The 52,533-nt window shown below is 66.4% G+C and carries 41 protein-coding genes and 2 pseudogenes; 21 read left to right on the forward strand and 22 right to left on the reverse strand.

Annotation, left to right across the window (positions count from 1 at the left end; all coding sequences use genetic code 11):
• Both ACR9ZJ_RS06100 and ACR9ZJ_RS06105 read left to right on the forward strand, forming a co-directional pair.
• Window positions 1-355: EF-hand domain-containing protein (locus ACR9ZJ_RS06100; RefSeq protein WP_481287180.1), on the forward strand; the 355-nt coding region annotated here is incomplete at its 5' end.
• Window positions 356-493: 138 nt separating this feature from the next.
• Window positions 494-1,561 carry a phospholipase A gene (locus ACR9ZJ_RS06105; protein ID WP_481280929.1) on the forward strand — a complete coding sequence of 356 codons (1,068 nt, stop codon included), beginning with the start codon at window positions 494-496 and terminating at the stop codon, window positions 1,559-1,561.
• Between the two features lie 44 nt (window positions 1,562-1,605).
• Here ACR9ZJ_RS06105 and ACR9ZJ_RS06110 read toward each other — a convergent pair whose 3' ends face one another.
• Window positions 1,606-2,088: an FKBP-type peptidyl-prolyl cis-trans isomerase gene (locus ACR9ZJ_RS06110; RefSeq protein ID WP_481280930.1), complete on the reverse strand. Its 483-nt coding sequence runs from the start codon at window positions 2,086-2,088 to the stop codon at window positions 1,606-1,608.
• Window positions 2,089-2,277: 189 nt separating this feature from the next.
• Here ACR9ZJ_RS06110 and ACR9ZJ_RS06115 point away from each other — a divergent pair, with 189 nt between their 5' ends.
• Window positions 2,278-4,272, forward strand: a complete 1,995-nt coding sequence (locus ACR9ZJ_RS06115) for an acetyl/propionyl/methylcrotonyl-CoA carboxylase subunit alpha (protein ID WP_481287181.1) — start codon at window positions 2,278-2,280, stop codon at window positions 4,270-4,272.
• Between the two features lie 11 nt (window positions 4,273-4,283).
• Window positions 4,284-5,192 carry a hydroxymethylglutaryl-CoA lyase gene (locus ACR9ZJ_RS06120; RefSeq protein WP_481287182.1) on the forward strand — a complete coding sequence of 303 codons (909 nt, stop codon included), beginning with the start codon at window positions 4,284-4,286 and terminating at the stop codon, window positions 5,190-5,192.
• A 5-nt stretch (window positions 5,193-5,197) separates the two neighbouring features.
• Here ACR9ZJ_RS06120 and ACR9ZJ_RS06125 read toward each other — a convergent pair whose 3' ends face one another.
• The 4 genes from ACR9ZJ_RS06125 to ACR9ZJ_RS06140 form a co-directional block, all read right to left on the reverse strand.
• Window positions 5,198-10,351, reverse strand: coding sequence for an RHS repeat domain-containing protein (locus ACR9ZJ_RS06125; RefSeq protein ID WP_481287183.1), 5,154 nt, complete (start codon window positions 10,349-10,351; stop codon window positions 5,198-5,200).
• A 50-nt stretch (window positions 10,352-10,401) separates the two neighbouring features.
• Window positions 10,402-11,472, reverse strand: a complete 1,071-nt coding sequence (locus tag ACR9ZJ_RS06130; RefSeq protein ID WP_481287184.1) for a hypothetical protein — start codon at window positions 11,470-11,472, stop codon at window positions 10,402-10,404.
• Window positions 11,473-11,643: 171 nt separating this feature from the next.
• Window positions 11,644-16,707, reverse strand: a complete 5,064-nt coding sequence (locus ACR9ZJ_RS06135) for an RHS repeat-associated core domain-containing protein (RefSeq protein ID WP_481287185.1) — start codon at window positions 16,705-16,707, stop codon at window positions 11,644-11,646.
• 39 nt (window positions 16,708-16,746) lie between these two features.
• Window positions 16,747-17,856, reverse strand: a complete 1,110-nt coding sequence (locus tag ACR9ZJ_RS06140; protein WP_481287186.1) for a hypothetical protein — start codon at window positions 17,854-17,856, stop codon at window positions 16,747-16,749.
• A 435-nt stretch (window positions 17,857-18,291) separates the two neighbouring features.
• Between ACR9ZJ_RS06140 and ACR9ZJ_RS06145 the strand changes: the two are divergent.
• From ACR9ZJ_RS06145 to ACR9ZJ_RS06190, 10 genes and pseudogenes are all read left to right on the forward strand, one after another.
• Window positions 18,292-18,777 (forward strand): annotated as a pseudogene (locus ACR9ZJ_RS06145) (GNAT family N-acetyltransferase); the annotation flags it as partial.
• A 78-nt stretch (window positions 18,778-18,855) separates the two neighbouring features.
• The gene (locus ACR9ZJ_RS06150) at window positions 18,856-19,263 is read left to right on the forward strand and encodes a GNAT family N-acetyltransferase (RefSeq protein WP_481287200.1); all 408 of its coding nucleotides are present in this window, start codon (window positions 18,856-18,858) and stop codon (window positions 19,261-19,263) included.
• Window positions 19,260-19,829 carry an N-acetyltransferase family protein gene (locus ACR9ZJ_RS06155; protein ID WP_481287187.1) on the forward strand — a complete coding sequence of 190 codons (570 nt, stop codon included), beginning with the start codon at window positions 19,260-19,262 and terminating at the stop codon, window positions 19,827-19,829. The genes ACR9ZJ_RS06150 and ACR9ZJ_RS06155 overlap by 4 nt, the downstream gene beginning before the upstream one ends.
• A 93-nt stretch (window positions 19,830-19,922) precedes the next feature.
• The gene (locus tag ACR9ZJ_RS06160) at window positions 19,923-20,690 is read left to right on the forward strand and encodes an SDR family NAD(P)-dependent oxidoreductase (protein ID WP_481287188.1); all 768 of its coding nucleotides are present in this window, start codon (window positions 19,923-19,925) and stop codon (window positions 20,688-20,690) included.
• Between the two features lie 20 nt (window positions 20,691-20,710).
• Window positions 20,711-21,277 carry an elongation factor P-like protein EfpL gene (gene efpL, locus ACR9ZJ_RS06165; protein ID WP_306847907.1) on the forward strand — a complete coding sequence of 189 codons (567 nt, stop codon included), beginning with the start codon at window positions 20,711-20,713 and terminating at the stop codon, window positions 21,275-21,277.
• A gap of 64 nt (window positions 21,278-21,341) precedes the next feature.
• Window positions 21,342-23,414 carry an FUSC family protein gene (locus tag ACR9ZJ_RS06170; RefSeq protein ID WP_481287201.1) on the forward strand — a complete coding sequence of 691 codons (2,073 nt, stop codon included), beginning with the start codon at window positions 21,342-21,344 and terminating at the stop codon, window positions 23,412-23,414.
• 110 nt (window positions 23,415-23,524) lie between these two features.
• A complete protein-coding gene (locus ACR9ZJ_RS06175) occupies window positions 23,525-24,550 on the forward strand; it encodes an amidohydrolase family protein (RefSeq protein ID WP_481280941.1) in 1,026 nt (341 codons plus the stop codon).
• Between the two features lie 95 nt (window positions 24,551-24,645).
• On the forward strand, window positions 24,646-25,143 hold the full coding sequence (locus tag ACR9ZJ_RS06180) for a hypothetical protein (RefSeq protein WP_481280942.1): 498 nt from the start codon (window positions 24,646-24,648) through the stop codon (window positions 25,141-25,143).
• A gap of 18 nt (window positions 25,144-25,161) precedes the next feature.
• Window positions 25,162-26,439 carry a kynureninase gene (kynU, locus tag ACR9ZJ_RS06185; RefSeq protein ID WP_481287189.1) on the forward strand — a complete coding sequence of 426 codons (1,278 nt, stop codon included), beginning with the start codon at window positions 25,162-25,164 and terminating at the stop codon, window positions 26,437-26,439.
• Window positions 26,436-27,137, forward strand: coding sequence for a hypothetical protein (locus ACR9ZJ_RS06190; protein WP_481287190.1), 702 nt, complete (start codon window positions 26,436-26,438; stop codon window positions 27,135-27,137). Before kynU ends, ACR9ZJ_RS06190 begins: the two co-directional genes overlap by 4 nt.
• On the opposite strand, the gene ACR9ZJ_RS06195 is transcribed toward ACR9ZJ_RS06190, so the two are convergent.
• From ACR9ZJ_RS06195 to ACR9ZJ_RS06235, 9 genes are all read right to left on the reverse strand, one after another.
• A complete protein-coding gene (locus tag ACR9ZJ_RS06195; RefSeq protein ID WP_481287191.1) occupies window positions 27,134-28,411 on the reverse strand; it encodes a glutamate-5-semialdehyde dehydrogenase in 1,278 nt (425 codons plus the stop codon). The genes ACR9ZJ_RS06190 and ACR9ZJ_RS06195 overlap by 4 nt on opposite strands.
• 11 nt (window positions 28,412-28,422) lie before the next feature.
• Window positions 28,423-29,550, reverse strand: a complete 1,128-nt coding sequence (gene proB, locus ACR9ZJ_RS06200; RefSeq protein WP_481287192.1) for a glutamate 5-kinase — start codon at window positions 29,548-29,550, stop codon at window positions 28,423-28,425.
• A gap of 162 nt (window positions 29,551-29,712) precedes the next feature.
• Window positions 29,713-31,008, reverse strand: coding sequence for an argininosuccinate lyase (locus tag ACR9ZJ_RS06205; RefSeq protein ID WP_481287193.1), 1,296 nt, complete (start codon window positions 31,006-31,008; stop codon window positions 29,713-29,715).
• A 16-nt stretch (window positions 31,009-31,024) separates the two neighbouring features.
• A complete protein-coding gene (gene argC / locus ACR9ZJ_RS06210; protein WP_481280948.1) occupies window positions 31,025-31,972 on the reverse strand; it encodes an N-acetyl-gamma-glutamyl-phosphate reductase in 948 nt (315 codons plus the stop codon).
• Window positions 31,973-31,978: 6 nt separating this feature from the next.
• Complete coding sequence (locus ACR9ZJ_RS06215; protein ID WP_481280949.1) at window positions 31,979-33,295, reverse strand: acetylglutamate kinase; 1,317 nt, start codon at window positions 33,293-33,295, stop codon at window positions 31,979-31,981.
• Window positions 33,285-34,382 (reverse strand): acetylornithine deacetylase, encoded by a 1,098-nt coding sequence (locus tag ACR9ZJ_RS06220; protein ID WP_481280950.1) that lies wholly within the window; start codon window positions 34,380-34,382, stop codon window positions 33,285-33,287. Before ACR9ZJ_RS06220 ends, ACR9ZJ_RS06215 begins: the two co-directional genes overlap by 11 nt.
• A gap of 9 nt (window positions 34,383-34,391) precedes the next feature.
• The gene (locus ACR9ZJ_RS06225) at window positions 34,392-35,597 is read right to left on the reverse strand and encodes an argininosuccinate synthase (protein WP_426287278.1); all 1,206 of its coding nucleotides are present in this window, start codon (window positions 35,595-35,597) and stop codon (window positions 34,392-34,394) included.
• Between the two features lie 42 nt (window positions 35,598-35,639).
• Window positions 35,640-36,674, reverse strand: coding sequence for an N-acetylornithine carbamoyltransferase (locus ACR9ZJ_RS06230; RefSeq protein WP_481280951.1), 1,035 nt, complete (start codon window positions 36,672-36,674; stop codon window positions 35,640-35,642).
• Between the two features lie 511 nt (window positions 36,675-37,185).
• Window positions 37,186-37,749, reverse strand: a complete 564-nt coding sequence (locus ACR9ZJ_RS06235) for a glycine zipper 2TM domain-containing protein (RefSeq protein WP_306851298.1) — start codon at window positions 37,747-37,749, stop codon at window positions 37,186-37,188.
• 204 nt (window positions 37,750-37,953) lie between these two features.
• Here ACR9ZJ_RS06235 and cysS point away from each other — a divergent pair, with 204 nt between their 5' ends.
• Together cysS and ACR9ZJ_RS06245 are read left to right on the forward strand one after the other, a co-directional pair.
• Window positions 37,954-39,333, forward strand: a complete 1,380-nt coding sequence (cysS, locus tag ACR9ZJ_RS06240) for a cysteine--tRNA ligase (protein ID WP_481280953.1) — start codon at window positions 37,954-37,956, stop codon at window positions 39,331-39,333.
• Window positions 39,330-39,767, forward strand: a complete 438-nt coding sequence (locus ACR9ZJ_RS06245) for a SufE family protein (protein WP_481287194.1) — start codon at window positions 39,330-39,332, stop codon at window positions 39,765-39,767. The genes cysS and ACR9ZJ_RS06245 overlap by 4 nt, the downstream gene beginning before the upstream one ends.
• Window positions 39,768-39,837: 70 nt before the next feature.
• On the opposite strand, the gene dksA is transcribed toward ACR9ZJ_RS06245, so the two are convergent.
• On the reverse strand, window positions 39,838-40,953 hold the full coding sequence (gene dksA, locus ACR9ZJ_RS06250; protein ID WP_481287195.1) for an RNA polymerase-binding protein DksA: 1,116 nt from the start codon (window positions 40,951-40,953) through the stop codon (window positions 39,838-39,840).
• Window positions 40,954-41,123: 170 nt separating this feature from the next.
• Here dksA and yidD point away from each other — a divergent pair, with 170 nt between their 5' ends.
• The 3 genes and pseudogenes from yidD to ACR9ZJ_RS06265 all read left to right on the forward strand — a co-directional run.
• Window positions 41,124-41,330 (forward strand): membrane protein insertion efficiency factor YidD, encoded by a 207-nt coding sequence (gene yidD / locus ACR9ZJ_RS06255; RefSeq protein ID WP_481287202.1) that lies wholly within the window; start codon window positions 41,124-41,126, stop codon window positions 41,328-41,330.
• Window positions 41,323-42,660 carry a dihydroorotase gene (locus ACR9ZJ_RS06260; RefSeq protein WP_481280956.1) on the forward strand — a complete coding sequence of 446 codons (1,338 nt, stop codon included), beginning with the start codon at window positions 41,323-41,325 and terminating at the stop codon, window positions 42,658-42,660. Before yidD ends, ACR9ZJ_RS06260 begins: the two co-directional genes overlap by 8 nt.
• 38 nt (window positions 42,661-42,698) lie before the next feature.
• Window positions 42,699-43,448 (forward strand): annotated as a pseudogene (locus tag ACR9ZJ_RS06265) (M23 family metallopeptidase); the annotation flags it as partial.
• A 170-nt stretch (window positions 43,449-43,618) separates the two neighbouring features.
• Here ACR9ZJ_RS06265 and folE2 read toward each other — a convergent pair.
• From folE2 to efp, 7 genes are all read right to left on the reverse strand, one after another.
• Window positions 43,619-44,542, reverse strand: coding sequence for a GTP cyclohydrolase FolE2 (gene folE2, locus ACR9ZJ_RS06270; protein WP_481280958.1), 924 nt, complete (start codon window positions 44,540-44,542; stop codon window positions 43,619-43,621).
• Between the two features lie 97 nt (window positions 44,543-44,639).
• Window positions 44,640-45,476, reverse strand: coding sequence for a squalene/phytoene synthase family protein (locus ACR9ZJ_RS06275; protein WP_481287196.1), 837 nt, complete (start codon window positions 45,474-45,476; stop codon window positions 44,640-44,642).
• On the reverse strand, window positions 45,473-46,153 hold the full coding sequence (locus ACR9ZJ_RS06280) for an HAD family hydrolase (protein ID WP_481287197.1): 681 nt from the start codon (window positions 46,151-46,153) through the stop codon (window positions 45,473-45,475). Before ACR9ZJ_RS06280 ends, ACR9ZJ_RS06275 begins: the two co-directional genes overlap by 4 nt.
• The gene (gene ubiG / locus ACR9ZJ_RS06285) at window positions 46,150-46,857 is read right to left on the reverse strand and encodes a bifunctional 2-polyprenyl-6-hydroxyphenol methylase/3-demethylubiquinol 3-O-methyltransferase UbiG (protein WP_481280961.1); all 708 of its coding nucleotides are present in this window, start codon (window positions 46,855-46,857) and stop codon (window positions 46,150-46,152) included. The genes ACR9ZJ_RS06280 and ubiG overlap by 4 nt, the downstream gene beginning before the upstream one ends.
• Before the next feature lie 3 nt (window positions 46,858-46,860).
• A complete protein-coding gene (locus ACR9ZJ_RS06290; RefSeq protein ID WP_481280962.1) occupies window positions 46,861-47,145 on the reverse strand; it encodes a YciI family protein in 285 nt (94 codons plus the stop codon).
• Window positions 47,142-48,479 (reverse strand): TRZ/ATZ family hydrolase, encoded by a 1,338-nt coding sequence (locus ACR9ZJ_RS06295; protein WP_481287198.1) that lies wholly within the window; start codon window positions 48,477-48,479, stop codon window positions 47,142-47,144. The genes ACR9ZJ_RS06290 and ACR9ZJ_RS06295 overlap by 4 nt, the downstream gene beginning before the upstream one ends.
• Window positions 48,480-48,575: 96 nt before the next feature.
• On the reverse strand, window positions 48,576-49,154 hold the full coding sequence (gene efp, locus ACR9ZJ_RS06300; RefSeq protein WP_481280964.1) for an elongation factor P: 579 nt from the start codon (window positions 49,152-49,154) through the stop codon (window positions 48,576-48,578).
• A gap of 88 nt (window positions 49,155-49,242) precedes the next feature.
• Between efp and epmB the strand changes: the two genes are divergently transcribed.
• Both epmB and ACR9ZJ_RS06310 read left to right on the forward strand, forming a co-directional pair.
• Window positions 49,243-50,268 carry an EF-P beta-lysylation protein EpmB gene (gene epmB / locus ACR9ZJ_RS06305; RefSeq protein ID WP_481287199.1) on the forward strand — a complete coding sequence of 342 codons (1,026 nt, stop codon included), beginning with the start codon at window positions 49,243-49,245 and terminating at the stop codon, window positions 50,266-50,268.
• A gap of 99 nt (window positions 50,269-50,367) precedes the next feature.
• Complete coding sequence (locus ACR9ZJ_RS06310; protein ID WP_481280966.1) at window positions 50,368-52,431, forward strand: EAL domain-containing response regulator; 2,064 nt, start codon at window positions 50,368-50,370, stop codon at window positions 52,429-52,431.
• Window positions 52,432-52,533 lie beyond the last annotated feature (102 nt).

The raw sequence follows: 52,533 nt of genomic DNA on the forward strand, positions 1-52,533 counted from the left end.
GCCTGATCCGGGCATGCCCCCACAGGCGACCAGCGCACCGCCACCGCCCCCTCCGGCGAACGCGCCATTGCCGCCGCCCGCTCCAGGCGCCGAGGGAAGCACGTCCGGCACGACCCTGTCGACACCGCAGGGCCAGGTCTCCGTGAACAGTGGCCCCGCGCCGGCGAAGCCGGCGGGACCCGCGCCGGATTTCGCCACGCTCGCCGGTGGCAAGGGCTCGATCAGCGCGGAACAGGCGTCCGCCTATCCCCTGCTGGCCAATGATTTCCAGTACGCGGATAGCAACCGCGATGGAAGAATCTCCAAGGTCGAGTACCAACGCTGGGTGAGCAAGTCGGGCGCCAGCGGGCAGTAAACCTCTCGCATCCGGCTCCGGGCTGGAAACCCGGAGCCGGCTCCCGCGACGAGTAACGCTGCACGTTCTTCACACGGCCACGCCCGCTACACTCCTCCCTCGCCGGTGCTAGCCCGGCTCGCAGGGAGTCACACCAACATGAAGCCATTTCGCGCCGCCGGCGCCATCGGCGCCTACGCGTGCCTGCACACGGGCCTCGCGCTCGCGCAGAACCCGAGCCCCATCGACATCCGCGCCTGCGCCGGCATCGAGACCGATTCGCAGCGCCTGCTCTGCTATGACAAGGCCGTGGGTCGCGACCAGTTGCCACAGGCGATCAAGAAGGAAGACCGCAGCGGGGAATCGGTCAGCGTCGACCTGGCCACGCGTAATTCGGGCAACCTCGCCAGGCCGCTTTCGCTGCTCGACAGCCGCTGGGAACTCTCCCCCGAATCCAAGCTCGGCACCTTCAACCTGCGCGGTTACAAGCCCACCTACGCACTGCCGTTCTTCGGTACCACGAAGCAGAACACCACGCCGCACAGCCCCGCTCCGGACCACACGGTCACGACACCGCAGGAATTGCAGAGCGTCGAGGCCAAGTTCCAGATCAGCCTGAAGACCAAGGTCGCGGAAAACCTCTTCGACGACAACGGCGACGTCTGGGTCGGCTACACGCAGTCGTCGCGGTGGCAGGTCTACAACTCCGACAACTCACGTCCCTTCCGCGAGACGAACTACGAGCCGGAGGCGCTGCTGGTCTTCAATACGAACTATCAGGTGCTGGGCTGGACCGGCCGCCTTGCCGGCATCGGCATCAACCACCAGTCCAACGGGCGCGCCGATCCGCTCTCGCGCAGCTGGAACCGCGTGGTCGCCGACATCGGCCTGGAACGCGAAGGCTGGACGATCATGCTGCGTCCCTGGTGGCGCATTCCGGAAGATCGCAAGGACGACGACAACCCCGACATCCAGGACTACATGGGCCGCGGCGAGATCCAGGTGGTGCATGAGGTGGGCCGCCAGGAATTCGGCCTGACCGCGCGTCATTCGTTCCGTGGCGGGGACCGCTCCCACGGGTCGCTACGCGGGACATGGAGCTTTCCGGTGGCGGGCAACCTGCGCGGCTACCTCGAGATATTCAACGGCTACGGCGAGAGCCTGATCGACTACAACCACCGGGCGACGTACCTGGGCCTCGGCGTGTCGTTGCTCGACTGGTATTGATCCAGCGCCTGTGGGGTGACCCCCACAGGCTGCTCGACGGACGATCAGTGGTGGTGGCCACCTTCGCCGTGGACATGACCGTGCGACAGCTCTTCCTCGCTGGCCTCGCGGACATGGGTGATCTCGACGGCGAAATGCAGCGTCTGGCCGGCGAGCGGGTGGTTGCCGTCGACGGTGACGTTGTCGCCTTCGATCTTGCTCACGGTCACGTTGATGCTGCCCTGGTCGTTGCGACCCTGGAACTGCATGCCCGGCTGGAGGTCCTCCACACCCTGGAATGCCGCGCGCGGCACAACCTGGATCAATTCCGCGTGGCGCGGGCCGTAGCCCTCTTCCGGGGCCACGTCGACCTTGAACTGGTCCCCGGCCGAGCGGCCCTCCAGTGCCTTTTCCAGGCCCGGCACGATATGGCCTTCGCCATGGATGTAGGCCAGCGGCTCACGCCCGTCCGAACTGTCGATGACGTTGCCCTGGTCGTCGGTCAGCGTGTAGTGGAAGGAAACGGCGTGTCGATTGGCGATCTGCATGAAAAATTCTCGCTCTGGAGGGGATAAGGGAAGACGTGGATGCCCTCCGGGACCTCCAAGGCTAGGCGACCCGTCCGCGTACTGCAAATCCATGGTGGCCCGGATGCTGCGCCGCAACCCGCCGCGACGCCGCGATCTGCTAGCTTTCCCGCTTTTCCCATCCCCCTCCGAAACCCCGACGGGAGCCGCATGTTCGACTGCATTCTGATCGCCAATCGTGGCGAGATCGCCTGCCGCGTGATCCGGACCTGCCGCCGCCTGGGCATCCGCACCGTCGCCGTCTATTCCACGGCCGACGCCGACGCCCAGCACGTGCGCCTGGCGGACGAAGCCTGGCCGATCGGCGGCCCCCGGCCGGCGGAGTCCTACCTGCGCGGCGAGGCCATCCTCGACGTGGCGCGGCGTAGCGGCGCCCAGGCCATCCATCCCGGTTACGGCTTCCTTTCCGAGAACACGGATTTCGCCAGGGCCTGCGCCGCCGCCGGCATCGTCTTCATCGGCCCGCGCCCCGAAAGCATCGATGCGATGGGCTCCAAGGCCGCCGCGAAGGCGCTGATGGAAAAACACGCCGTGCCGCTGGTGCCGGGTTACCACGGGGAGGACCAGGACCCGGCGCACCTGGCCGCCGAAGCCGCGAAGACCGGCTTCCCGCTGATGATCAAGGCCGCCGCGGGGGGCGGTGGCAAGGGCATGCGTATCGTGCGCGACGCGGCCGGCTTCGCCGAGGCGCTCGCCTCGGCCCAGCGCGAAGCAGCGAATGCCTTCGGCGACACGCGCGTGATCCTCGAACGATATGTCGAGCATCCGCGACATATCGAGTTCCAGGTGTTCGGCGACAACCACGGCAACATCATCCACCTCAACGAACGCGAGTGCTCCGCGCAACGCCGGTACCAGAAGGTGTTCGAAGAGACGCCTTCGCCCTTCCTCGACGAGGAACGCCGTGCGCGGATGGGCGCGGCGGCGGTCGCCGCGGCGCGCGCGGTGGACTACGTGGGCGCGGGCACCGTCGAATTCATCGTCGGCCAGGATGGCGAATTCTTCTTCATGGAGATGAACACGCGCCTGCAGGTGGAGCATCCGGTCACCGAGGAAACCCTTGGCCTCGACCTCGTCGAATGGCAGCTGCGCGTGGCGCATGGCGAGCCGCTGCCGCTTCGCCAGGAGGATGTCCGGGCCAGCGGCCATGCGATCGAGGTGCGCCTCTACGCCGAGGACCCCGAAGCGAACTTCCTGCCGGGTTCCGGCCGCCTTGCGGCGCTGACGCTGCCCCAGCCATCGAGGCATGTGCGCCTGGATGCCGGCGTGGTCGCCGGCGACACGGTGACGATTTTCTACGACCCGATGATCGCCAAGCTCATCGTCCACGACCGCGACCGCGTACAGGCACTCGAACGCCTGCGCGAGGCGCTCGCCCAGACCGACATCGCCGGGCCGAAATCGAACGTCGCCTTCCTCGAGCGCCTTGCCCGGCACCCCGCGGTGGTGGAAGGCCGCATCGACACCGGCTACCTCGACCGCCATCCCGACGAATTCCTGACCGGCACCACGCGTGCGGGCGACCTGGAGCGTTTCGCCGCCGCCACGGCCGTCCTGCTCGCCGACGAGGCGACACCGGCCGCAACCGCCGCCGACCCGCACTCGCCGTGGGCCAACGCCGACGCCTGGCGCCTGGGTCACCCAGGGAAGCGCGTGGTCGCCTTGATGGAGGGCGATACCCGCCACGAGATCGACGCGCACGGACACGACGGCCACTACGTCCTCCACCAGGGTGATCATTCGTGCACCGTGGCAGGTGCGCGCCTGGGCGACGGCATCTTGTCCGCCCGGTTCGACGACCGGGCACGGCGCGTCCCCCTGTCGATGGAAGGGACGCGTATCCGCTTGCACGACGACGAGGGCCGCCGCTGGACGTTCGAACGCGCTCCCGCCTACGCGTGGGCCGGCGAGGCCTCCACGGGCGCACGCCAACTCGTCGCTCCGATGCCGGGACGCATCGTCCTGGTCCGCGCCACGGCAGGCGATGTGGTCGAGGAAGGCCAGGAATTGCTGGTGATGGAAGCGATGAAGATGGAGTTGGCCTTGAAGGCGCCCCGTGCCGGCACGATCGAGTCCGTATCCGCCGCGCAAGGCGATTTCGTGGATGCCGATGCGATCCTCGTCCGCTTCACGGAAACGGCCTGATGGAAACCCGCATGAACGCATCGAATCACGTCCGCATCGTCGAAGTCGGCCCGCGCGACGGCTTGCAGAACGAAAAGACCCTGTTGCCCGCGGCGGTGAAGATCGAGCTGATCGACCGCCTCTCCACCACGGGCCTCGCCACCATCGAGGCCACCAGCTTCGTCAGCCCGAAATGGGTGCCCCAGCTTGCGGACGCCACCGAGGTGTTTCGCGGCATCCGCAAGGCGCCCGGCGTGGTCTACCCGGTGCTCGTGCCGAACCTGCAAGGTTACGAACGTGCCCGCGACGCCGGGGCCACCGAGGTGGCCGTGTTCACCGCGGCGTCCGAGGCGTTCAACCGCGCCAACATCAACGCCTCGATCGACGAGTCCATCGATCGCTTCATGCCCGTCCTCGAACGAGCGCGTGCCGATGGCGTCGCCGTGCGCGGCTATGTGTCGACGGTGCTCGGCTGCCCTTACCAGGGCGAGGTCGCCGTGACCGATGTCGTGCGCGTCGCGCGTCGCCTGCACGAGCTGGGTTGCCACGAGATTTCGCTGGGCGACACCATCGGCGTCGGCACCCCGACGAAGGCACGCGACATGCTGCGCGCCGTGGCCGGCGAAGTGCCGATGAATGCCTTGGCCGTCCATTTTCACGACACCTACGGACAGGCGCTGGCGAACATCCTGTCCTGCCTGGACGAAGGCGTGCGCGTGGTCGACAGTGCGGTCTCTGGAACGGGCGGTTGCCCGTATGCCAAGGGCGCCACGGGCAACGTCGCCAGCGAGGATGTCGTGTACATGCTGCATGGCATGGGCATGACGACGGGTATCGACCTGGACAAGCTCATCGAAACCGGTGCGTGGCTCGCCGCACGGCTAGGCAAGGAGACAGCCAGCAGGGTCACGCGGGCACGCAACGCACGTGAGGAAGGATAGACGGATCACCGGCGCGGCGGCACGACCATATGTGTTCGCGTCCCATCGCGAGCCAGGCGCAGGGCTTCGCTCGACTGGCGGAGGGCATCCATCTCTCCGGTCTGCATGAATCGTCGAAAGAGGCCGGCGGACTCCGCCAGGCGCTCTTGCGCAAACGCGTTGTCGCGGGGAATGTTCATCCCTTCAATCGCGCCGACAAGCTCGTTGTCGGTGAATCCGCTTCCCACGAGGTCGCCCTGCGAGAGCTGGTTGAACGGGGTGGGTGAAGGTGTTCTCCTGGCACCGAGCAAGGTCGCCACATGGTTCCATTCATTGCCGATGCCGTCCGGAAATACCTCCGCCATGCGTGGAGTAACGAGGTTCTCGGGCATGGATAGTCCCCGGCTCAACCGCTGCGCGGCCAGGTTCACCCTGGAGGCACCCGTCATCCCGCCCCAAGGGTTCGATGACGGTACGACGCCCTCTGCCGCCTCCCCGGCAAAGCCGGGATTTACCCGCCCCCGTGGCGCAGTGGGATTCCCGCGTGACCCGATCGTGCTCACCTTGCTGGGTTTCCCACCGGCATTGCGGAGCCGCCAGGGCAGTTCACTGACCGATTTATAAGCACCGCGTACCTTGCCGGCTCCTGAAGCCATCGCACGGCCGACACGCGAAGCGGCCACCGCCGGCGCCGCGCCCACGGCGGCCGAACCGATGCCATAACCCATGGACATCCACCCCAACACGTTGCCTTCGGATTCGTGCCCGGTTTCATTGAGCGCGACCGACGCGGCACCCGTCGCGACCGACAACACGCCGACTCCGGTCGAAACCACGGCCGCCGCCTGGGTGAAGGTCACCGCCGCGCCGGCCCACAACGCGGCCGCGGCGGGGGCGAGCGTACCCATCGAGGCGGCCACGCTGATCGCCGTGCCGATCGCGCCGATGCCGACGATCAGCCAGTCCAGCCAGCCCTCGCCGCTGGGATCGATGCGGTTGACCGGATCGCCAGAGACATAGGCATAGGCATTGAGTCCGCCGTGCCCGAAGGGGCTGGCCGCATCGGGACTGTGGAAGCGCATCAAGCGTGGGTCGTAGACCCGATAGCTGCCCAGCAGGTACCAACCCACGTCACGTTCCTTGAGTTCCCCCGCATAGGCGATATCGCTGCCGCCCTCCTCTTCCGGGCGGTACCCGTAGACACCATAGGCTGGCGAGGCCAGCGTGGCCCCCACTTCGCTCACGACCGAACCCTGTGCATCGGTACCCAGCAGGACCGTATGCGTCCCCACGGCATCGGACGTGCTTTGCGCCACGCACGCGCCGTCGAAGGCATGGAACGACGACGACGTCACGCCGTCGCTCTCCCGGGCCACCCGGCCATCCCGGTAATAACGGAACCGTGTCGGAGCCGGTCCACCGACCGCGCCCACCCGGTCCAACGGGTCGTAACGATAGTCCTGCCAGGCGCTCCCGCGCGTCCAGCGGACCAGCCGTCCCGCCACGTCGTACTCCATCCGGCGCTGGGCCTCGTCGTACTTCAGGTTTCCGCAAGCGTCGTATTCCAACGGGACGATCTCTTCGCTGGCACCCTGCACGCGTTCGATCCGGATGAGCTGGGTCGGATCGTCCAGCGCATAGGTGAAGCTGCTCTTCCTGGGTGGGACGTCCATGTCCGCGTACGTCGTCTCCAGCGTGAGCATGTTGTCCAACGCGTCGAACGTGAACCGTTGCCCGGCTATCGCGAGACCCCACGGATCGATGGGCGCATGGATACCCGTGCAGGCATATCCCAGCAGGCGCCCACGGATATCGTAGTCATACGACTCCTCACGCGAACCGTCCTCGGAAAGCCAGGTTCGCGTGCGGAGCTTTGCATCGGCGGTATACGTCTGGGCCAGCGTCTGCGTTCGCATGGCCGCTCCACTCCGCGAGACAAGCACGCGTTCGATTTCACGGCCACCGTCGTCGTAGGCCAGCGACATGTCGATGGAACGCTCGCGGTCGGCGGATTCGGTCTTGATCCTTCGCGTGCGCGAGAACGCGTCGTATACGAACTCGACTCCCAGCGTGTCGTTGTCGACCCTCGAGACCCTTCCACATTCGTCATACCGGAGGCCGCTCGTTTCGCCGTCGACAAAGGTATACGTCGCCGGCAGGCCAAGCAGGGTATAGGTGTAGGTGGCGTGCTCATCATGCGTGCCGAAGCGAAAGCGCTCGGCCCGCACGCGTCCGCTGGGCAGGTATTCGATATCGTGTTGGCCGAGCGCATTGGCCGCGGACTGGAGCTGACCCAGCACAGGGTGGTAGTCGAAAAGACATTCCACCGTTCTCGCCCGATCCGTGATCGCGGTCAGGCGGTGACCCAACTGCTTCTCGTACGTACAGGAAAGTACGTCCTCCGATGGCAGGTGGATCTCATCCGGCTCACCGGAACGGGTTGTCCGGTAGACGTATCGGATTTCGCGCGAGCCGCTGCGAAACAGCGCGCGCCTGTCGAGGCCGTCGAATGCCTGCCGGCCGAGTTTGGCATCCACCTCCACCGTCCCGCCAGCCGGCGTATGGCGAACGCCGGTCGTTTCGACGAGCTCGTGGTCGGCGTGCCTGGCGTACGTCCGATACACGACCGAACCGTCGGGCAAGGTGATCTCCACCACCCTGTCGTACTCGTCGTAGCTATAACAGGTCACCTTGTCCGGCAGGCCGGGCGCGGATTCGGTGTCGGAAAGGCAATGCCCCCATCCGTTGTACGTGTAGCTTCGCCACGATCGGGGCACGCCTTGCGCGTCGCGCCGCTCGATCCGCAACGGCCGGCCATGGATACCGAATGTCACATACGAATGCTCGCTCAGCTCACGCACGCCGGAACCTACCGCTTCACTCCAGCGATCCTCGGTGCGCTCGATGGGATCCACCAGGACATGGGCGACGACGCCATCCGGTGCGATCGACATCTGGAGATTTCCCCACGCGTCGTAGACGTGCCGCGTCGTCAGGGACAGCTCGCCCGATGTGCCGGAGGCCAACGGCACCGCGTGGTCCGTCGTGGTCTCGGATAGCGTTTGTCCGAGCGCATTGAAGCTCGTACGCGAGATCTCACGCTCGATACCGTCGTCCAGCCAGTTCACCGCCAACCGGCGCACCGCACGACCGAAGCCGTCCAGCCCGGTACGCGTGCGCACGCCCGTCACGCTCGTTTCCTCGTACCAGCCTCCGGCATGCGAGAGCGCGTAATGCACCTCGCTCGTCGCGGCGAAGGCCGTGTCTTCCGCCATCGTCTGCCTGACCTTTCGACCGAAAGCGTCATGCGCATGGCGCATCACGGAGCCGTCCGGGCTTTCCTCCATCACGATCGTTCCACTGAGCAGCGACCGCGCGCTACGGGTCGTCAGGGACAATGCATCGTCGTTGCCCGTGCTGGCGGTCACGGTGGTCGTCATGAACAGCACCGCCTCGTCGGCCGCGTTCGCACCGGCGTTCTTCGCGGTTCCCACGACATAGGCATAATCGGTCTTGGCGTCCACGCCATGCACCGTCGACACCACCTCCAGCAGTCTTCCGTGGTGCGCGCCGCCATCGGCGACGAACGCCTGCCGGGTCTCGCTCAACGGCTCGGCGAGCACGCGCCCGTCGACTTCGCGATGGATGCCCTCGTAGACGGACAGCAAGTGCCCCGGCCCTTTGCCGTCGACGGCGGGGATCACCTCGTAGGCGTGCCGTGTCACCTTGATGTCGCCCACGGCGCCGGCCGGCGGTCGCATGCGTTTCTCCTTGAGGCAACGCACGAAACCCAACGGATCGGCGGGACAATCGTTTCCTTCACCGCCGGCGGGATAATAGGAAAAGTATTCATGGGCACCGGTCGGGTCGCCATGGACAATGCAATTTCCGTCGTTGTCGTAGGCGCGCGTTTCCACATCCTCGCGAACCCGGTCGGGCTCGCCTTCGCGGTAGTACCGCGTCCTCACCTCGACCGGCAGCTGGCACCACGGCACCTGGCTGGCGAACGAGATCGATGGATCCTCGTCGTACACCGTCACCGTCTCGGTCACGCAACCGGCCTGCGAGGCAAGTTCCCGCGTCAGCAGGTGGAAACGGTTGAAGGTCCGTTCCACCGTGCGCGCCGCCTGGATGCCGTCGTACTGCGTCTCCGTGGAGCTGTATTCGTAACGCCGCCCCTCTGGCATCACCACCCGGTACAGGTTGTCTTCGTCGTCCAGCCAGGTCGCCAGCGCCCCATGGCCGAAATAGTTGCGGGTCGAATACGTATAGCGTGTTTCCATCACTGGTTGCCCGTGGCCCGGGTCGCGACGGCATGCCACGACCACCGGCATATGGCTCAGCGGTTGGTTGCCGCTGCCCGGCAGCGCATGGCCGTCCTGTCGGTAGACGACTTCTTCCCGGCCGCCCGTGGGCACCGTGGTATTCGTGAGCAGGAGCAGGCCCGTGGCCGTCGCTTCGTATCCGAACAACCAGCCATCGCCGTAACCATCCGGCAAGGCCAGTTCCGCCAGCCGGCCGTTGGTGAAGCGAAAGGTGAACGCCGTGGCCTGCGCCGTCTCCGGATGCAGGCGCACCACCGTGGCACCCTCCTGGTCGTAATCCACGGCCAGCAGCACCCGCCCGGTACCATCGATCACCTTCCGCAGCCTGACGATCCCGTTCGCCGCGCCCTGCTCCAGCGTCACCGCATGGCCCTCCGGTGAACGTACCTCGCGCAATACCGCCACGCCGTCGCTTCCCGCATCGGCGCGCAGGCGCTCGGACATCCCCGACTTGTGCACGATGCGGTAGTCGCCGTCGAACCCCTCCCGGATCAGGTCGAACGTGCGCAGCTTGCGGTCCTTGAATGTCGCCCTGTCATCGACGAAGGTATCCACCCGGAACGACTCGCCACTGGACAGCGACAGCCGTTTGCGCCGCGTGTCGTAGCGTGTGCTCGCCAGCGACCAGCCGATGCCGAAACCCGCATCCACCGGATTGAGCGCACTGAAACCCAGGCCCAGCCCCACCGTCGGGCCGCACAGATTGTTCGCCGCCACGCCCGGCAGGCTGACCGTGCAGGAGTACATGCCCGTGCGCGGATCGACACCCGTGTTCACCGCGCTCAGGAAGTTATAGGCATTCGAGTGGATGCCGCCGGTTTCGGCGGGGACTAGCGCTTTGCCGTCGTCCGTCATACATGCCTCCATGCGCTGCACATCGATCCTTGCCGATCCCGGCAAGCGATTTACCTATAAAGGACCAGGGTCCATCGTCCCTCGCCCAGCGTGCTCTTGAACCGCACCTTCAAGGTATTCGCGTTGCCGTACCAATCGGTCGTGGTCAAGGTGAGCGGGCCATTCGGCTTGCCGCTTTCGTAGGCGATGTCCTGCCGCCCCACCAGGACGATGACGCCTTGCTTCTCGTCCGCGGAAGGCAGGGTGGGCAAAGCCGTCGGCCCCACGGGTACCGCGTCATCCCAGGTCAACTCGGTGCTTCCCGGCTGGGCATACCCCGTGAAACACGCACGGTGCTCGCCGTGCACCTTGTCATGCCACTGGATCATGCCCCCGGGCGACACCACCATCGACCTGATACCGATCACGATCCCCCGCGGATCCTTGAACGACAACGTGTAGCGATGGACGGAGTCGGGGTTGTAGTCGGGCTGGCCAGGGGACTCGCTGCCTCCCTCGTCGCCGGAAAGAATGTCGCGCTCCCAGGGATAACTATCGATCGCCCACACCTCCGGCGTCACGCCCTCGACATCCTCCCTGGAATCATGGTCCGCGTCATGCTCGACACCTTCATCATCGAAGCGCCTGCCGTTTGTCAGGTACGTCCACCCGTCGTCGCATTCCACGTACGCGCACAACGACATGCGTTGGGCGGAGCCTCCCCGATTGGCGATATGAAAGTAGCGGAACACGCTGGCTTGCGGTGAGGATGCCGGTCCGGGATACGAGGCATCCGGGCGCGCCGCCGCAGCCGGATGGGAAAGGTAGCCCTTGTCATAGGTCGTGTCCTCGGCGCCGGCCACGCCCGGGCTTGTCATCCATCCCGTCGCCGTGCCCGTATCAGGAGGAAGACGGCGACTTTCATCGGCGAACGCGATGGTCAGGCTGGCCAGTTCCGTTTCGGTCGGTACACCCGGCTTGCCCGTCAACGTGTCGTTGAATGCCAGCTCGATCTTGAACTTGATCTGTTGGACGCCGTTCGTATACGCCTTGTCGCTGGCCGAAACACGGACGAGCTTGAACGTCGTGATCTCCCAGGCCGGCCTGGTTTCGGCGCGTTTCGTGATTATCTCGTTGTTCACCCTGAGCCTCCTGGCATGCGAGTGTGTGATGGCCGATTCGAGTCCCTCTTGACCCGGACGGGATCGGCAATAGGCCGTGGATGACCGCTGCGATAACTCGCTGGCCGGTATCGGCAAGGGACATCGAATCCGCCCATTCCGCTCCCGGCCGGGGAGGCAACCACGCATCGATCAGACGGTGCTCTCCCAGTCGCGGAATCGATCGAGAACACCCTTCCTGAAAGCACTGCTCTCCGTGCGTATCCCGAACTCCTGCAGATCCACCGACGCTAGCGAGTCCTCCGGTGACATTACCCGCGATGGCGATGCCGCGCCCGACTCGCCCGGGGGTGGCGATGGAGACGTCGGGTTATCGAACCTGACTTGCCGTCTTAGCTGAGGACGCTGGCCCGCATGGCTCCCCCCAGACGTCGCGTTACTTATAACCGAGGACGTACGAGACCTGTTCACGGGGGATGCCGCGTCACCGGCGCGGGACGCCACGCGACTGCCCGCGCGCGATACCGCGCGACCCATGGCGGATCCCGCCTCGCGCGCTGCGCTGCCGGCCGCCTCGGCCACGTTGACGATCCTCTGCGAGACCACACGCGCGCTCGTTCTGACAAAGCGACTCGTGGTCCTTCCCAATTCGAGGACCGACGCTTTCCACGCCCATCCTGCCGAGAGGGTTCCTGCGAAGACGCCGGCGCCCGCGAACCACTCGGCTCCTTCGCTCCAACCCGCCCGCTCGGCAATGACAGATGTCGTATCCGCTGCCGCGCCCGCGACAGCCCCGATGACTGAAAACGTCGTATAGATTTGCGCTGCGGACACGGTCGCCCCCGCCTCGGCAGCGGCGGCCGTGGATCCGGCGACTGCGAGGGGTGCCGCTGTCATTACCGCACGTGCGGCTGACATGGTCGCTGTGAGGGCGGCCCCGACGCCCGGGGCAGTAACCGTCGCAGCGAGGGCCATCACGCCAAGCGTTATGAGCGTCAGGGTATCGATCCAGCTCTTTCCCGTGGGATCCGCCCGGCTCACTGGATTGCCCGCGCAGTACGCATAGGCGTTCAAGCCACCCTTTCCGAAGGGACTCGAGGCGTCGGGACTGTGGAATCGCATCAAGCGAGGGTTGTATGCCCGATAACTGCCCAACAGGTACCAGCCGGTATCGCGGTCCCTCAGCTGGCCGGCGAATGCGACGTCGCTGTCGCCCGAAGCCTCCGCCCGGTCTCCATAGGCGGTATAGACCGGTTGCTTCATGTCATCCGATGCTTCGCAAACTACCGAGCCCTGCGCGTCACTGGCAAGCAAGATGACCTTGCGGATGGCGCCGGCGATCGTGCTTTGCGCCAGCGTGTCGCCAGCCACGCGATGGTAGGTGCACGAGGCGCGCTCGCCGGACTCGTGGGCCACCCGGTCGCCCTCGTAGTAGCGGTATCGTCGATCATCGTCTTCGACGATACAGCCCACCCTGTCCAGGGCGTCGTACCGATAGGACCGTCCCGCCTGCCCGTGCGTCCAGCCCACGAGACGGCCAAGCGCGTCGTACTCGAGTTTCCGCCCGGCCTCGTCTCGCACGAGGTTGCCCGACGCGTCATGGGCGAACTCCAGGATGACATCCGGCCGGCCGGCTTGTATTTCCACCAGACGCGCAAGCTGGGTCGGATCGTCCTTCGCATAGTCGAACCTGCTGTACTTTTCCGGCTCGAACGGACTCACGAAGCGGGTGACCACTTCGCGAACGTTGTCCAGGGCGTCGAACGTGAACCGTTGTTGCGCAATCGCATGACCCGACGGATCGAGTGGTCCATGCATGCCCTCGCAATCGTATTCGACCAGCCGTCCACGGGCATCGTAGCCATAACGTTCTTCGCGAACACCCTCTTCCGTCACCAGCGTGCGCGTCGCGATCTCGCCGCCAGGCGTATACGTCTGCACCCACTGCTGCGTTTTGACGATCGGCCCGGCGCGTGCCGTGATGTCCCGCCGGCACTCGCGACCGTGTTCGTCGTATGCCGTGGCCATGAGCGAGGACAGGGAGCCGTCGACGGTTTCCGTGGCGACGCGGAGCGTCCTGCCGAAGGCATCGTAGGCGAGTTCCGTTGCGATCTCGTCGGATTCCAGCGCGTGAAGTCGTCCGAGCGGGTCGAAGGACAGCCGACATTCGGCGCCGTCGACGCCCGTGTACCGGGTAAGTTCACCCTTGAGGGTATAGTCGGAACAAACCGCGATCCGCGATTGACCTTCATGGATGAACGTCGTCTTCGCCAGACGGCCAGATGGAAGGTACTCCATGGTCTGGATGCCGAGATCGTTGCTCGCCCGCAGCAATCCGCCATGCACCTTGTCATGTTCGAAGACCGTTCTCTCCTGCGGTAGCTGGCCTCGGCTCGACAGTTCGACAAGGCGATCGTCGAGGTACTTCTCATATCCGCATGTCAGCAATTCGCCGGATGGGAGGTGTATCTGTCGCGGCTCCGTCGAACCTGGCTCATAGGTATAGCCGGTCTCGCGCCGGCCTGCCCGCCGCATCGTGAGTCGCCCTGCCCCGTCGAACGTCTGTTTGCCGAGCTCGACACCCCTGCCGCCGATCGAAACGTGGTGCACGACAAGGCTCTCTAGCCATGGCTGATCGCCATGCGGTGCGTACCTGCGGCTGACGACCGCCGTGTCGGGCAATATCGACTCGCTGAGCCTGTCGTATGCATCGTAGACATAACGGGTGACATGCCCTTCGGCATCCGTTTCCGCGACGCACCGGTCGAGCCCGTCGTACTCGTAGCGCCGGTCGACTTGCGTGCCCTGGCTGTCGAGCCGCTCGATCAGCAAGGGCTTGCCGCTCTGGCTGGTCGTCGTACGTTTGCGACGACTGCGACCTACCGATCCGTCGGCAACGACTTCGTCATACTCGTCGGTCACGAGACCGATCGGGTCGACACGGCTCAACGAACGCATGCCGGAAGGATGAAGCGTTTCCGCGCGGTTGCCCCATCCGTCGTAACGATAGAAGGTCTTGAGGACCAGTGCGACGTGTCGCGCCTTTTTCGACTTCCAGCCGGAGACGGGCACATCGACGTCGGCGGTGGTCTCCGACACGGTGCGGCCGAGCACATCGAACGTGGCGCTCCGGATCTCGTGTTCGCGGCCGTCGGATTTCCAGTCGACGGCCACCTGCCGGACCTCGCGGCCGAAGCCATCCAGCTCCACGCGGGTCCGTCGCCCCACCACGTCGGTCGTTTCCACCCAGCTGCCCGCGTGCGTCAACATATAGCGCTTCGTCATGCTGGCGGCAAACTCGGAGTCGGCGGAAGCTGTCTCCTCGACCAGGCGTCCCAGCCCGTCGTAAGCGATTCGCTTGATGACGTGCCTCGCGTCTTCTTCCATGACGGCACGCCCATCGAAGAGCGAGCGGGCATCCATGCTGACCTCTGTCTGGCTATCCGCGCCATCGCTGCCGATGCGCGTGGTCGTCGTGACCAGCACCGGAAATGGCTCGCCCCTTGCATCCCTCTCGGCGTCACGTATCGCATAGGTCATGGCGATCGTCGTCCTGCCTATGTCGCCGACCACGCGCAACGTGCCGAGGGGACGACCGTGATGCATGCCGCGATCGTCGATGACGGCGTAAGTTTCGTCGCTCAGCAGGATCGACCCGCCATCGCCGTTGTCCGCATACGACACCGCGCTTCGGGGGACCAGATGATCCGGGTCGTCGGCGATCAGGGAGACAAGCGGTTCGTAACGGTAAAGGGTCGACCGCACCGGCCCGACCGTACCGTCCGGCGGCGATGCGCGCTTCTCCCTCAGGGACCTGACGAACCCGAGCGGATCGGCCGGACATTGCCCCTCGACGCCTTCGATCGGATAGTACGTGCGCGTTTCCAACGCGCCTCGGGCGTCGCGGTGCTCCAGCAAGTTGCCGTGCTCGTCGTAGGTGCTCGTTTCCACTTCTTCGCGAAAACGCTCGGGTTCAGCCAGCCGGTAGAACTTCGTTCGCGCCTCGATCGGCAACTGGCACCAGGGCTCCTGCCTCTCGAACGATTGCGAGGGGTCCTCGTCGTAGACGGTGACCACCTCGGTGACACAGCCATCCTGCGTGGTCGCCTCGCGCGTCAGCAGGTGGAAGCGATTGAAGGTCCGCTCCACGGTCCTCACCGCGTGCAGGCCGTCCATGGTCGTTTCCGTCGAGCTGTAGACGTACGCCTGTCCCGCCGGCGCCACGATCCGATACAGGTTGTCCTCGTCGTCCGTCCAGTCGTCCAGCGCGCCGTAACCGAAGAAATTGCGCGACGAGTACGTGTATCGCGTTTCGGTCCGGGGTTGCCCGTGACCGGGATCACGCCGGAACGTCGACACCACCGGCATGTGAGTCAACGGCCGGTTCGTTCCCCCGGGGAGCAGATGGCCCTCCAGCTTGTAAATGGCTTCTTCACGACCGCCGGTCGGTACCGTCGTGCTCTTCAGCAGCAACAGGCCCGTGGACGTCTTCTCGTAACCGAAAGACCAACCGTCGCCGTAATCTTCCGGCAAGTCCACCCGCACCAGCACATCGTTGGACTGATGGAAGACGAACGCGCTCGCCCGCGCCGACCCCGGACGGAGGTGAACCACCGTCCGACCGATGGTCTGGTAGTCGATCTCCAGCAGCTTGCCCGTGGTGTCGGAGGCACTCATCAGCCGGGTCACCCCATTCGCCGATCGCTGCTCAAGCGTCACCACATAGCCTTCCGGCGAACGAACTTCGCGTAACACCGCAATGCCGTCGCTGCCCAGGTCGCCGCGCAGCAACTCCGACATCCCCGATTTGTGCACGATCCGGTAGTCGTCGCCCTCCTGGCGCATGTCGAACGAACGCAGCTTGCGATCCTTGAAGGTCGCCGTGCCGCTGACCGTGTCCACCCGGAACGACTCCCCGCTGGACAGGGTCAGGATCTTGCGCCGGCCGTCGAAACGCGTGGTCGATATCGACCAGCCGAGTCCGAAACCCGCATCGACCGAATTCAACGCGCTGAAAGTCAGGCGGAAGCCCACGGTCGGACCGCACAGGTTATTGGCCGCCACGCCCGGCAGGCCGATCGAGCACGAATACATGCCCGTGCGCGGATCCACTCCCGTCGTCACGCTGCTCAGGAAGTTGAACGCGTTCGAATGCACCCCGCCCGTCTCGGCCCGCGGATCACGTTTTCGTTTCCTGGCGGGCGGCGCCTCGCGCGACCGGTCGGGCCGCGCAGTGGCGCGTTTCGCTGACTTCATTCCCTTGTCCATGTGCATTCCATGTCGTCGTTCGTCAGGCTAGCCCCAGGTTGCGATGTCGATGTCGTCGATTTCCGGGTAACGGAACTTGATCGTCAACCGATGGGAATTACCGAACTCGTCGACGACCGTCACGTTGGCGGCCTTCCGTGGCGGCGCAGCCGATGACCCGCTCCAATAGAAATGCATATTGTCAGTGAAGCTGGAAGCGACCACCTGCAACGCACCGGGCTCGGGCTGCACGATTCGTGGATCCGGGAATAACGTTGAAATGTTCTGCCACCCGTCGTGCACGTGAACACTCGGCGGCAGTCCCTGGCCGATACTGGGCCACGCGCCCGGCTGGGCCATGATGGTGAACACCGCCTCCCACGGCCCCCAATCACCCTCGTGCCACCAGATATTCGGTCCCTCCGCGCCATACTCCAGTCGAAGCAGCCTGATTCGCACCTGACGAAAGGTGAGCCAGATGTAGTAGTCGTTCACACGGTGCCAACTGTCTTCCAGCCGGTGGGTTCCGCGAATATGGAATCCATCTTCGCCCAGCTGACTCACCGGCAGGGTCAACGGAGGTTTCGCATCGATGTACACGGAGCTATCGAAGCTTCCAGGCCCATTCCCCACAGCTCCTGGCCGCGTCTCGATCGGCTGATCCTTTCCAGGTGGCAGGATCGATATCGCGATCCGCTGGACGGCCGGCGCATCGACCACGACAAAGATGTCCATGGAATCCTGGTCGGCAGGCAGTGGCCCAAGCCGTAGTGGAAGCGAATTATCGTTGCATGCGGGCGATGCCGCGTCCGCATGCCCGGCGACCAGCACGCTTCCCGGGATGAGCGTGTCGTTATATGTGTACTCATTCGGTTCGAATCGAATATGCCAGGGCGGCCCCAGTTCCTGTCCTGTCTCATAGTTGATGATCTTCAACGACCTCTTGCTCTCTTCCGTCAGGCGAACCCAGACGCCGTCCTCGTTACGCGCGGAAAGCACCACGCGCAAGCGCACTTGCTGCCGACCATTGGCGTACACCTTCGCCACTGGCACGCTGCCATCCTCGGCCCGCGGCGGATGCTCGACGTAGAAGGTCTGGAGATACGTCCAGGGACTTTGTTCCTCCCGTCCCACCGTGCCTCTGCCGGGTTCCTTCAACGGGGTCACGTGACTCTTTTTCTTCATGACGGCATTCCCTTTTTGTCGTGACGTCCTGCTCGGTTTCGTTCTCTGGGCGCGCGGTTCCGCGAAGCCGCTTATCTCTTGGAGAGCACCCGTTCCAGCCATCCCGTGGCTCGACGGGTACGCAGGGTTCCTTGCGAACCTGCTGCCGGGTGCTGGAACCCCGCTCCGCGGTTCCCCCCGATGTTTGCGCCGCGACCGCCGTTGTTTTCGCCTTCTTCATGCAGGCATCCTTGAATCAGCTGTTCCTTGCTGAGCCGGTAGCCTCTGCCGCGTGCGCCCCCCTGGCAATATGTCCTCCGTTGTAGGCGCGCATGGCGCCCGCGCGTACTCGCCGAGGGCGGCGGTGCGCGCCGTGGGCATATCCGGCTAACATCACGATGAAACGTCCCGCCGAGCCGCAATGACCTCATGACGACGCCGTTCACCATCCGCCCCATCGAGCCCCGCGACGATACCGACATGGCCGCCGTGATTCGCCACGTCATGCCGGAATTCGGTGCCGATGGCCCCGGCTTCGCCATCCACGATCCCGAAGTGGACGGCCTGTCCGCCGCCTATGCGCGACCGCGCCATGCCTATTTCGTCGTCGAGAAGGACGGTCGTGCCATCGGCGGAGCGGGCATCGCCCCTCTGGAAGGCGGCGACCAGAACACCTGCGAACTACGCAAGATGTATTTCCTGCCGGCGGCACGCGGCATCGGCGCGGCCTCACGACTCATGCGCCGCTGCCTGGATGCCGCTCGCCGCGCCGGTTTCCAGCGCATCTACCTGGAAACGTTGACCGGCATGGATGCCGCGCAGGCGCTTTACCTGCGCCATGGCTTCGCGCGCATCGACGCGCCCATGGGCGGCACCGGACATTTCAGTTGCGACCGCTTTTTCCTGCGTCACCTCAACGATGGCGACCTCATCGTCGCGCCCGAGCCGCCTGTACTCCTGTTCGCGATCGACGACCCGGACCGCGCCGACGTATTGCCCCTGATCGAACAACTGCACGGCTACCTCTCCGACCTCTACCAGCAGCCGCCACCCCGGTACGTGGGCGTGGAAAGCCTGCGGCAGCCCCATGTGACCTTCATGACGGCGCGCGTCGACGGCATCCCCCTGGCCTGCGGTGCCGGCGTGGACCATGGAGACTACGTCGAACTGAAGTACATGTACGTCGTACCCGCCTGCCGCGGCATGGGACTCGGCAAGCAGATGCTGGAAGCGCTTGAGGCCCAGGTACGCGCGGCTGGCGGCACGAAGGTGAAACTGGAGACCGGCACGGCGCAGACCGAATCGATCGAGCTTTACGAGCGTTCCGGCTACCGGCGCTGCCCGCCCTTCGGCGACCATCACGCCCATCCCGCCAGCATCTTCATGGAAAAGCCACTGTGATCCGCATTGCCACCGAGGCGGACGCCGCCGCCTGCCATGCCATCTACGCACCCGTCGTGGAGACCAGCGCGATCACGTTCGAGACCGAACTTCCCGGCGAGGAAGCCATGCGCGCACGTATCCGCGGCAAGCTGGCGAACCACCCCTGGCTGGTATGGGAAGATGAAGGCGAAGTGATCGCCTATGCCTACGCGGGCCGCTTCCGTGAGCGCGCGGCTTACGACTGGATCGCCGAGACCTCGATCTACGTGCACGAGAAAGCCCGCCGCCGTGGCATCGCCCGCCGTCTCTACGGCGCGTTGCTCGGGACCATGCGCCTGCAAGGCATCAACCAGGCCGTCGGCGTGATCACGCTCCCTGGCGATCCCAGCGTGGCCATGCACGAATCCATGGGCTTCGCGCCGGCCGGCGTGTGGCCGAAAGCCGGCTACAAGCTCGGCCGGTGGTGGGACGTGGGCGTATGGAGCCTCTTCCTGGCCGAACCGGCCACACCTCCACCCGCGGTCGTTCCCTTCGCCGGGTTGGCGGAATCGAACGCCCTGCATGCGTTCCTTGCCGCATCCTGACCACCTCGCACGTTCGTGTGCCGATGCACAAAGCCATCGGCGGCACCCTCGGCTAAGATGTGCCTCTTTGCCAGTCGCACCAGTGGAGTCTTCATGCAGCTCGAACAGGTCAGGGCCGTCATCACCGGCGGCGCATCCGGTCTGGGTCACGCCGTCGCCCGACGTCTCGTCGCCGCCGGCGCGAAGGTGACGCTCTTCGACGTCAACGAGGAAAAGGGCCAGGCCGCGGCCTCCGCCCTGGGCCCTCTCGCCACGTTCCAGCGCACCGACGTCACCTCCGAGGAGAGCGTGGCGACGAACGTCGGCGCGGCGCGCGAAGCGATGGGCGGGCTGAACGTGGTCGTGAACTGCGCGGGCATCCTGGGCGCCGGGCGCGTGCTCGGCAAGGACGGTCCCATGCCGCTGTCGACCTTCACCGGCACCGTCATGGTCAACCTCGTCGGCAGCTTCAACGTCGCCAAGGCGGCCGCGCAACTCATGCAGGCCAATACCGCCGGCGACGACGGCGAACGCGGCGTGATCGTCAACACCGCCTCGGTCGCCGCCTATGAGGGCCAGATCGGCCAGGCCGCCTATTCCGCCTCCAAGGGCGGCGTGGTGGGCATGACCCTGCCGATGGCGCGCGAACTGTCGCGCTTCGGCATCCGCGTCAACACGATCGCACCCGGCATCTTCTGGACGCCGATGGTCGACGGCATGCCGCCGCAGGTGCAGGAGTCCCTGTCCGCGTCGATCCCGTTCCCGTCGCGCCTGGGCAGGCCGGAAGAGTTCGCCGACACCGTGGCCTTCATCCTCACCAGCCGTTACCTCAACGGCGAAACGATCCGCCTCGACGGCGCCGTTCGTCTCGCACCGAAATAATCCACTCCAAGCCGAACCCCATGAAAGCATCCGAAGTAAAGAAGGGTAATGTCGTCGAGAACGATGGCACCGTGTACCAGGTCCGTGACATCGAACGCAGCGCGCCCACCGCGCGCGGCGGCAACGTCACCTTCCGCTTCACCCTTTACTCCATTCCCGGCAACCGCAAGTACGACCTCAGCCTGCGCGCCGACGACGAGTTGAAGGAAGTCGAGCTCAGTCGCCGCCAGGCGAAGTTCTCGTACATGGACGGCGACGCGTTCGTCTTCATGGACGACGAGGACTATACCCAGTACGTCCTCGGCCCCGAGGTGGTCGGCGACAACGCCGGCTACGTCGTGGAAGACCTCGAAGGCTATTTCGTGCAGGTGATCGACGATGCGCCGGTCGGACTCCAGGTGCCCACCTCGGTGGTCCTTGTCGTCACCGATACCGCGCCGGAACTGAAGGGCGCCAGCGCCACCAAGCGGACCAAGCCCGCCACGCTCCAGACCGGCATCGAGGTACAGGTGCCGGAATACATCACCACGGGCGAAAAGGTGACCGTGAACACCCTCACCGGCGAGTTCGCCGGCCGCGCCTCGTGAACGCCGGGGACGGAATCGTGGCCACCCGGTTCCGTCCCGCTTCGCCGCTCGCCAGCCCACACGCATCATGAGCAATGGCTACTCGTTCCGTGCCAGCGTCATCGACGCGCTGATCCGGACGAAACGACCCGATGTCCCTCTGCGGGTCGCGCTGCGCAACACCGCGGCGGTGGTGCTGCCACTGGCGCTCGGCATATGGCTGGGCTATCCGCAGGTCGGCATCGGCATCGCCGCCGGCGCGCTCGATACGATGTTCTCGGATCAACCGGGCCCGTACCAGCAACGCCTGAGCCGGCTTTTCCTCGCCGCGCTGGCGGCCGGTGCCGCCGCGCTGGTCGGCTTCCTCATCGGCGACTGGATCCTGCCGATGAGCGTCGCCTGCGCCGTGTGCGGCTTCCTCGGCGGCATGCTCGTCGTATTCGGCCCCGACATCGCCAGGGTGGGCATGACGAGCATGCTGCTGCTCGTGATCACCGCGGCCACGCCGAAAGACCTGGCCGGGTCGATGGCCGGCGGAAGCCTCATCTTCGCCGGCGGCATGTTGCTGGCGGTGTTCTCGATAGCGGCGTGGCCGTTGCAACGCTACCGTCCGGAACGGCTCGCCCTGGCCACGGTCTATCGTGGCCTCGCCGAACTCGCCCGCAAGCCACAGAAGGATGGCGAGGCGCCCGGCCTCACCGACGCCATGAACGCCTTGCAGAGCACCCTGCTCGGCCGCCACCACGCACGTGGCCGCGCCATGGAAGCCTTTCGGGTGCTGCTGGAACTGGCCGAGCGCATCCGCCTGGAATTGATCGCCATGGCGGAGCTGGAAACCCGTCGCGACGGCATGGGCGAGATGTTCCGCAACGATGCCGCGCGGGTCCTGGCCGCGACCGCCGATGCCCTCGACGCCGCCGAACCGCCGCAACGGGCCGAACGTGCGCTGGCCACCTTGCAGGCGAGCGAGCGGGCGTTGCTGGCCGGGTCCGCCGGGATGGGCCTGGGTGCGCATATCCAGGCCCTGTCCGGCCAGCTCGCGGCCGTGGTGCGCAACACCAACTGGGCCGGCTCGCGCGGCGAGGAACGCGCGCAACGAGCCGAGACGGCATTGCCGGAAACGCTGCGCAGCGCATCGGCGCTGTCGACGCTGCGCGCCAACCTGACGTCCGGCTCGGTGGCCTTCCGCCATGCGGTGCGCTGCGCGGTGGTGCTCACCCTCGCCTTCGCCGTATCGCGCTATTACGCCCTGCCGCACGGTTACTGGTTGCCGATGACGGCCGCCATCGTGCTGCGCCCCGACTTCGCGGCCACCTTCAACTTCGGCCTCTTGCGCGTTGTCGGCACCGTGCTCGGCCTCATGCTGACCACGTTCGTGCTCCGCCTCACCCCGGACGCGGCCTGGGCGCATCTCGCGGTGATGGGCGTGCTCTGTGTCGCCTTCCGTTATCTGGCCGTGGCTCACTACGGCGTCGCCGTCGCGGCGCTGACGGGCACCGTGGTCGTCCTGCTCTCGTTCGAGGGCGTGGACCCGTTCTCCGCGATGTCCGACCGAGTGCTCAACACCGCGTTGGGCAGCGGCCTGGCCCTGATCGCTTATGTACTCTGGCCTTCTTGGGAGCGGCATCGCGCGCGAAGCGCCCTTTCGGAAATGCTCAGCGCCTACGCGGATTACCTCGATGCGCTGGTCGGACCCGCCGACCGCGGCGCCCGTCACGAAGTGCGCATGGGCACGCGCACCGCGCGCACCAACGCCCAGGCATCACTGGACCGCATGCGCGCCGAACCCGGTACACCCGCGGTGCTGCTCGAACTGGCGGAGACCCTCTACGCCAACGGCAATCGCCTGGCCCGCACCGCCATGAGCCTGGAGTCGCTCATCGATGCCGACGAAGTGCCGGATGAATGGGCACATGTCGGCCCGTTCATCCGCGAAGCCTCGGTGGCGTTGCGTGCGCAGGCCGAGGCACTGACCCGGGTGGAGGCCATCGCCATGCCACCGGGCCTTCGCGAACACCAGCGCGCGCTGGTGGAGGCACTGTCGCGGACGAAGGATCGCGAACTGGCCGAAGCGGTGGGGCGCCTGACGGACCGCCTCACCGACAACGTCGATACGATCGCGCACGTGGTCAACCGGCGAAGCACGGCTCCGGCCTGATCACCGCTGGACGGCTCCCACAAGGCGATCGCCTGCCGGCCACCACCCGTCGCGGTCGCTTGTTGCACCGCGAGAGGCCCCGTCATGCCCCCGGCGCTACACTCGACCCCATGCTCAAGATCGATACCCACGCGCACATCCTGCCCCGTGACTGGCCCGATCTGGCGGCCCGCCACGGCGACGACCGCTTTCCGGTGATGACCCATTCCGGCGGTCACCACCGGATCTACAAGGACGGCAAGTTCTTCCGCGAGGTATGGGACTCGGCCTTCGACCCGGGGCATCGTATCGCCGACTACGCACGCTTCGGCGTCGGCGTGCAGGTCGTCTCCACCGTACCGGTGATGTTCTGCTACTGGGCCAAGGGCCACCAGGCCCTGGAGTTGCACACACACCTCAACGATGCCATGGCCGCCGTGTGCGAAGCACACCCGCGCCACTACGCCGGCATCGGCACGGTGCCCTTGCAGTCGCCCGCCCTGGCCATCCGCGAACTGGAACGCTGCATCGACGAACTCGGCTTGCAGGGCGTGCAGATCGGTTCGCATTGCAACGCGTGGAACCTCGATGCGCCGGAGCTGTTCCCCTTCTTCGAAGCCGCCGCCGACCTCGGCGCGGCGATCCTGGTCCATCCCTGGGACATGATGGGCACCGACTCCATGCCCAAGTATTGGCTGCCGTGGCTCGTCGGCATGCCCGCCGAGCAATCGCGCGCGGCCTGCGCGTTGATTTTCGGCGGCGTGCTGGAACGGCTGCCCGAGCTGAAGATCATGCTCGCCCACGGCGGTGGCAGCTTTCCCTACTCCATCGGCCGCATCGAACACGGGTTCCGCATGCGTCCGGACCTCGTCGCCACCGACAACGCGCGGAACCCGCGCGAGTACATGTCGCGCCTTTACTTCGACTCCTGTGTGCACGACGCCGCCGCGCTGCGCTACCTGCTGGAAACCGCGGGCACGGACCGGGTGATGCTCGGCACGGACTATCCCTTCCCGCTGGGCGAGCAGGAACCCGGCAGCGGGATCGAGGCCCTCGGCCTCGACGACACCGCGCGAGCCCGCCTGTTCCACGGCACCGCCCTGGAATGGCTCGGCGTGCCCAAGACGCGTTTCCAGGCGGTAGCCGCCGTGGCGTGACCGGGAGCACAGCGCCTGCGCCATGCGCCGACGGCCGCTGTGCAAGAATGCGGCTGGTAACGCGGCAGCGCCGCCATCTCCAGGGACCCCTCATCGTGAACCGCCCTTTGCGTGCCCTCCTGATCGCCTCCGTCCTGGCGAGCCCCGCCCTCTACGCGGCCGATGTCTCCATGGCGGGCGGGGATATCCGCTTCGCGGTACCCGACCATTGGGTCCCGATCATGCAGTCCGAGGGCGAGAAGGAAACCCAGGTGTTCCAGGTACCCGGTTCCAGCGCCGCCGACGCGACCCTGGCCCGCGTCTCGATCGCGGTGCAGAAGGTACCCAACCTCAACGGCTTCCAGCAGTTCGCCGGCAACCTGCGCAGCCATGCCACGGCCTTGCCCGAATACGCGCCGGGCAAAGCGAATTCACCGACCGAGAACGTCTACACGGCGAAGGAAGGATCGGTGAAGCTCGACTATTTCGAGCGCTATTTCTACAGCAAGGGCTACGCGATCCAGTTGCGCTGCGTCCGTCCTGCCGGCGACGCGAAATTCAGCGCGGCGTTCGACAAGGGTTGCGCCGACGTGGCCGCCCACATGCCTTCCTGATCCCTGGACTTATCGTTCATGACTGCTTTCGAAGCGACGCGCGCGTGGGCCGAAGCCCAGGACGCCGCCGATCCGCTGCGCGACTTCCGCGGAGAATTCCACATTCCGTCCCACGATGGACGCGACACGCTGTACTTCTGTGGCAATTCGCTCGGCCTGCAACCGAAGGGCGTGCGCGCCGCGATCGAGGCGGAACTCGCGGACTGGTCCGAGCTTGCGGTGGAAGCCCATTTCCGCGGGCGCTCGCCGTGGATGCACTACCACGAGTATGTGCGCGAGACGATGGCCGACGTCGTGGGTGCGCAACCGCATGAAGTCGTGGCGATGAACACCCTGGGGGTGAACCTGCACCTCATGATGGTCAGTTTCTACCGCCCCACGGCGGAGCGGCCGGCGATCCTGATGGAAGCCGGGGCCTTCCCCACCGACCGTTACGCCCTGGAGTCCCAGGTACGTTTCCATGGTTTCGATCCGTCCGCCGACCTGATCGAAATCCAGCCCGACGGCGCCGGCGGCACGCTATCCATGGCGGCGATCGAGCGCGCCATCGCCGAGCACGGCCATCGCGTGGCCCTGATCGTGTTGCCGGGCGTGCAGTATCGTACCGGCCAGGTTTTCGATCTCGCATCGATCGTGCGCCTCGGCCACGCGCGAGGTTGCGTCGTCGGCTTCGACCTCGCTCATGCCGTGGGGAACCTGCCGCTGGCATTGCACGACAGCGGCGCGGACTTCGCCATATGGTGCACGTACAAATACCTCAATGCGGGCCCTGGCGCGGTCGCCGGCTGTTTCGTCCATGATCGGCACGCCCATGCGGACGTGCCGCGCTTCGCGGGCTGGTGGGGCCACGACAAACACACGCGCTTCAAGATGGGCCCGCAATTCGTCCCCACGCCGGGCGCGGACGGTTGGCAGATCTCCAATCCGCCCATCCTGGCGCTCGCGCCGTTGCGTGCCTCGCTGGATGTATTCCGTCGCGCGGGCATGCCGCGCCTCGTCGAAAAAAGCCGCCGGCTCACCGCCTACCTCGACTGGCTGATCCGCGCACGCCTCGACGATGCGCTGGACATCGTCACTCCCAACGACCCGGCGCGGCGCGGTGCGCAATTGTCGGTGCGCGTGCGCGCCGGGCGCGACGCGGGACGCGCATTGTTCGAATACCTGGAAGGACAAGGCGTCATCGGCGACTGGCGCGAACCGGACGTGATACGCCTCTCGCCCACGCCGCTCTACAACCGCTACTCGGATTGCCTGGGCGCCGTCGAAGCCATCGAAGCATGGCGCTCGCAGGCATGAGTGAAAGCGATATCTATCCCTCGCCCTACAGCGAACGCGGCAGCGGATTCGCGGCGCAGGGCGTCACGCACTGGCTGCGTGTCGTGCCCGGGCGGGTGCTGCTGGGACTGAAGGCAGGCGGCTTTCCCGTCGCCCTGCCCGCGCGCCCCGCGAGCCTCAGCCATCCCGGCATCCAGGCGAAGGCCAATGGCTACGAGACCGCCATCGACGATGTCAGCAGCCAATGGCTGCGCGAAAACCCGGACGTGTGCGATCGCTATGTGGCCGCGCTTCGTGAGGTCCTGAAGCAGCCTCGCGTGCGGCTGGACGGCTATGCCACGCATGCCATCTTCATGGGCTCGGTGGAACTGTTCGCGGGCCCGCGCCTCGACCGCGTCAACCTGGAGCTGGACGATGAGGACGGCTCGTTTCCGCGCGCCCTCGAACTGCTGCGCGACGCTCCGCGCGATACACGCACGGCGTTCGCCATGCCGTTGGAACCCGGCATGGGCAGTTTCGAAGATCCCTTGTTCCTCGCGGGGGAACAGGCATGGATCGATGGCGAGCGCGTGCTGATCGAATACACGCCCGATGAAGGTGGACGTGCGGAGACGGTCGCGCTGAACCGGAATGCGCTGGCGGATGCCATCGAACGCGCGTGGTACGCGATGATGGATGTCTCGGAACGTATCCGTGCGGAGCTTGGGCGGCCGGCTTAACCGCCCTCCCTGGCTGGTCCGGGCGGATGCCGCACCTGCCCTTCCCCACGCACCACGAAGCGCTCGACCGTGAGCGATTCGGCGCCCATCGGGCCATAGGCATGCAAGCGCGTGGTCGAGATGCCGATCTCGGTGCCGAGGCCAAGCTCGCCCCCGTCGCTGAAGCGCGACGAGGCGTTGACCATGACGACCGCCGAACGGAGTGAATGCACGAAGTGCTCGGCGGTTGCTCCATTCCGCGTCGCGATCACTTCCGTGTGATCGGAGCCGTATCGGCGGATGTGCGCGATCGCCTCGTCGACGTCATCGATGACACGGACCGCGATAATCAGGTCGAGGAATTCGGCGGCGTAGTCGTCTTCAGTCGCGGTGGCGACATCGGCCACCACGGCGCGGACACGGTCGTCGCCGCGTACTTCGACCCCCTGTTCACGCAAGCGCGCGATAGCCCGCGGCAGGAACGAGGCGGCGACATCGCGATGAACCAGCATCGTTTCCAGCGCGTTGCATACGCCGGGCCGGGTCGTCTTGCCATCCATGAGCAAGCGCAACGCAAGGTCCTTGTCGGCATCCACGTCGACGTAGAGATGGCAGACACCCTTGTAGTGCTTGATGACGGGCACGCGGGCATGTTCGGCAACGAAGCGGATCAGCCCCTCGCCGCCACGCGGGATGGCCAGGTCGACGATATCGGTGAGCTGGAGGAGTTCCACCATCGTTTCGCGACGGGGATCCTCCAGGAGCGTCAATGCGGCCTCGGGCACGCCCTCTTCCCGCAACGCCCGGCACAGGGCCCGGGCGATGGCGACATTCGAATGCATCGCATCCGATCCGCCACGCAGGATCACCGCATTGCCCGCCATGAGGCACAGGGCGGCGGCATCGGCGGTGACGTTGGGACGGGCTTCGTAGATCATGGCGATCACACCCAGCGGGATACGTTCGCGCTCGACGACGATGCCGTTGGGCCGCGTTTCGCGACGGGTGATCACGCCGACGGGGTCGGGCAACGTGGCCACCTCGCGGATGGCGCCGACGATGGCGTCGACACGCCCTTCGTCCAGGCGCAGGCGGTCGAGCATCGCGCCGCTCGTCGCGTTCGCCACCGCCGCGTCCATGTCGCGTCGATTCGCCGCGATGACGAGGGCCGCATCGGTAGCCAATGCATCGGCCATCCGGTGAAGCAGGCGCCGCTTCGCCGCCGTATCCAGGCCAGCCACCACGGAGGCGGCGTCCCGGCAGGCGATCGCACGTTCACGCAGGGAAGATGGCATGGCGACCTCGCTCATTCGGGAAGGACCACGAGATCGTCGCGGTGCACGACGCTCTCGCCGTAACTGTAGCCGAGCACGCCGTCGATCTCCCGCGTATGGCGCCGGGCGATGCGGCGGACGTCGCCGGCGGCATATTGCGAGACGCCTCGTGCGAATACGGCGTGGCCGTCGCCGATCTCGACGACATCGCCTCGCGCGAACTCGCCTTCGGCACCGATGACACCGCCCGGCAACAACGACGCACCACGCGATCGAAGTGCGTCCGCGGCACCGTCATCCACGACGATGCGGCCTCCAGCGGGCGTATGCCGCAGCCAGTACTTGCGCGCGGCAAGGCGGTTTCGCGGCGCGCGCAGGCGGGTTCCCGTGAGCACGCCCGACGCCAGGCGGCCCACGCAGGCGGCATCGCGACCATCGAACACGACGGTCTCGATACCGGCCGCCGCGGCCTTGATCGCCGCTTCCAGCTTCGTCCGCATGCCTCCGGTACCCGCCGCACTGCCCGCGCCACCCGCGCTGGCCAAGTGGCCGGGCGTGACCTCGGCGACATCGTCGACAGGCCGCGCGTCCGGATCGATGCGGGGATTGGCCGTGTATAGGCCGCCAATGTCCGAGGCGATGAGCAGCACGTCCGCGTCCACGAGCGCGGCGACGATGGCGGCGAGGTTGTCGTTGTCGCCTAGCTTGAGTTCATCGACGGCGACGGTATCGTTCTCGTTGATGACCGGGATCGTGCCAAGGGCGAGGAGTTCACGTAACGTCGAGCGGGCATTGAGATAACGACGGCGGTTGCGCAGGTCGTCGTGGGTGAGCAGAACCTGGGCGACGGAGTCGGTGAAGAACCCCTGCCAGAGGGCGATCAGCCGCGTCTGGCCCAGCGCGGCCAATGCCTGTCGTCCGGCCAGGCCCGCGCCGCGCTCGGGCGTGGCGAGGCCGCGTCCCGCCGCCACCGCGCCGGAGGAGACGATGACGACTTCGCGGCCGGCCTCGCGACTGCGGGCGACGAAGGCCGCCAGTGCCTCGGCATACGTACCGGTGAGCGCGCCACCCGGCGCGGTCAACAGACTGCTGCCGACCTTGAGGACGGCACGGCGCCAGGGAGGCAGCGCTTGTTCGGTGAAGCCGGTCGATCTGGTCATGATTCGCACCCTCGTTATCGCCGACAGGGTCGGCTCCCACCGAACGATGCCGGTCACCGTGCCCTGGTGGGAGCCGATGCGCCCTGGTCGAAGCCACCCTGGTCGAAGCCACCCTGGTCGCGGCAGCCTGGTGGGAGCCGACCTTGTCGGCGATGGCCGCCCTCAGCCGGCCAAGGCGGCCAATCGCGCCCGCAACATATCCAGCATCAAAGCGTTACCCGCCCCCGGCGAGGTCCTCGCTGCCAGGCTCGATTCCGGTGTGCGTCCGTCACCGGCCGAGGCCGCCGTTTCCGCCGCCGCGCGATACGCGTCGCGAAAGGGCACGCCAGCCGCCGCCTGCTCGATCGCCACGTCGGTGGCATACATCGCCGGCTCGATGGCCGCACGCATCCTGTCCGCCTTCCACTCGAAACGGGCGAGCATGTCCGGCAGCAGCTCGAGTGCGCCCAGCCCCATGGAAAAACCATGGAACAGCGAGCCCTTCGAAAGCTGCAGGTCGCGCTGGTAGCCGGAAGGCAACGACAGCAGCTGCTCGATCTCGGTGCGCGCCGCGGCCACGCTGGCGTAGCTGGCACGCAACAGTTCCACGACATCCGGATTGCGCTTGTTAGGCATGATCGAGGAGCCGGTGGTGTACTCCGCCGGCAGCTTCACGAAATCGAATTCCGCCGTGGTGAAGAGCGAGAGATCCCACGCGAGGCGACGCGTATCGAGCAGCGCGGTACCGACGGCATCGAGCGCGGCCATCTCGAATTTCCCGCGCGACAGCTGAGCATAGATCGGCGAGACCTGCATCCGTCCGAAGCCGAGGGCCGCGGTCGTATGCGCGCGGTCGAGAGCGATGTTCACCCCGTACCCCGCCGCCGTGCCAAGCGGATTGGCGTCGATCAGTTCCAGGGCCTGGCGGGCCCGCAGCGTATTGTCGATGAAGGCTTCGGCGAACGCGGCGAACCACATGCCGGTCGACGACACCACGGCCCGCTGGATATGCGTATACCCCGGCATCGGCAACGGTTCGCCGGCGGCACGGTCGAGGCAGACCTCGGCGACGCGACGGCACAGCGACTCCAGCGCCAGGAGCTTTTCCTTCAGCCACAATCGCGTGGCGACCAGGATCTGGTCGTTGCGGCTGCGCCCGGTATGCACCCGCCGCCCCGCATCGCCGAGGCGTTCGGTCAGGCGCGCCTCGATGGCCGAATGGCCATCCTCGAAACGCTCGTCGAGGACGAAGGCCCCCGCCGAAAAATCCGCCGCGAGGATATCGAGCTCCCGCAGCAGCGCATCGCGCTCCTGCATGGACACCACGCCGATGTTGGCGAGGCCTTCCACATGCGCCTTGCTCGCCGTGATGTCGTACAGGAAGAATTCGCGATCGAGCACGACGTCGTTGCCGGCGAGGAAACGCATGATGCGCGCGTCCACCTGTGTATCGGATTTCTGCCAGAGCGGTTGGGTCATGGTGGATTCCTTCCGCTTAGAGCGGGATGGCGGTCAGCTCGTCGAAACCGAGCGCGCGATTGACGTTCTGCATCGCCTGCGTGGCGGCGCCCTTGAGCAAGTTGTCCAGCGTGGCGACCACGACGACACGACGGCCGTCGGCCGAGAGGGCGAATCCACCCACGTCCAGGTGGTGCTTATGCGCCACCTGGCTCACCCACGGCGCCTCGTCCACCACGTGGACCAGCTTTTCCTTCTCGAAGCGTGCCTCGAAGCGGCGGACGATCTCTTCGCGCTTGGCCGGCTTGGCGAGGTACAGGTTGGTGGTGACCGTCAGGCCGCGGAAGTGCGGCGCCACGTGCGGCATGAATTCCACGGGCAGGCCAAGGTGGCGGCTGGCCTCCTTCTCGTGCATGTGGCCAGTGAGCGAATACGGCATCAGGTTGTCGCGCAGCTTCTCCGGATCGTTGCGGTCGGATGGCGTCGTGCCCGCCCCGGAATAGCCGGACACGCCGAACGAGACCGGTGGCGCGGCCAGCAGGTCCTTCACCGGCGCGATCGATACCTGGATCGCGGTGGCGTAGCACCCCGGATTGCTGATGCGCTTCTCGCCGCGCCAGCGATCGCGATACAACTCGGGCAGGCCGTAATACCAGCGCTCGTCGAAGCGATAGTCGGCGGAGAGGTCGACGATCACCGTCGCGACCGCGGCCTTGTCGATCGCTTCCACGTAAGGAGCGGCCTTGCCGTTGGGCAGGGCCAGGATCACCACGTCGGCCGCCGCCGCGGCGACGGCGGCGGGATCGAGGTTGCCATAGGTGAGTTCGCCCTCGTAGGCATCGCTATGATCGGCCAGGCGCTGGCCGTCCAGTTCGCGCGAGGACACGAAAGCCAGTTCCAGGCCCGGATGGCTGGCGATGAGCTTGATCAGTTCCGCGCCCGTATGACCGCGTGCGCCGACGATGCCGATGGTCTTCTTGGCCATGAGCGTTCAGTCCTGCAGGGTGGGTTCGCGCGTGGCGCAATGCGCGACGCAACGTTCGATGTCGGCGAAATTGTCCAGGCCGTACCAGAAGACCTTCCAACGGGCCTGCTTGAAGCAGCCGTCCGACTCCGCGTAATAGAAATGGTTGATCACGTTGCCGTGACGCGACCGCCAGAACAGCCGGGGATTCTCGTCCCGCATCACCTGCCATACGGCGCGCCCGAGACCTTCGCCCTGGGCTTCATCGAGCACCGCGAACTTGTCCAGGTAGGCGAACCCTTCCTCCGCGGTCAGCACCATCGCCGCCCGGTAGTTTTCCGAGACATAGAGACGGTAGAGGTCGGTACGCTCGAAGTAGTCGTCCACGAGGGTACGGCCGAAGCTCGATTCGATCAGCTGCCGCATGCGGGCCAGGTCGACGCCCTCCCACGACTCGAAACGGAGCACGCGTTCGCCACGGCGCACGAGCGTGCCGGAACCCTTGTGCGTGAACAGTTCCTTGGCCAGTTCCGCCGGCCTAGTGATCGAGACCGACGAGGTCAGCGGCAGGTCGTCGAGGAGGTCCTTGATCTGTTCGATCTTCAGGCGCATGCCCGAGTGCAGCCACGGCTGCTGGATCAGCTGCTCGTATTCGGTCGAGAGGTTGATCGAATCGATGACGTTGCCGTCGCCGTCGAGCAAGCCGCCCGTGCCGGTCAGGAATACGATCTTGTACGGCTGCAGCACGCGGACCAGCTCGTTCGCGGCGAAGTCGGCGTTGATGTTGAGGATCTGCCCCGAATCGGTCTCGCCCAGGCTGGCGATCACCGGGATCGAACCCGCACGCAGGCTGGCCTCGATGGGAGCCAGGTTGATGGCGCGCACGCGGCCCACGAGGCCGAAGGTCGCCTGGTCCATGAAGTCCGCCGTGAACACGCCGGAGGGCACGGAGGTGGCGCGTGTATCGGCTTCCTGCAGTGCTTCCACCAGGCGCAGGTTCTGCGCCTGGAACACGCGACGGACGATCGCCAGTGCTTCCGGCGAGGTCACCCGCAGGCCGTTGACGGTTTTCTTCTCGATGCCGGCCGCGGAGAGTTCCTCGTCGAGTTGCGGACCGGCGCCATGCAACACGATGGGCGTGAGGCCCACCTGCTGCAGGAACGACAGCGACGAGGTGAGGTCGGGCAGTTCGTCGCGCAGCACCGCGCCACCGACCTTCACCACGGCGAACCGCGCGGCGTCCAGCTGCGAGAAGCGCTTCAGGTATTGCTGTATCTCGCGTGCGCTACCCATGGAGGACAGCAGGCGCACGATGGTTCTGCGGGTATGTTTATTAGAGTCCACTGTCCACGATCCGATGGATGGTCTGGGCGTAATGAGCCAGCTGGTCGAGCGCGACCCACTCGTCGGCGCTATGCGCCTGCGCGATATCGCCGGGGCCATAGACGAAGGAGGTGTAGCCGGCCTTCGAGAACAGCGCGGATTCGGTCCAGAAATCGACCGCGTTGCCGACAGGGATACCCAGTTCATCGGCGAGGTCGCGGGCGGCCAGGCGGCGCGCCTCGGCCGTCGCGGTGTCGCCCGCCGGCAACGAATCGCCACGGAACGTCTCGCCGTACTCGACAGGATGCGGCTCGACGAGGGTGCGGAAGGCTTCAAGCAGGTGGTCGGCATCCATCGACGGCAACGGACGGAAGCCGAAACGGACATCCGCCGTCGGCGCGATCACGTTGGCCTTGATGCCGCCCTCGACCTTGCCGATATTGAAACGCAGGCCGGTGAGGCCGCCGAAGCGTTCGTGCGATTGCGCCTGCACGTGGTCGAGCGCGGCGGCTCCCCAGCGGATCGCCTGGTGCAGCGCGCTGTCCGAGGGCTTCTGCTCGCCGGAGGCGTGGCCCGCCCTGCCCTGGAACCGCATCTGCACGGAATGGATGCCCCGATGCGCCAGCACGGCCTCGCCCTTGGTCGGCTCCGCGACGATGATCGCCTCGTAGTCGCGCGGCGTCTTCAGGAAGCCGTCGATGCAACGCGCGTCGTTGGCTTCCTCGTCGGTCGACAACAGCAATGCCATGTCGCCCTGCGAGGCGTTGGCGACCGCGACCAGCGCGGCCGCGGCACCCTTGATGTCGCATGCGCCGAGGCCGATGGCACGGTCTTCCGTCACCCGCAGTTCGAACGGGCTGGCCGTCCAGTGCGGGGAATCGGGCACGGTGTCCAGGTGCACGTTGAACAGGTAGCGGGGCGTACCGCGCACGGCGTAGAGATTCACGGCACCGGCACCGAAATCCGTCACCCGCACGTCGAAGCCCGGAAGGTTCGCGCGCAGATAATCGAAGATCCCGTCGGTGCCGATGGTTCGTGGCGGGTTGCGCGTGTCGAAGCCGACCAGCGCGCGCAGATGGGTGAGCGTGTCCTTGAGTAGCGTATCCATGGGTACGGATCAGTTCCCGTTGGCGCGGTCGACTTCCGCCCAGAGCGTGGAGCTCATGCCGTAGAGCTTGATGAAGCCCTCGGCCTCGGCCACGCCCCAGTCGGCGGCCTGGGCATACGTCGCCTTGGCCGACTGCAGGATGTTCTTCGACTCCACCTTCACCGCGTAGACGGTGCCACCGCGGGTCTCGATGATCACCTTGCCGTCGACCTTGCGCTGGGTGGAGACGAGGAAGGCTTCGAGATCGGTCTTGACCGGATCGTTGAAGAACCCTTCGTACGCCACCTCGGTCCACTTGCGGCCGATCTCGGGCTTGAAGCGGTTCTGCTGCTTGGACAGCACCGTTTCCTCCAGCGCGCGGTGCGCGGTCAGCAACGCCGTGAGCGCGGGCGCCTCGAACACGATGCGCCCCTTCAGGCCGATGTTGGTATCGCCTGTGTACATGCTGCGGCCGACGCCATACTTCGCCAGCTCACGGTTGAGGAAACCGAGGATCTCCGGACCCGACGCCGGCTTGCCATCGAGCGACACCGCCGTGCCCTTCTCGAAACCCAGTTCGATCCGCAACGGTTCGGACGGCCATTCGGAACGCGGCGCGCACCAGCCCACGGCACCTTCGCCCGGGATCTCCCATGCGTCGATCTCGCCACCGGAGATGGTCACGCCGAGCACGTTCTCGTTGATGGTGTAGTGCTTGGTCTTGGCGCGCACTTCGAAGCCCTTGTCCTCGAGGTACTTCTGTTCGTAGGCGCGAACCTGGGTGTGCTCGCGCTGGATCTCGCGGATGGGAGCGACGATGGTGTAGTCGCCCAGCGCCTTCACGGTCAGGTCGAAGCGGACCTGGTCGTTGCCCATGCCGGTGCAACCGTGCGCGAAGAACTTCGTGCCGAGTTCGTCGCAGCGTTCGAGCGAGGCCTTCACGATGAGGTAGCGATCCGACACCAGCAACGGGTACTGGCCCTGGTAGAACTCCCCGGCCCAGATCAGCGGAGTGACGAAGCTGTCCCAGATCGCCTGGGCGGCATCCACGGTGCGGTGCGAGGCCGCGCCCAGCTCATGGGCGCGCTGCTCGATGTACTCACGCTCCTCGGACGAGACGCCGCCGGTATCGACGAACACGGTATGCACCGCATAGCCGCGCTCGATGAGGTAAGGGACGCAAAAGCTGGTGTCGAGGCCGCCCGAGAAGGCGAGGACGATATCTTTGCTGGACATGCTGGCTCCGAAGGAAAGCGATGGACGATCGGGAAAGATGAATCAGAAACCGAGGCCGGACTTCACGCCCGACGACTGTGAGATGAGCGAGGCCATGACCGCCTTCTGCACGTGCAGGCGGTTCTCGGCCTCGTCGATGGCGATGCAGGCCGGCGAGTCCATCACCGCGTCGGTCGCCTTGATGTTCCGGCGAAGTGGCAGGCAATGGCTGAAAAGACCGTTGTTGGTCAGCGCCATCTTGGCCTCGTCGACGATGAAATGCTTGTTGGCGTCGCGTATCGCCTTCTCTTCGTCCCAGCGGCCGAAGTAGGGGATGGCGCCCCAGCTCTTCGCGTAGATCACATCCGCCCCGCGATAGGCCGCCTCGATATCGTGCGACACCTGCAGCGAACCGCCGTTCTCACGTGCGTTGCTCCTGGCGAACGCCATGTATCGCTCGTCGAGGACATATTCCGGCGTCGGGCACAGCAAGGTCACGTCCATGCCCATCTTCGTCGCGATCAACAAGGCCGAATTGGCGACCGCCGTGTTCAACGGCTTCGGGTGGTAGGTCCAGGTCAGGACGTATTTCCTGTTCTGCAGGTCGCCCAGGTGCTCCCTCAGGGCCAGTGCGTGGGCCAGTTCCTGGCACGGATGGGTAATCGTCTCGAGGTTGATCACGGGCACGGTGGCGTACTGCGCGAAGGCCGCCAGCACCTTGTCCTGCCGATCCACCGACCAGTCGACGAACTTCGGGAAGGCGCGCACGCCGATGAGGTCCACGTAGCGCGAGAGCACGCGGGCCACCTCGGCGATATGTTCCTCGGTGTCGCCGTCCATCACCGATCCGACCTCGAACTCGATCGGCCACGCATCCTTGCCTGGCGAAAGCACCACCGCATGTCCGCCCAACTGAAAGGCACCCAGTTCGAAGCTCGTTCGCGTGCGCATGGACGAGTTGAAGAACATCAGCGCGATCGACTTGCCGGCCAGTTGCTGGCCCTGTGGCGAACGCTTGAACTCCGCGGCCTGCTCAAGCAGGGCGTCGAGTTCGGCGCGGCTGTAGTCCTGGGTGGAAAGGAAGTGGCGAACGGTCATGGCAATCCAGTTCGGTCGGTGGCCGCGGGGCCGTGAAGGAGAGAGGAATGAAAAACAAAAAAACCCGGCGCATGGCCGGGTTTTTAGTCGGTACGAATGAAACGCGCGCGACAGCCTACCCGGCCAGTGGTCCGATGTACGGTCGACGAGCACGCGAGGTCATTCCCGCGGCCATACGGGCGCTGGTAAGGACGATCGCGGTGTAGACGGCGTGGGTCACGGCAAGGTCTGGAAAGGTGGAACCGCGATCATGCCGGGATTTGGTGCGGCGCGCAACACGCCCGGTTCTCCCTGGCGGGAGAGCTCAGGCGGGAGAGCTCCAGATGGGAGCCGACCTTGTCGGCGAAGGGTGCTTGCCCCACCCCGGCCCGCTGCCGCGGGATCGCCGACAAGGTCGGCTCCCACCGGTACCCAAGGATTCCCACCGGAATCAAAAGGCCCCTACCAAAACCGGGAACCAAAAAAGGCCGCGATCGCTCGCGGCCTTTCTTGTTTAGAGGCGGGACGGAGGTCAGTCCGCCGGCGCCACGCTCACGCGGACACGCAGGCGCTCGCCCGGATCGTAGTTCAGGCGGGAGACGTAGACCTCCCCGCGATAGCGGTATTCGACGTCGTAGCCGGCGATGCGGCGCTGCTCGGACACCGAGCTGACATCACGGCAACGCGTTTCGGTGCTTTCGTAGGTGCGGTCGCCATTGCGGGCTATGCCGTTGCCGACCGCGCCGCCGGCGACGGCACCGACCACCGTGGCGGCCTTGCGGCCGTCACCCTTGCCGACGGTGTTGCCGAGCACGCCACCCACGACGGCGCCGAGGATGGTGCCTGCCGTGCTGTTGCCGCTGGATTCACGGCGGACGACGGGCTGGTCGTAGCACTCCTGACGCGGGGTCTCGATGCGGGCCACGCCGTACACCGGGTCGACGCGCAGGACGTCCGCCCAGCCGTAATGGGTATTGTCGTCCGGGCCCGCGGAGGGGCCGGGGCCCGGAGGACCGGGAACGTAGCGACCGTCCTGGGCACTGACGCCGGTGGCGAACAGGGCGAGAATGAGCGCGGGGATGAGCAGGCGAGACATTTAGGAAAACCTCCAGCCAGGCGCACGAATGGCGCCTACTGGCTAGCATTTCAGCAAGTTCACGCTGAATCCACGCTTAGAACCGGCGGGCGAAATCATGACGTCCCGTGTCAACCGATTCCGGCCCCGCGCGTGCGTCCCCTCCGGGTGGGCTTGCTATCATCTCCGGATGGCCCGCACGCCGCTCCCGTCCACGGATTCCCGATGCCGATTTCGCTCTACAACACCTTGTCACGCCGCATGGAGGCGTTCACCCCCCTCGATCCGCAGCGGGTGACGATGTACGTGTGCGGGCCCACGGTCTACAACTACATCCACATCGGCAACGCCCGGCCACCGGTCGTCTTCGACGTGCTGGCCCGCCTGATCCGCCGGCATTACCCGAACCTGGTCTACGCCCGGAACATCACCGACGTGGACGACAAGATCAATGCCGCCGCGGCCGCCGCCGGGGTGCCGATCGCGACGATCACCGATCGTTACACCCAGGCCTACCGCGACGACATGGCCCGCCTCGGCGTCGCTCCGCCCGATGTCGAGCCGCACGCCACCGCGCACATCCCGCAGATCGTGACGATGATCGAGCGCCTGATCGCCAGCGGCCACGCGTACGAGGCCGAAGGCCATGTGCTGTTCCACGTCGAGTCGTTTCCCGCCTATGGCGCCCTGTCGGGGCGCGACCCGGAAGAACTGCTGGCCGGCGCGCGCGTCGAGGTGGCGCCGTACAAGAAGAGTCCGGGCGACTTCGTGCTGTGGAAACCCTCGGACGCGAGCCTCCCCGGCTGGGACAGCCCCTGGGGCCGCGGCCGCCCGGGTTGGCACATCGAGTGCTCCGCCATGAGCGAGGCCCACCTCGGCGAGACGATCGATATCCATGCCGGTGGCGTGGACCTCACCTTCCCGCACCACGAGAACGAGATCGCCCAGAGCGTCTGCGCGCATGGCGGCAAGACCTTCGCCCGGTACTGGCTGCACAACGGCATGCTCACGTTCGAGGGCCGGAAGATGTCCAAGTCGCTGGGCAACGTGCTCCAGTTGCACGAGCTGCTCGGCAAGCACCCTGCGGAGGCGCTGCGCCTCATGCTCCTGCGCGGCCATTACCGCCAGCCGCTGGACTGGTCCGAAGCCGCGATGACCCAATCCGTACGTACGCTCGACGGCTGGTACGGCGTCCTGCGCGACATGGCCGACGTGGACGCCGGCGAGGCGGTCGTGCCCGAGTCCGTCGAAAGCACGCTCTGCGACGACCTGAACACGCCCCAGGCGCTGGCCGAGATATCGCAGCTGGCCGATGCGGCCCGCCGCGCCACCGGCGCGGCACGCGGTCCGGCCAAGGCCGCGCTGCTGGGCGGCGCCGCCCTGCTCGGCCTGCTGCAGCAGGAGCCGGAAGCCTGGTTCCGCCAGGGCAACCCGGGCGAGGCTGTCGACGCGGCCGCCATCGAGGCGCTGCTCGAGGAGCGCCGCGCGGCACGCGCGGCGAAGGATTTCGCCCGCTCGGACGCCATCCGCGACCAGCTCAAGGCATGGGGCATCGCGATCGAGGACGGCGCGCAAGGCACGCGCTGGAGCGTGGTGAAGGCATGAACGAGCCGATGGAAGTCACGGCCACCGAAGCACAGGCCGCGATCGCGGAGGAATTCGCCTTCTTCGGTGACTGGACCGAGCGTTACCAGTACCTGATCGATCTCGGCCGCCAGCTACCGCCCTTCCCCGACGAGCGGAAGACCGAGGAAAACCGCGTGCACGGCTGCCAGTCGATGGTCTGGCTGATTCCATCGGGCGACGCATCGAGGATGCACTTCGACGCCGCCAGCGACTCCGCCATCGTCTCCGGGTTGATCGCCCTGGTGTTGAGGGTCTACTCCGGCCGTTCCGCGCGCGAGATCGTCGACACCGAGCCCTCGTTCATCCAAGAGATCGGCCTCGCCAAGCACCTTTCACCCACCCGGTCGAACGGGCTCGCGGCGATGCTCGCGAAGTTGAAGGCCTACGCGGCGGAGACGTTGGCCCGAAGCTGAGCGGACGCCGGAAAGCAAGACGGCCCCGCGATGCGGAGCCGTCTCGTGGCGCAACCACAACAGGACGGAATCAGTCGCCCATCTGCTTCTGCAGGTGTTCGCGGCGCTCCTGCGCATCGAGCGACAGCGTGGCGATCGGGCGGGCGTCGAGACGGTCCACGCCGATTTCCTCGTCGGTTTCCTCGCAGAAACCATAGCGGCCTTCCTCGATCCGGCGAAGGGCCTTGTCGATCTTGGAGATCAGCTTGCGGTAACGATCGCGCGTACGCAGTTCGAGCGAGTTCTCGGTCTCGCGCGTGGCGCGTTCGGCTTCGTCACCCACGTCACGGACTTCCTCACGGAGGTTGTCCATCGTCTGGCGCGATTCCTCGACCAGCTGTTCGCGCCAGTCCTTCAGCTTGTTGCGGAAATAGGCGAGCTGACGAGGATTCATGTACTCCTCGTCGTCGTTCGGCTTGTAACCCTTGGGCAGGTCGATGACGGTGGAAGCCGGCAGCGCATAGCGGCCGTCTTCGCGCGTGATGCCGTTGTCGGCGGTATTGGAGGCAGTGCTATTCATGCTGGATTGAGCGGACTTCTCGTTTCTGGATGAGGTGGAGCTGCCCACCGCGGACGCCGTCCGGGGTGTCGCAGTGGCAACGGCCGATGCCGTGCGCCCCTTCTCGGGCGCGGCGGCGGGGGTGGTCGGTGCGGTCTTCTTGGCCGCCGGCGTGGACACCGGAGCGGGTGCGGCCTTTACAGGCGCCGCGGATGTCTTCTTCGCGGGCGTCGCGGGCGTCTTCTTCGCCGACGCCTTGGTCACGGCGGGCGCGGCTTTCTTCGCCGGGGCGGCGGGAACGGTCTTCGCCGCCACCTTGGTGGCCACCTTCGTAGCCGGCTTCGGTGTCGCCTTGGGCGCCGCCGTCTTGGCCGTCTTCGCCGGCGCCGCCTTCGGAGGGGCTTTCGCCGGGGCTTTCTTCGCCACGGGTTTCGGTGCCGTCTTCTTGGCAGGCGCGGCTGTCTTCTTCGGGGCTGCCTTGGCGGCCGCCTTCGTCACGGACTTGACCGCGGCCTGGACGGCCTTCTTCGCCGGCGCCTTGGCCGCCTTCACCGCGGCCGTTGTCTTCCTGGTCGCCTTCACATCACCGGCCCCGCCCTTCTTGGCGGCACCCTTGGCAGCTGTGGAACTACGAGCAATTTTCGCCATTTCCTTCACCTCGGTGGCCGTGGCGGCGGGGTGTTATAGCCCAGATGCGTTACCCCAGCAACCTATCTTCTGGGATACTGTCGATTGGCCCTACGCCGGTCGACACCGGACTCACAGTGACCCGCCTCCTCTTATCCCTGCTCTCTGCGTACAAACGATGGCTGAGCCCGATGCTGGGGGCTCGATGCCGGTTCCATCCATCCTGTTCCGATTATGCACGGGTTGCCATAGCGCGCTTCGGCCCGATGCGCGGCACGACCCTGGGTGCGTGGCGCATCCTGCGCTGCCAGCCGCTTTGCGAAGGCGGCCACGACCCCGTTCCGGAACATTTCATCCTGCGCCGCTGCGGCGCCCAAGGAGCACATACCCATGACTGACGCCTGGCTCATCAAGAACGCCGAACTGGTCAACGAAGGCCGGCGTTTCACCGCCGACGTCCGCCTCCGCGATGGAAAAATCGCGACCATCGCGCAGAGTCTGGAAAAAGATCGTGACGAAGAGGTTATCGACGCCTCCGGCCTGTGGCTGCTGCCCGGCATGATCGACGACCAGGTCCACTTCCGCGAGCCCGGCCTCACCCAGAAGGCCGATATCGCCAGCGAATCCCGCGCCTGCGCCGCCGGCGGCATCACCAGCTTCATGGAAATGCCCAACACCAAGCCGCCCGCCCTGGACCGCGACTCGCTGGAGGCGAAGTACGCCCGCGCCGCGGAAACCTCCGTGGTCAACTATGCGTTCTACCTCGGCGCCAGCAACGACAACCTGGAAGCGATCCGCGCGCTCGATCCGAAGAGCGCTCCCGGCATCAAGGTCTTCATGGGCGCGTCGACGGGCAACATGCTCGTCGACAACCCGGAAACGCTCGACCACATCTTCCGCGACGCGCCCACGCCGATCATCACGCATTGCGAAGACACGCCGATGATCGACGCCAACCTGGCAAAGGCGCATGCGGTCTACGGCGAGGACATCCCGGCCCGCGAACACCCCCTGATCCGTTCGCGGGAGGCTTGCATCAAGTCCACCCGGCTGGCCATATCCCTGGCGAAGAAGCACGGCACCCGCCTGCACGTGCTGCACATCTCCACCGCCGACGAACTGGCCCTGTTCGAACCGGGCCCGATCGAAGGCAAGAAGATCACCGCCGAGACCTGCGTGCACTTCCTGCACTTCGCGGCGCCGGATTACGAGCGCCTCGGTTTCCTGATCAAGTGCAATCCGGCGATCAAGGACGAAACCGACCGTGAGGCCATCACCAAGGCGCTGGCCGAGGGCAGGCTCGACGTGCTCGCGACGGACCACGCGCCGCACCTGCTCGAGGAAAAGGCGCAGAAGTACGACAAGGCGCCGTCGGGCCTGCCACTGGTGCAGTTCGCCTTGCAGGCGGCACTGGAGCGCGTGTTCGAGGGCAAGCTCACCCTGGAGCGCGTCGTCGAGGCGGTCAGCCATGCACCGGCCAAGCTGTTCGACGTCGACAAGCGCGGTTTCCTCCGCGAAGGCTACGCGGCCGACCTCGTGCTGGTGGATCCGAAGCGCCGGCACACGGTGACGCGCGAGGAAGTCCTGTCCAAGTGCGGCTGGTCGCCGTTCGAAGGCACGACGTTCAGCAGCAGCATCGCCGCGACCTTCGTCAATGGCCAGCGCGTGTGGGATGGCCGGAACGTGGACGGCAACATCCGCGGCCAGCGTCTCGCGTTCGATCGATGAGACGATTCGCAAGCGTGTTCGCCACGCTCGTGCTTCCCGCGCTCGCGGTCGCGGCCGTCCCCGACCTGCCTGCCAGCGTCTCGCAAGGAGGCCTCGTCATCGGCCATGCGGTGCCCGGCACGCGCGTCACCGTGGCCGGCAAGCCGGTGCATGTGGGCGACGACGGCCTCTTCGTCTTCGGCGCCGGACGCGACGAACGCGGGCCTATCGTCGTCACCCTCGGAAATACGCGGCGCAGTGTCGCGGTCTCGCCGCGTGACTGGCCTGTCGAGCGCGTGAATGGCGTCCCGCCGAAAACGGTGAACCCGCCACCGGAGATCGCCGCGCGGATCGAACGCGAGCAGGCCGAGGTGGTCGCCGCGCGCGATCGCGACGATGCCCGCGAGGACTTCGCCCGGGGTTTCACCTGGCCGGTGAGCGGACGCATCAGCGGACGCTTCGGCAACCAGCGGATCTACAACGGCGATCCCAAGGCGCCGCATTCGGGCATGGATATCGCCGTGCCCGAAGGCACCCCGGTGAAAGCCCCGGCCGATGGCGTGATCACCTTCGCCAAGCCGGACCTCTACCTCACCGGCGGCACCGTGCTGCTCGACCACGGCTTCGGCCTGTCGTCGAACTTCCTGCACCTGTCGCGGATCGATGTGAAGGTCGGCGAGCGGGTGCGCCAGGGCCAGGTGATCGGCGCGGCGGGCAAGACCGGGCGTGCCACCGGTCCGCACCTGCACTGGGGTTTCAACTGGTTCGGCACGCGCCTGGACCCGCTGCTGCTGCCCGGCATCCACTGAGACGCAGCAACCGACTGATGACAGGCCTTGGTGAGGCAGGTCTTGGTGGGAGCCGACCCTGTCGGCGATGGAGGCTTGCCGTAACCTCGCCCGCTGCCGCGGGATCGCCGACAAGGTCGGCTCCCACCAGGTTGTTGTGACCTGGTCCGCGCCAGGACTGGTTAGCGGCTTCAGCGCACCTTCGAAGCGAACGCCACCGCGTCGTGCGGATGCAGGCTCTCATGATGTGCCACGCGAAGGTGGAAGTCGGCGATGTTCGGGTCGGCTTCCAGCGCTTTCTGGATACGTCGCGCGGCATCCTCGCAGAACATGAGGTTCTGTCCGTTGGCCAGCGCGAAGGCCTGTTCGTCCGCGCGCTTCACCGCCGTCTGCACCGGCGTGCCCAGCGCCGATTCCACGTTGTCGATCATGCCGATCAGCGGGAAGACGCCCTCGCCCGTGGGGCGCACGCGGATGGTGGCGGTGCTGCGTTGCGCATGTGGCGTGGCGACGATGCCCTGCTCCGTGCCCAGCCAGGCCAATATGGTCTCGCGGTCCAGTGGTTCGCCCGCCGAGAACGTCTTCGCGAAATTATCCTGGATCAGCTGGCGTGACAGCGCCGCCGAGGCCGGGCAGGTCGACGAATAGAGGACGTCCGTGGTGATCTCGATGCGGAAAGCGTCGCCGCTGAGTGTCGCGTCGATGGTGATCGGATAGGCGCGCCAGCCACTGTTTTCGCTGCGAAGCGACTTGCGGCGCACCAGGTGCTCGAAACCGATGGTGATCCGGGCGTGGTCCGAGAGGCCCTCGTGCGAGGCCAGGAACGATTCCAGGAGCGCACGGATACCGCCCACCGTGAGAGGTCCGGCCGAAAGGGCATCCGAGACCAGCAGGTAGAGCCGCGACATGTGGATGCCACGCGCTTCCGGCTTGTTGAGGTTGACGAAGGCCCCCACCCGAGCCCCCGTGGAGCGCACGTCGCCATCCCCCGCGTCGAAAGCGACGGGCATCTCCATGCCGTCCATCCCGACCCAGTCGAGCGTGCCGATGGCCAGGGCATGCTCCTGCGACGCCACGTCGGGCAGCAGGCGGGTCGGGGAATCGTGGATGTACATCGGGAAGATCCTTGGGACGTGCCGGTATGCGGCTTACCGTGCCCGACATGGGGGCCAGGAGGGTGGGCTCAATGGTCCTTGCGGGGAAACGATCCGTTCAGGTAAATCGCGCGGCGTGGCGCGCCGCGAGCCAGGCACGGAGGGCGGTGGCCGGACCGGAGCGCGATTGGCGGCGGTGCAGTTCGGCCAGCGGTTCGCCCGCGCGCGCCGCGCCACGGGCCGTGGACAGCGCCGTGCGGCCCTCCAGCCCGCGAAAGGTGCTGAGCGGCTCGCCCAGCGCCAACGCTTCGCGCAGCCCGCCGGCGAGTTCGCCCAGCTGCGCGCGCAGCGCCCCGCGCCGCGCCGGGGAATCGGTCTTCAGGTGCGCGCGCGCGAGGCCATGGCGGGCCAGCCGCGTCATCGGCAATGGCAGGCGCTCACGCTCGGCGTCCAGTTCCAGCCGCGACAACGCGAAGACGAGGTGCGACAGCGTGGCGATCCGCGACGCCGATTCCACCGGCGCGCCGGGGCCGAACCACCAGGCGTTTTCCAGGGTCGCCAGCGCGCCGTGCAGGCCACGGGATGCGGCGACCTGGGCGCCGAAATCCGACGGCGTGCCCTGTTCCAGTTGCGCCATGGCCGCGAGCACGGGAGCCAGCCACATGTTCGCCGGGATGGCGCGTGCGCGATCGCCGCCGAACAGCAGCTTGGTAAGCGGGTGGCGTCCACCGCTGGCGGCGGCGCCGGAGAGTTCCTCCGCCCACCATTGAAGCTTGGCCGCGGCCACCTGCGGCTCGCGAATGCCGTAGGCCGAGGAGACCAGCTCCTGTTCGAACGCGGCCAGCGCGACCCGTTCGTCGCGCATGCGTTCGTCCACGAAGCCGAGCGCGATCCGCTGTTGTGGCTGCACGGCGAGCCACTTGTCGACGAAGCTCCCGGTCGCACCGTCGATCACGCGGCAACCTCCCCCACGCCGAGCAGGACGGCCAGTTCATCGGCATGATCCAGCACGGCATCGGCACCCCAGGCATCCGGATCGCCACCGTCGAGATAGCCCCAGCGCACCGCCACGGTGAAGAGCCCGGCGGCATGGCCCGCGAGGACGTCGCGGCGGTCGTCGCCGACGTACACCGAGCGGGTGGGATCGCAGCCCGCCAGTGCGCAGGCATGCAGCACGGGTGCGGGATCGGGTTTCTTCACCGGCAGGGTATCGCCGGAGACGACGGCGGCGGGCTTCCAGTGCGGAACGGCCCGCGGCAGCAAGGCGTCGGTGAGGAAGCCGGGCTTGTTGGTGACGATACCCCAGCGGATGCCCGCCGCGCCGAGCGCCGCGAGCAGGGGCTCGACGCCATCGAAGACCACGGTGTGGCTGGCCATGCACGCCTCGTACAGTTCGAGGTAGCGCGGAACGAGCTTCAGCAGCTCGTCCGGGGCGATGCCCGGGAAGCCGGCGCCGATGATGGCGCGCGACCCACGCGAGACCACGGGACGCACGCGCTCGTACGGCGGCGGTGCGGCACCCTGCTCCTCGCACAGTTCAAGCAAGGCCGCGTACAGCTCGTGGGCGCTATCGAGCAGGGTACCGTCGAGGTCGAAGAACACGCCCTCGGGCTTGAAGGGAAGCCGGCTCATGCCGTCTTCCTGGCCGCCAGCACATAGTTCACCGCCGTGTTGGCCGACAGGCTGGCGTTGCGCGTGAGCGGGTTGTAGGCCAGGCCCTTGATGTCCTCCAGCTCGAGGTCGAAGCGGCGCAGCATCGTGGCCACTTCGGAAGGCTTGAGGAACTGCGCGTAATGGTGCGTGCCACGCGGCAGCAGGCGCATGAGGTATTCGGCGCCCACGATCGCCGCACCGAACGCGGCCGGCGTGCGATTGAGCGTGGACAGGAACAGCTGGCCGCCGGGCTTGAGCATCGCCGAGAGGTCGCGGACCAGTTCGGCCGGGTCGGGCACGTGCTCGATCAGCTCCATGCAGCAAACCACGTCGAACGAGGCCGGTTCGGCTTCCGCCAGCGCGGTGGACGACTGCACGCGGTAGTCGACCTGCACGTTCGACTCGAACAGGTGCAGCTTCGCGATCTCGATGAGCTTTTCACCGAGGTCGATGGCCGTGACGTTCGCGCCGGCGCGCGCCAGCGCCTCGCTGAGCAGGCCGCCACCACAACCGACGTCCGCCACCTTGGCGCCACGGAGGTTGGCGTGGCCGGCGACATAGGCGGCGCGCACCGGATTCAGGTCGTGCAAGGGACGCGATTCGCCATCGGGGTCCCACCAGCGCGCGGCGAGCTTTTCGAAGCGCGCGATTTCTTCCGCGCTGACGTTGGTGTTGTTCTGCATGATTCAGTCCTCCGTCACGGGGCGCCGCGCACGCCATTCATGCACGGTGAGCGTGGACGAGCCGGTGATGTGCAGTGGATCGGAGTGCGCGATCCGCATCGCGGTGGCGAGATCGGTCGCGCGCAGGATGTATGCGCCGCCGCTGCCATCGGTGAAGGGCCCGGTGAGTTCGAGCAGGCCCTGCTCGATCAGGTCGGCAAGGAAGGCCTGGTGCGCTTCGCCCGCTTCCGGCTTGAAGCCTGGATTGCGCATGGCAAGCACGAGATAGAGGTGCAAGGGTTCGTTCATGCCGGATCCTCCGCGGCGATGCGTTCGCGCCAGGCACGTGCCTTGGCCCGGATGGCGGCGGTGTCGATGCCCAGGAGTTCGCCCGAGGCGAGCTTGCGCACGCCATCGATCCACACGTCGCTGACCTGGTGGCGGCCCGTGGCATAGACCAGCTGCGATGCCACATGGTAGAGCGGCTGGGTTTCCAGGGCGTCGAGACGCACGGCCACGAGATCGGCTCGCTTGCCCGGCTCGATCGAGCCCACGCGGTCGCCCAGGCCGATCGCCTTTGCGCCGTTGAGCGTGGCGGCACGCAGCGCATAGGCGGCGTCGAAGGCGGCGGCGTCGCCCGCCACGGCCTTGGCCAGGAGCGCGGCGGTGCGCATTTCACCGAACATGTCCAGGTCGTTGTTCGAGGCGCAGCCATCGGTGCCGATGCAGACGTTCACGCCGGCGGCACGCAGTTTTTCCGCCGGACAGAAGCCCGAGGCGAGTTTCAGGTTGGATTCGGGGCAATGCACCACGGAAACCCCGGCGACGGCGCAGGCGGCGATCTCGCCATCCGTCAGCTGGGTCATGTGCACCGCCACCAGGCGCTCATTGACGATGCCGAGCTTCTGCAGGCGCGCGAACGGACGGATGCCGTCTTTCGCCACGGCCTCTTCCACTTCGTGCGCCGTCTCGTGCGTGTGCAGGTGGACCGGGATGTCGAGCTGGTCGGCGAGGATGCGGATGCGCTCGAAGTTCTCGTCCGAGACCGTGTACGGCGCATGCGGCACGAATGCCGTTGTGAGCAGGGGCTCGCCGCGCAAGGCATCGTGTACCTCGACGGCGCGGCTGAAGTATTCGTCGGACGTGGTCGCCCAGGCGGTGGGAAAATCGATCACCGGCAAACCGATGACCGCACGAAAACCCATCCGGCGGTAGGTGGCCGCGATCACGTCGGGAAAGAAATAGTTCTCGTTGGCGCAGGTGGTGCCGCCACGGATCATCTCGGCCACGGCGAGCTCGACGCCGTCGCGAATGAATTCCGGACCCATCACGCGACCTTCCGCCGGCCAGATATGCTGCTGCAACCAGGTCATCAACGGCAGGTCGTCGGCCAGGCCGCGCAGCAAGGTCATCGGGTTGTGCGTATGCGCGTTGACCAGGCCGGGGATGAGCGCGTGCTCGGGCAATTCGATCCGCTCTCGCGGCGCGTAGGCCGCGCGGGCGGCGGCGACCGGCAGCACGGCCAGGATCTCGCCGCCGTGCACGGCGACCGCGTGGTCGTCGAGGACCACGGCGTGGGGCTCGACGGGGACGATCCAACGGGCCTCGATGAGGAGGTCGATGTCGGTGGGGCTGGCGGTCATTCGGGGCCTCGGTGGGGAAACGGGAGCCTCATACAAGAACGGCACGGCGCCCTCGGGGGCCGCCGTGCCGCGATACCAGGCAAAACGCCGGTGGCCTTACTTGACGCGGCTGTCGTACTCGCCGGTGCGGGTATCGACCTTGATCACTTCGTCCTGGTTCACGAAGAGCGGCACGCGAACCACGGCGCCGGTCTCGAGGGTCGCCGGCTTGCCGCCACCGCCCGAGGTGTCGCCACGAACGCCAGGATCGGTCTCGACGATCTTCAGTTCGACGAACTTCGGCGGCGTCACGGCGATGATATTGCCGTTGAACAGCGTCACCACGCATTCCTCGTCGCCCTTGAGCCACTTCCAGGCGTCGCCCATCGCGGCGAGGTTCGCACGGTACTGCTCGAAGGTTTCCGAGTGCATGAAGACCCATTCGCGTTCGTTGCCGGAGCCCTCGACGTACGAGAACTGGGCATCGGTATCGACGGCATCGGCTTCCTCGAACGAATCGCTGGACTTCAGCGTCTGCTCGGTGGTGCGGCCATCCTTGAGATTACGGATGCGGATGCGGGTGAAGGCCTGGCCCTTGCCCGGCTTGATGAAGTCGGCTTCGGTGATGATCCACGGATCGCCGTTGTGAAGGATCTTCTTGCCCGTTTTGACATCATTGAGGCCAAGGGTCGCCATGCGCTTTCTGCTCCAGGGTTAAATCCGCCCCGCTGGGCGGCTAAAATGGGGTCTGTCACGGGCTCCTGGGCCCGATCCAAGGTCCGTAATGATAACCGCAAGCCCCACTTCCCGCCTATCGCCGCCCCTTCCTGGCTGGCGCGAGCTGTGGCGGGACGCCATCACCGATGCCGGGGAGCTACTGGCCGCCGTGGGCCTGGGCCACCGGCCCGACCTGCTTCCCCCGGACGACGCGGGCTTCCCGCTTCGCGTGCCACGGGGCTTCGTGGCGCGCATGCGCCACGGCGATCCTTCCGATCCGCTGCTCCTGCAAGTGCTGCCCCGGGCGGCCGAGCACGATGTGGCGGAGGGATTCGCCATCGACGCGGTCGGCGACATGGCGGCGCGCGCCGGGCACGGCCTGCTGCACAAATACGACGGGCGCGCGCTGCTGATCGCCAGCGGCAGCTGCGCCGTGAATTGCCGCTACTGCTTCCGCCGGCACTTCCCCTACGGCGAGGAAATCGCCGCGGCGGCCCAATGGCGCGAGGCACTGGCACACGTGCGGGCGGACACGTCCATCCGCGAATTGATCCTGTCCGGCGGCGATCCGCTGTCGCTGTCCACGCACAAGCTCCAGGAACTCACCCGCGGGCTCGCCCACCTGCCCCACGTGATCCGCCTGCGCATCCACACCCGGCTGCCGGTGGTCCTGCCTGAGCGGATCGACGAGGGCTTCACCGAATGGCTGGCCGCGTTGCCCCTGCAGAAGGTGGTCGTGCTGCACGCCAACCACGCGAACGAGTTCGACGATGCGGTGGACGCCGCCTGCGCCCGCCTGCGTGCCGCGGGCGCCACCTTGCTGAACCAGTCGGTCCTGCTGCGTGGCGTCAACGACGACGCGGGAGCGCTGGTGGACCTGTGCGAACGCTCGTTCGCGGCCGGCGTGCTGCCCTACTACCTGCACCAGCTCGACAAGGTACAGGGGGCCGCCCATTTCGAGGTGGACGACGACCGGGCCCTCGCCCTCATGGCCGAACTGCGCGACCGCTTGCCCGGATTCCTCGTACCCAGGCTGGTACGCGAACTGCAGGGTGATGCCTCCAAGCGACCTATTGCCGATTTCGCGCGTTAGTATGGGCGGCATCCGGTCAGCATGACCTGTCCGGACGCGCTGGGGGGAGCGGGCCGGCAAGCCGGTTCGCGGGGTGGGCAAGCGGTCATTCGGAACGGCATGAAACACGACAACGTCATCAGGATCCTCTTCATCGAGAACTCGGTGGAAGACGCCGAACTCTTGATCAACGTATTGCGCAACGGTGGCATCGCCGTTCGCCCCGCCCGCGCGACGAACGCGGACGAAATCCGGACTGCGCTCGACGATATCGGGCCGGACCTCGTTCTCATGAACCCCGGCGTGCCGGGTATCGATGCCGGCGCGGTGATGCGCCAGCTCGATGCCAGCGGTCGCGACCTCTCCTTGATCGCCGTGGTGGACAGCCTGCACGACGACGCCATCGCCGACCTGTTCGCCAATGGCTGCCGTGGCGTGGCCTTGCGCAAGCGTCCGGACCAGGTGCTGGCCGTGGTCCGCCGTGAATTCGACGCCTTGTCCACCCGCCGCCAGGTGCGCCGGCTGGAAACCTCGCTGCGCGAGACCGAGCGCCGCTGCGACGCGCTGCTCGACTCCTCGCGCGACGCCATCGCCTATGTCCACGAAGGCATGCACGTGCGCGTGAACCAGGCTTACCTGGAGGCCTTCGGGCTCGCCGAGTTCGACGACATCATCGGCCTGCCGATCCTCGACCTGGTCGCCGGCACGCATGCCGATGAGTTCAAGGCCGTCCTGCGCGGCCTTTCCAAGGGCGACAAGACACCACCGCCGATGGAATTGCTCGCGCGCCGCGACGATGGCGGTACCTTCAAGGCCATGGTCGAGTTCGCCCATGCCACCTTCGAAGGCGAGTCCTGCCTGCAAATCGTGTTCCGCCAGCAAACGGTGGACGCGGCCCTGGTGGCGCAACTGCAACGGGATCCCGTCACCGGCCTGTTCAATCGCGCCCACACGCTCGCGCATATCGACGAGGCGGTGGCGGCGGCGGCGGCGGGACGTGCCGGACAGGCCGTGATCCTGCTCGAACCGGACAACTGGAAAGACATCGTCGCCAGCGCGGGCATCGGTAACGCCGATCATCTGCTGGCCGCGATCGCCACCAAGGTCAACGAATCGATCGACGACGAGGACATCGCCGGCGTACTCGGCGATCACACGCTGGGACTGGTTCTCCACTCGCGTGGCGACCTCGAACACGCCGCGCTCACGGAACGCCTGCGCCATGCCGTTGCCGAAAGCATCTTCGACGCCGGCTCGCGCTCGCTCACGGTCACCATCACGCTAGGCGGAACCCTGCTGGCCGAGAAAAACGCCAATACCGAGACCGTGCTCGACCAGGCCAGTACGGCGTTGCGGGCCGCGCAGAACCAGGGCGGCAACCGCGTGGAACTGCACGACCCCAGCGCGCGCGAGAAAGCCGACGCGGAACGCGAGCAGTACTGGCTCGACCTCGTTCGCCAGGCGCTCGCCGAGGATGGCCTGCGTCTGTACCACCAGCAGATCATCAGCCTGCAGGATGCCGCGGGCGAGTTCTACGAGATCCTGGTCCGCATGCGGGGCCCGAAGGGCGACGTGCTGCCGTCGTATTTCTTCCCGGTGGCGGAACGCAACGGCCTGCTTCCCGCGATCGACCGCTGGGTACTCGGCCATGCGATCGACGCCCTCGCCCACCGCGAGAACGACGGCCTGACCACGACCTATTTCGTGAAGATGACCTTGCAGTCGCTGGAAGACCCCGACCTGCTTCCCTGGCTCGTCCGCCGCCTCGAATCGGCGAACCTGCGCCGGAGCAAGCTGGTGATCGAGATGCCGGAATCGAAAGTGCTCACGAGCCTGCGCCCCACTCAGGAATTCGTGAGCGGCTGGCGCAAGGCGGGCGGCGGTTTCGCCATCGAACAGTTCGGCTCCGGCCTGAACTCGTTCCAGATGCTCAACCACGTCGAAGCCGACTTCCTGAAGATCGACCGCAGTTTCATGACCGACCTGCCGCAGCACCCGGAAAACCAGAAGAAGATCGCGGAGATCTGCAAGGAAGGCCATGCCTCCGGCAAGCAGACCGTGGCCGAGTGGGTCGAGGACGCCGTCAGCACGTCGCTGCTGTTCGCCTGCGGCGTGGACTTCATCCAGGGCAACTTCCTGCAAGAGCCAGCGAAAGTGCTGGCCGAGGAATACATGCCGGTCTGACCAGCGACTGCCCAGCCATCCGGGAACCAGCCATCCAGTGACTGGTGGGAGCCGACCTTGTCGGCGATCCCGCGGCAGCGGGCCAGGTTACGGCAAGCAACC

The sequence above is a fragment of the Luteibacter sp. KNZ12-1A genome (genome assembly GCF_056755675.1).

What these genes read in the sequence shown, in the direction of transcription:
- ACR9ZJ_RS06105 (WP_481280929.1), top strand. Translation starts at nt 494, where the DNA reads ATGAAGCCATTTCGCGCCGCCGGCGCCATCGGCGCCTACGCGTGCCTG.
- ACR9ZJ_RS06110 (WP_481280930.1), bottom strand. Translation starts at nt 2,088, where the DNA reads ATGCAGATCGCCAATCGACACGCCGTTTCCTTCCACTACACGCTGACC.
- ACR9ZJ_RS06115 (WP_481287181.1), top strand. Translation starts at nt 2,278, where the DNA reads ATGTTCGACTGCATTCTGATCGCCAATCGTGGCGAGATCGCCTGCCGC.
- ACR9ZJ_RS06120 (WP_481287182.1), top strand. Translation starts at nt 4,284, where the DNA reads ATGAACGCATCGAATCACGTCCGCATCGTCGAAGTCGGCCCGCGCGAC.
- ACR9ZJ_RS06125 (WP_481287183.1), bottom strand. Translation starts at nt 10,351, where the DNA reads ATGACGGACGACGGCAAAGCGCTAGTCCCCGCCGAAACCGGCGGCATC.
- ACR9ZJ_RS06135 (WP_481287185.1), bottom strand. Translation starts at nt 16,707, where the DNA reads ATGAAGTCAGCGAAACGCGCCACTGCGCGGCCCGACCGGTCGCGCGAG.
- ACR9ZJ_RS06160 (WP_481287188.1), top strand. Translation starts at nt 19,923, where the DNA reads ATGCAGCTCGAACAGGTCAGGGCCGTCATCACCGGCGGCGCATCCGGT.
- efpL (WP_306847907.1), top strand. Translation starts at nt 20,711, where the DNA reads ATGAAAGCATCCGAAGTAAAGAAGGGTAATGTCGTCGAGAACGATGGC.
- ACR9ZJ_RS06175 (WP_481280941.1), top strand. Translation starts at nt 23,525, where the DNA reads ATGCTCAAGATCGATACCCACGCGCACATCCTGCCCCGTGACTGGCCC.
- kynU (WP_481287189.1), top strand. Translation starts at nt 25,162, where the DNA reads ATGACTGCTTTCGAAGCGACGCGCGCGTGGGCCGAAGCCCAGGACGCC.
- ACR9ZJ_RS06190 (WP_481287190.1), top strand. Translation starts at nt 26,436, where the DNA reads ATGAGTGAAAGCGATATCTATCCCTCGCCCTACAGCGAACGCGGCAGC.
- ACR9ZJ_RS06195 (WP_481287191.1), bottom strand. Translation starts at nt 28,411, where the DNA reads ATGCCATCTTCCCTGCGTGAACGTGCGATCGCCTGCCGGGACGCCGCC.
- proB (WP_481287192.1), bottom strand. Translation starts at nt 29,550, where the DNA reads ATGACCAGATCGACCGGCTTCACCGAACAAGCGCTGCCTCCCTGGCGC.
- ACR9ZJ_RS06205 (WP_481287193.1), bottom strand. Translation starts at nt 31,008, where the DNA reads ATGACCCAACCGCTCTGGCAGAAATCCGATACACAGGTGGACGCGCGC.
- argC (WP_481280948.1), bottom strand. Translation starts at nt 31,972, where the DNA reads ATGGCCAAGAAGACCATCGGCATCGTCGGCGCACGCGGTCATACGGGC.
- ACR9ZJ_RS06220 (WP_481280950.1), bottom strand. Translation starts at nt 34,382, where the DNA reads ATGGATACGCTACTCAAGGACACGCTCACCCATCTGCGCGCGCTGGTC.
- ACR9ZJ_RS06225 (WP_426287278.1), bottom strand. Translation starts at nt 35,597, where the DNA reads ATGTCCAGCAAAGATATCGTCCTCGCCTTCTCGGGCGGCCTCGACACC.
- ACR9ZJ_RS06230 (WP_481280951.1), bottom strand. Translation starts at nt 36,674, where the DNA reads ATGACCGTTCGCCACTTCCTTTCCACCCAGGACTACAGCCGCGCCGAA.
- ACR9ZJ_RS06235 (WP_306851298.1), bottom strand. Translation starts at nt 37,749, where the DNA reads ATGTCTCGCCTGCTCATCCCCGCGCTCATTCTCGCCCTGTTCGCCACC.
- cysS (WP_481280953.1), top strand. Translation starts at nt 37,954, where the DNA reads ATGCCGATTTCGCTCTACAACACCTTGTCACGCCGCATGGAGGCGTTC.
- ACR9ZJ_RS06245 (WP_481287194.1), top strand. Translation starts at nt 39,330, where the DNA reads ATGAACGAGCCGATGGAAGTCACGGCCACCGAAGCACAGGCCGCGATC.
- dksA (WP_481287195.1), bottom strand. Translation starts at nt 40,953, where the DNA reads ATGGCGAAAATTGCTCGTAGTTCCACAGCTGCCAAGGGTGCCGCCAAG.
- yidD (WP_481287202.1), top strand. Translation starts at nt 41,124, where the DNA reads ATGCTGGGGGCTCGATGCCGGTTCCATCCATCCTGTTCCGATTATGCA.
- ACR9ZJ_RS06260 (WP_481280956.1), top strand. Translation starts at nt 41,323, where the DNA reads ATGACTGACGCCTGGCTCATCAAGAACGCCGAACTGGTCAACGAAGGC.
- folE2 (WP_481280958.1), bottom strand. Translation starts at nt 44,542, where the DNA reads ATGTACATCCACGATTCCCCGACCCGCCTGCTGCCCGACGTGGCGTCG.
- ACR9ZJ_RS06280 (WP_481287197.1), bottom strand. Translation starts at nt 46,153, where the DNA reads ATGAGCCGGCTTCCCTTCAAGCCCGAGGGCGTGTTCTTCGACCTCGAC.
- ubiG (WP_481280961.1), bottom strand. Translation starts at nt 46,857, where the DNA reads ATGCAGAACAACACCAACGTCAGCGCGGAAGAAATCGCGCGCTTCGAA.
- ACR9ZJ_RS06290 (WP_481280962.1), bottom strand. Translation starts at nt 47,145, where the DNA reads ATGAACGAACCCTTGCACCTCTATCTCGTGCTTGCCATGCGCAATCCA.
- ACR9ZJ_RS06295 (WP_481287198.1), bottom strand. Translation starts at nt 48,479, where the DNA reads ATGACCGCCAGCCCCACCGACATCGACCTCCTCATCGAGGCCCGTTGG.
- efp (WP_481280964.1), bottom strand. Translation starts at nt 49,154, where the DNA reads ATGGCGACCCTTGGCCTCAATGATGTCAAAACGGGCAAGAAGATCCTT.
- epmB (WP_481287199.1), top strand. Translation starts at nt 49,243, where the DNA reads ATGATAACCGCAAGCCCCACTTCCCGCCTATCGCCGCCCCTTCCTGGC.
- ACR9ZJ_RS06310 (WP_481280966.1), top strand. Translation starts at nt 50,368, where the DNA reads ATGAAACACGACAACGTCATCAGGATCCTCTTCATCGAGAACTCGGTG.